This is a genomic window from Paraburkholderia sp. GAS32 (genome assembly GCF_050434225.1).
Taxonomy (GTDB): domain Bacteria; phylum Pseudomonadota; class Gammaproteobacteria; order Burkholderiales; family Burkholderiaceae; genus Paraburkholderia; species Paraburkholderia madseniana.
This window is the reverse complement of the sequence record NZ_JBNPVS010000048.1, coordinates 1-57,037: the sequence shown is the minus strand read 5'-3', so window position 1 is coordinate 57,037 and position 57,037 is coordinate 1. Positions and strand designations below refer to the sequence as shown.

Genomic DNA, 57,037 nt, shown 5'->3' with positions numbered 1-57,037 from the left:
AGAAAGTCACCCACTGATTACGCATTTGCGGGTCGGGACTCGCTCCGAGGCTCGTGTAATGCTGTGCAAGCGACGCCTGAAACGCGCAGTAATCGTCCTTCGACAACTTGCCGCGCCGGTTCGCCACATACGCATCGAACAGCGTCGCGTAGACGCCTTGCGCGTCGTTGCCGTAGTCGACCGTCTGGGCACTGCACATCTGCTGCAACGATGCGAACGAGGGTGCGCCCATCGTCCCGTTCAAGCTCGGCGAGCTGACGCATCCCGTCAGGAGCGCAGCGGCGCCGATTATCCAAAGTCCACGCATGAATTCACCTCGAAATGGCTGCTGCTGAGAGTATCGTCCGTGGCCGCGCGTTACGCCACCAGCTTAGCCAACCGCTAGAGGGGTCCGTAAGAAAACCGAACTTTACTTTTTCGAATATGTTCATTAAAGTTCGCAAACGAACACTATCGGTTCGATAGTTTTTCCAAACCAGTTTCTGAATACGACGCAGAGGACACAGCAGGTGACGCAAGGCTCGAGATACGATTTGCTCGTCGTGGGCGGCGGGATCAACGGCGCAGGCATCGCACGCGATGCCGCGGGCCGCGGCCTGTCGGTGCTGCTCTGCGAACAGGACGATCTGGCGTCCCATACGTCGTCGGCCAGCACCAAGCTGATTCATGGCGGCTTGCGCTACCTCGAGTACCGCGAGTTCGGGCTGGTGCGCAAAGCCCTGCAGGAGCGCGAAACGCTGCTGCGCGCCGCGCCGCACATCATGTGGCCGCTGCGCTTCGTGATGCCGCACATGCCCGATCTGCGCCCGGCCTGGCTGATCCGCGCCGGCCTGTTCCTTTACGATCACCTCGCCAAACGCGAACTGCTGCCCGGCTCGCGCGGCATCGTGATGCGCAACCATCCTGCCGGCGCGCCGCTGGTCGATTCGATCAAGCGCGGTTTCGTGTATTCGGACGGCTGGGTGAATGACGCGCGTCTGGTCGTGCTGAACGCGCTGGATGCGAAGGAACGCGGCGCGAAGATTCTCACGCGCACCAAGCTGCTGAGCGCGGTACGCGCCGGCGGCGAATGGCGCGCGCAACTCAAGCGCGAGGACGGCACGATCCTCGACGTGCGCGCCGCTTCGATCGCGAATGCGGCCGGACCGTGGGTCGGCGAATTGCTGCACGGCGCGCTCGGCCGCGAGGCGACGCACAGCGTGCGCCTCGTGAAAGGCAGCCATATCGTCACGCGCCGTCTGTTCGAACACGATCACGCGTACATCTTCCAGAATCCGGACAAGCGGATCATCTTCGCGATTCCGTACGAACACGATTACACGCTGATCGGCACGACCGACCTCGAATATCGCGGCGACCCGTCGCAAGTGGCGATCAACGCCGACGAAACGCAGTACCTGTGCGATTCGATCAACCGCTACTTCAAAGAAAAGATCTCGCCGCAAGACGTGCGCTGGACCTACTCGGGCGTGCGTCCGCTGCTCGAGGAAGAAGGCGCGGACAATCCATCGGCGGTTACGCGCGACTACTCGCTCGAACTCGATGCACCTGCGGGCGAAGCGCCGCTGCTGTCGGTGTTCGGCGGCAAGATCACGACCTTCCGCAAGCTCGCGGAAGAAGCCGTCGACAAACTCGCGTACGCGCTGCATAACGGCACACCCTCGTGGACGGCCGGTGCGCCGTTGCCCGGTGGCGATATTCCGCAAGCCAACTTCGAGCGCTTCCTCGCCGGTTTCAAGCAACAAAATGCATGGCTGCCCGCCGATCTGGCTCACCGCCTCGCGCGTGCATACGGCACGCGTGTGAAAAATATCATTGGCAACGCGCGCTCGGTGGCCGACCTCGGCCGCGCTTTCGCGCCGGGTCTCTACGAAGCCGAACTCACTTATTTGCGCGACACCGAATGGGCGCGCAGCGCGCAGGACGTCCTGTGGCGCCGCTCGAAACTCGGCCTGCACGTCGAACCGGGCACGCTCGATTCGATCACACACGACATTGACGCATGGTTCGCCCGCGAGCCGTTCCGACAGAGTGCCTAGCTAACAGTTAGTTAGATCGCTTAGTTAGTTCGTGTGGTTAGGCCATTTAACTGAGCCGCATAGCCAGACCACCCAGGTCAGGCTATCGCAACACGGCCTGGCTACGTGGATGAACCCGCATGACCCGCACCAATTTTCACCCCTCGGCTACTGACAAAGCCGGGACGCACACGCTCAAACTGTTGCAGCCCGCCTAAAACAACAAGCCGTTCCCGTCGCCGGTCAGCAATCCGGCGATTCATAAAACACATGGAGAAGAGACAATGCAGGATCAGTACATCCTCGCGCTTGACCAAGGCACCACCAGCTCCCGCGCGATGCTGTTTGACCGGCTCGGCAATATCGTGTCGACCGCTCAGAAAGAATTCCAGCAAATCTATCCACGTCCGGGTTGGGTCGAACACGACCCGCAGGAAATCTGGTCGACCCAGGCCGGCGTCGCCGCCGAAGCGGTCACGCGTGCCGGCATGAACGGCACCTCGATCGCGGCGATTGGCATTACTAATCAGCGTGAGACCACCATCGTGTGGGATCGCGAAACCGGTCATCCGATCTACAACGCGATCGTCTGGCAAGACCGCCGCACCGCCGACTTCTGCGACCAGCTCAAAGAGCAAGGTCTTGAAGAGAAAGTCCGCGCGAAAACCGGTCTGCCAATCGACTCGTACTTCTCAGCCACCAAGATCCGCTGGATTCTCGACAACGTCGAAGGCGCACGCGAAAAAGCGAAGCAAGGCCGCCTCGCCTTCGGCACGGTGGATAGCTGGCTGGTTTGGAATTTCACCAAAGGTGGTCTGCACGTCACCGACGTGACCAACGCGTCGCGCACGATGCTGTTCAATATCCACACGCTGAAGTGGGACGACGAACTGCTCGAAGCGCTCGACATTCCGCGCAACATGCTGCCGGAAGTGCGTGCATCGTCGGAAGTGTACGGGCCGACCAAGACCACCGTGTTCGCCTCCAAGATTCCGCTCGCGGGCATCGCCGGCGATCAGCACGCGGCCCTGTTCGGCCAGATGTGCACGGAGTCGGGCATGGTGAAGAACACCTACGGTACCGGCTGCTTCCTCGTGATGAACACCGGCGACAAGCCGATCGAATCGAAGAACAATCTCGTCACCACCATTGCGTGGCAGATCAGCGACCAGATCAACTACGCGCTCGAAGGCAGCATCTTCATCGGCGGCGCGGTAGTGCAATGGTTGCGCGACGGCCTCGGCATCATCAAGAACGCCGCTGAGATCGAAACGCTGGCGCGCAGCGTGCCGCATAGTGATGGCGTGTATCTGGTGCCCGCGTTTGCAGGCCTCGGTGCGCCGCACTGGAATGCACGGGCTCGCGGCACGCTGTTCGGCGTGACGCGCGGCACGAGTTCGGCGCACATCGCTCGCGCCGCGCTCGACTCGATCGCGTATCAGTCGCTCGACGTGCTGAAAGCGATGGAGGCCGACTCCGGCATTCGCATCGGCGAATTGCGTGTGGACGGCGGCGCTTGCGCGAACAATCTGCTGATGCAATTCCAGGCGGACATTCTCGGCGTGGACGCAGTGCGTCCGAAGGTATCGGAGACGACCGCATTGGGCGCGGCGTATCTGGCCGGTCTCGCAGTCGGCTACTGGAAAGACGTGAACGAACTGAAAAGCCAGTGGGCGCTCGATCGTCGTTTCACGCCTGCCCTGCCGCACGCTGACGTCAAGGAGTGCCTCGACGGCTGGCAGCGCGCGATCCGCGCCGCGAAGGCCTGGGCCGACACGCCCTGATTGCTTTCCACCGGTTCCATAAGACACCTTTCGACATAACGAAGCCGCCTATCCAGCGGCTTCCCTAACAACTATAATTCGGATACCAAATCATGTCTCCTTACATTGCGGAATTCATCGGCACCGCGCTCCTCGTGCTGCTCGGCAACGGCGCGGTTGCCAACGTGCTGCTCGCGCGCACCAAGGGCAAAGGCGCGGACCTGATCGTGATCGTGATGGGCTGGGCGATGGCCGTGTTCATCGCCGTGTACGTCACGGCATCGTACAGCGGCGCGCACCTGAATCCTGTGGTCACGATCAGCCTCGCGCTGGCAGGCAAATTCGCGTGGCTCAAAGTGCCGGGCTACATCGCGGCGCAGATGCTCGGCGGGATGGCGGGCGCCCTGCTCGTGTGGCTCGCGTATCGTCAGCACTTCAATAAGGAAGGCGATGCCGACGTGAAGCTCGGCGTGTTCTGCACGTCGCCCGCGATTCGCAGCGTGCCGCATAACCTGCTCACTGAAATGATCGCGACGTTCGTGCTGATTCTCGGCGTGCTGTATCTGGCTTCGCCGCAAGTTGGCCTCGGTGCGCTCGACGCGCTGCCGGTCGGCCTGCTGGTACTCGGCATCGGCATTTCGCTCGGTGGCCCGACCGGTTACGCGATGAGCCCCGCGCGCGACCTGTCGCCGCGTCTGATGCACGCGCTGCTGCCGATTCCGGGCAAACGTGACAGCGACTGGCGTTATTCGTGGATTCCGGTGTGCGGTCCGTTGTTGGGCGGCGCGGCGGCAACAGGGCTGTATTTGTATCTGCACGCGCACTGATTCTGCACCGCACGTGGGAGCGTATATGGGGCCCGCACAAGGCGCACTGATCACGCTCCCACGGCGCAAATAAGCGCCGACGGCAAGCGAAGGCGCCGCGCACGCGGCGTCAAAGCACGTATCATGATGCTTTCAATCTCCGCGCATGAGCTTGCAACTGTCTTGCTCGCGTGCCTCTCGCTTCCCGTTTTAAAGCATGATCGACCACCTCATCTGTGACTGCGACGGCGTGCTCGTCGACAGCGAAATCATCGCTGACCGCGTAATGCTCGAAACGCTGTCCGCCACCTTCCCCGGCCTCGACTTCGAACCCGTCGTCAAGACGGCGTTCGGCCAGCAGACCTCGCGCTTTCTCGAAGGCATCGAGAAGTCGTTCGATATCACGCTGCCTGCCGATTTCTTCAATACGATTGAACACAATGTCGAGCTTGAACTCGCGGCGTCGCTCAGCCCGATCAACGGCGTGCGCGACGCCTTGCAACGCGTGACGCTGCCGGCCGCGGTCGTGTCGAACAGCCGGATGGCGCGAGTGAATGCGTCGGTGCGGCGCGCGGGTTTGCAGCAGATTTTCGGCGAGCGGATTTTCAGCGCCGAACAGGTCGCGCGGCCCAAGCCTTATCCGGACGTGTATCTGTTCGCTGCGAAGACGCTGGGCGTGGAGCCCTCGCGCTGCGTCGTCGTGGAAGACAGCGTGGCCGGTTTGAATGCGGCACGAGCGGCGGGCATGAAGACGATAGCTTTCGTCGGTGCGAGCCATATCCCCGACGGTTATGCGGACGCGCTGCGCAAGATGGGCATGACACGCATCATGAAGCATATGGATGAACTGCCCGCGCTGGTCGAGGCCGGTGTGCGCGGCGAGTTTGGCGACGTGCAGTCTTAACGGATGCAGCAATAAAAAAGCCGGCTGCAATTGCCGGCTTCAGAATCCTGAGAAACCCCGCGCTTTTCCGAGCGCGGGGTTTTTTCTAACGCATCAAACCTCATCCGCGACGCATTCGCGCGCCGTCGCCAGCGCCTGGCGGAATTCCACCAGCTCGGCGATCGTCAGCATCGGCAGATTGTGTTGTTGAGCGAAGCGCTCCACATCAGCGCCGCGCGTCATCGTGCCGTCCGCGTTCATCAGCTCGCACAGCACGCCGGCCGGCTTCAGACCCGCGAGAATCGCCAGATCGACCGTGCCTTCGGTGTGGCCGCGACGCGCGAGCACGCCGCCTGGTTGTGCACGCAGCGGAAACACGTGTCCCGGACGCACGATGTCGGCAGGTTTCGCCGTATCGCTGATAGCCGCGCGGATTGTCGTCACGCGATCGAGTGCGGACACGCCGGTGGTCACCCCATCGCGCGCTTCGATCGAGACCGTGAACGCGGTGCCGTGACGGCTTTCGTTGTTGACGGACATCGGCGGCAATTCGAGCGCACGGATCTTCTCGTCGGGCAGGCACAGGCAGACGATGCCGCTGCATTCGCGAATCAGCAAGGCCATGGTTTCGACGGAAAGACGCTCGGCGGAAACGATCAGATCGGCTTCGTTCTCGCGGTCGTGATCGTCTTGCAGGACGACAGCGCGGCCATCGCGCATGGCTTGTAAGGCGGCGGCGATACGCGGCGGGACGGGCTCGGTGGCGAGCAGCGGGAGGTCAAGTGATGCGCTATCCGCAATCACCGACGGAGCAGGAAAAGTAGCAAAGGACATAGTTGAAACGCTCATCGCAAAAGTTGGGCGAAAAACGTTTCAGGGCATTGCAAACAGACAAAGACGCGCCGTTGAACGCCGCGCAAAGCGGCGCTCGCCCACCGCCCGAACCTCTGGCGGCATCACGGAAACGAACATGACTATCTGCACATCTTCTTCCATCCGGACTCTAACCGTCGGCTCTGGCTTCTCACCAGATCTGCTGACCCCACTGCGCTTTCGATACGCTGAAAGCTGAACGAAGCGGGCGCTCGCGGGCTCACCGGCTCACGCTTTCGCGCTGCCGGCATACCGCCGGTGGGGAATTTCGCCCCGCCCTGAAGACGCACTGATTGCCGGATTGACCGGCCGGCAAAGAATACAACAGTCGCGCGAAACCTGCAGCGCAACCCCTACTGACTAGACGGACATCTCGGCTTCACCGCCGATTTTGACAGCACATCCGCCTGAAAACCCTCATTCGTCAAACCGGCGCGGTCTGGCGTGTCAAATCGTGCGGCGCGGGCACGTCCCAGCGCGGCGGCGTTTCCGCCTTCAACGTGACGCGAAACGCGCGCGCTTCGGTGTCCCCCGGATTGCGCAGGCTGTGCGGCTGGTCGGCATCGAACACGATTGCGTCGCCCGTAGCCAGCAATTGGCGCTGGTCGTGCACGCTGACTTCCAGCGTGCCTTCGCTGACCACCAGATTCACCGTGGTGCCCGGCGCGCGGCGCGTGCCGGCCTCGGTATGCAACGGCGCGATACGCAGCTCGTGAAACTCGGCGGCGGTCGGTTCGGCGTCGGGATAAAGCGGCCGGGCCGAGTAGCGCCCATTCGAACTGACGAGCCGCGACGAACGCTCCGCCGGCAAATGCTCAAAGCCGTTGGTCGCATGACGCCGCAAGAACGCCGCCACCGAAACCTTCAGCGCCGACGCCACTTTGCACAGCACCTTGATCGACGGCACGCTGCGCGCCGACTCGATCTGCGCGAGCATCGCTCGCGAGACGCCGGAGGCGCGGGCCAGAGCGTCGAGCGAAAGTTGGCGCTCGGCGCGCAAACGGGCGAGATTCACACCGACCAGATTTTCAAGAGCATCGAAAGGTTCAGCGGCACGCGGCGACGCATCGGTGTCAGCCGTGGGATCGCGAACCAGCGCAAGCGGGGAATGCATGATTGCCTCCAGGAGCGCCGCCGGACGGCGGGCAAGCGGTTAGTGGAAGCAAGATAGCACCGCGCCCCGCCGCGCCCAACGAAGTTATCTTCACACTGTTATCAGCATTGCGGAGGACGATTCTCGCAAAGCTTGTGCGAATTTTTCATATGGGCGTGTTTGGGGCAGATGCGGTTGAGCGCGCTCACACGCACTCAACCACATCACGGAACGGGGACATCAGGTGCGCCCACGCAGACTCAGGCGCCTTGCGCCACGGTCCTTGCCGGCGCATCCATCCGCGCCGCGAACCACGTGAGCAACAACGCCACCACGCTAACGCCCGCTGCGACCCACGGCAGCGTATCGAGCGAATGGCCGTGATTGATCACCAGACCGCCGAGCCACGCGCCGCCCGCATTGCCCACGTTGAACGCACCGATGTTCAGCGTCGAAGCCAGATTCGGCGCGGCAGCGGCCTTCTCGACCACACGCATCTGCAACGGCGGCACCGTCGCGAACGCCGCAATGCCCCACACGAAAATGGTAATCGCCGCCGCCACCTGCGAGTGGCTGGTACGCGCGAAGATCGCCATCACCACCGCGAGCGCCACCAGAATGCCCATCAGCGAAGGCATCAACGCGCGATCCGCTAGCTTGCCGCCCACGGTGTTGCCGATCGTGAGACCGACGCCGAACAGCACCAGAATCAGCGTGACACCACGCGGCGAGAAACCGCTGACCTGTTCGAGAATCGGCGCGATATAGGTGAACACGACAAACACACCACCGAAGCCCAGCACGGTCATCGCGAGCGCAGTCCAAACTTGCGGGTCCTTCAGCACGCGCACTTCGTGACCCAGACCAACCGGGCCGGAATCATGGCGATTCGGCACCAGGAGCGACACGCCCGCCAGCGACAGCACGCCAAATGCGCTGACGATCCAGAACGCCGCACGCCAGCCAAACTCCTGCCCGACGAACGTCCCGAACGGCACGCCGAGCACATTCGCGAGCGTCAAACCGGTGAACATCAGCGCGATGGCGCTTGCCCGCTTTTCAGCCGGCACGAGCGAAGCCGCCACCACCGCGCCGATGCCAAAGAACGAGCCATGCGCAAACGACGTCACCACGCGCGCGATCATCAGCACCGAATAGCTGGACGCAATCGCGCACAGCGTATTGCCGACAATGAACACGCCCATCAGCAACTGCAACGCGAGTTTGCGCGGCATCTTGCTGGTGACCACCGCGAGCAGCGGCGCACCGACGGCGACGCCGAGCGCATAGCCGCTCACCAGCAAGCCGGCCGAGGGAATCGACACAGCCAGATCGCGCGCGACCTCGGGCAGCAAGCCCATGATCACGAACTCGGTCGTGCCGATCGCGAAAGCGCTGATCGCGAGCGCCAGTAATGGAATGGGCATTTTTCTACTCCAGGTTCTAAAGTTGAGCGTGTTAGCCACGGTGGGCGTTGCGCAGCGCCGTCACGAATTCGATGACCACTCCCGGCGCGAGCGCGACGAACAACTGCTGTTCGGCTTGCTGCGGCCCCATCTGCGGCACTTCGGCAAGCTGATAAAGCAGGTCCGCCGCATGCACGCGCCGCAAGAGCGCCGCCCATTCGTCGGCACTTTCCAGCCGGAAGGCGACATGGTCGATGCGCGGCATGGCCCTGCCCGCTACGGCGGGCACCGTCGCATCGATCAGATGAATCACCGGCCGGCCGTTCGCATACAGCCAGTAGCCATCGATCGAAAACGGCGGACGCGCGCCCTCCGTCAGCCCGGCGACGTCGACGAAGAAACGTCGGGCGGTCTCGAGGTCGGCGGTAACGATCGTTGCGTGATCGAGTTGCATGGCGTGGGCTGCACGGAGCACAAAGGGTTTACGAGGAGTGCATTGTGAGCGGAACACGTCAGTTTGATAATTGGCGTAGCATTTGAAGCATTTTCAAATCTATTTGAAAGATCGCGATGGACAACCTCGGTGACATCCGCCTGTTCGTGGAAGCGGCGCAGCAGGGCAGCCTGTCGGCGGCGGGCCGCAAGATGGGCCTGACGCCGGCCGCCGCCAGCGCGCGGCTGGCCAAACTCGAAACCGGCCTGAAAACGCGCCTGTTCGAGCGCACCACCCGTCAGTTGAGGCTCACGGACGAAGGTCGCCTCTACCTGAACTGCTGCCGCCAGGCGCTGCAATCGCTCGACGACGCCGAAGCCGCGCTGCAAGCCGGCCAGGGCGTGGTGCGCGGCAAGGTGCGGATCTCCGCGACCTCGGACTTCGGCCGCAACCTGCTGATGCACTGGCTTGACGAGTTCAACGCGCTCTACCCGGAAGTCACGTTCGCGCTGACGCTGTCGGACTCGCTGTCGAATCTGGTGCAGGAAGACATCGATCTGGCGATCCGCTTCGGCGTGCCGCAGGACAGCTCGCTCATCGCCCGCAAGCTGGCGCCGAACCGCCGTGTGCTGTGCGCGTCGCCGGACTACATCGCGCGCAAGGGCGAGCCGAAAGACCCGAACGATCTGGCGAATTTCGACTGCATCGTGCTCGGCACCGCATCCGGACCGGCCAACGAATGGCGTTTCACGCGCGGCGACGAAGTGCAGCACTACACGGTGCCGTTCGAGACGTCCCGGGAAACCAACGACGGCGCCGTCGCCCGCGAATGGGCGCGGCGCGGCTACGGGATCGTCATCAAGTCGATGTGGGACGTGGAAGCGGACTTGCGGAGCGACTGCCTGAAAATCCTGCTGCCCGAATGGCGCTACCCGGACGCGCCGTTGCACGCGCTTTACCACCGCAACCGCTTCATGGCGCCGCGCGTGCGCGTGCTGCTCGATTTTCTGAGCGAGCGCTTCGCGCAGGTGTCGGACGAACTGGAAGGCCTGCTGGGCTTGCCGCCGGAGCGGCCGCGAGCCAAGGCGGCCGCGGAAACCGCATCCGGTGAAGGGCTATAATATTGAGCTACGCTGCAAACGTGCATTGAAAGTGGACCGAAATAGGCTCAAGCGGGCTCAAGCAAGCCCAGGCGCCACCCCGCGGGCCGTCCGCACGTTTTCACCTCTCTCCACCTTTTAAACGACGCCCCCAGGTTAACCACTGCGACCGGCGAAAATCGATGACCAAGAAAGTTTATGTAAAGACCTACGGCTGCCAGATGAATGAGTACGACTCCGACAAGATGGTCGACGTACTCGGCGCGGCCGAAGGCCTCGTCAAGACCGACACCCCGGAAGACGCGGACGTCATTCTCTTCAACACCTGCTCGGTGCGCGAAAAAGCGCAGGAGAAAGTCTTCTCCGAACTCGGCCGTGTGCGCGAGCTGAAAGAAGCGAACCCGAATCTGATCATCGGCGTGGGCGGTTGCGTGGCGAGCCAGGAAGGCGCGTCGATCGTTGCGCGCGCACCGTATGTCGATCTGGTGTTCGGGCCGCAAACGCTGCACCGCCTGCCGCAAATGATCGACAAGCGCCGCGAAAGCGGCCGCGCTCAGGTCGACATCTCGTTCCCGGAAATCGAAAAGTTCGATCACCTGCCGCCGGCGCGCGTGGATGGCGCGAGCGCGTTCGTGTCGATCATGGAAGGCTGCAGCAAGTACTGCAGCTACTGCGTCGTGCCGTACACGCGCGGTGAAGAAGTGTCGCGTCCGCTGGACGACGTGCTGACCGAAATCGCCGGACTCGCCGACCAGGGCGCGCGTGAAGTCACGCTCCTCGGCCAGAACGTAAATGCTTACCGCGCCGGCATCACGCTCGGTTCGTCGGAAATCGCCGACTTCGCCCAGTTGATCGAATACGTCGCGGACATTCCTGGCATCGAACGGATTCGCTACACCACGTCGCATCCGAAGGAATTCACGCAGCGTCTGATCGACACCTACGCCAAGGTGCCGAAGCTCGTCAGCCACCTGCATCTGCCGGTGCAGCACGGCTCCGACCGCATCCTGATGGCGATGAAGCGTGGCTACACCGTGCTCGAATACAAGTCGGTGATCCGCAAGCTGCGCGCGATCCGCCCTGACCTGTCGTTGTCGACGGACATGATCGTCGGCTTCCCCGGAGAGACGGAAGAAGACTTCGACAAGATGATGGCGCTGGTGCACGAGATGAAGTACGACACCAGCTTCTCGTTCATCTACAGCCCGCGTCCCGGCACGCCGGCCGCGAATCTGCACGACGACACCCCGCGTGAAGTGAAGCTCAAACGTCTGCAACATTTGCAGGCTACGATCGAAGAGAACGTGCAGCGCATCAGCGATTCGATGGTCGGCAAGATCGAGCGGATTCTGGTCGAGCGCCCGGCGCGCAAGGACCCGAACGAACTCGCGGGCCGCACCGAGAACAACCGCGTGGTGAATTTCCCGGCGCCGGTCGCGTCGCACGCACGGCTGATCGGCCAGATGGTGGACGTGAAAATCGTCCATGCGTACCCACATTCGTTACGTGGCGAGCTCGTGCTGGTGCACGACGACGCGCCCGCAACCACCCACTGAGCGACGCCAGCCAGCGTCACGAACCCCACAGGATCGATCCTCCGCCTTGAAGACCACTCAGCAGCATCTGGAATTCACCGCTTCGCGCGACGACAACGCGCGGCTCGCCAACCTCTGCGGACCGCTCGACGAAAATCTGCGGCAGATCGAGCAGGCGCTCGACGTGACGCTGCAACGCCGTGGCCACCGCATCACGATTCGCGGGCGCGGCGCGAAACTTGCGCTTACCGCGCTCGAAAAGTTCTACGACAACTCGCAGAAGCCCCTGTCGGTCGACGACATCCAGCTCGCGCTCGTTGAAGTGCGTCAGCCGGCACGCCATCGCGCGAACGGCAACGGCCATGGCACGGAAGCGCTGGACCCGCGCTTTCCGGGCAATCCGGATCACCCGTTCGACCAGCCCGCCGACAGCGGTGACGACGATCTCGAAGAACTCGGCCCGAAGCTGTACACACGCCGCGCCGATCTGCGCGGCCGCACGCCGATGCAACGCGAGTATCTGAAGCAGATCATTTCGCACGACGTGACTTTCGGCATCGGTCCCGCCGGAACGGGCAAGACCTATCTCGCGGTGGCTTGCGCGGTGGACGCGCTGGAGCGCGACCAGGTCAAACGCATCGTGTTGACGCGTCCGGCCGTCGAAGCGGGCGAACGCCTTGGCTTCCTGCCGGGCGATCTGGCGCAGAAGGTCGATCCGTATCTGCGTCCTTTGTATGACGCGCTATACGACCTGCTCGGCTTCGACAAGACCGCCAAGATGTTCGAGCGGCAGATGATCGAAATCGCGCCGCTCGCCTACATGCGCGGCCGCACGCTGAATCACGCGTTCATCATCCTCGACGAGGCGCAGAACACCACGCCCGAACAGATGAAAATGTTCCTCACGCGGATCGGCTTCGGCTCGAAGGCGGTGGTCACCGGCGACACGACCCAGGTCGACTTGCCGCGTGGCGCGAAGAGCGGGCTGATCGAAGCGCAGCAGGTGCTGGCGGACGTGCGCGGCATTGCGCTCACCCGCTTCACGAGCGCGGACGTGGTGCGGCATCCGCTGGTCGCGCGAATTGTGGAGGCGTACGATGCGCATTCGCAGAAAACCGCCAGTCCGGCGGATTCACGCTAGATTGCGACGTTGATTTACGTCGTTAATTTTGCGCCGAACTCCACTGGACAGGCCGCAGCAAACCAGGCAACAAACCGAACAAGCATGAGCCGCGCACCGAAACTGACGTTGAATCTGCAATTCCCTGCCGCCAAGACCTGGCCGGAACATAAGGCGCTGCTGCCGCGCGCCACCGTGGCCGGCTGGATCAAGGCGGCGCTCTTCGCGGACGGCGAGCTGACTGTGCGTTTCGTCGATGCCGACGAAGGCCGCACGCTGAACCGCACCTATCGCGGCAAGGATTACTCGACCAATGTGCTGACGTTTGCGTACGCCGAATCGGAAGACGATCCGGTGACGGGCGATCTGATCCTGTGCTGTCCGGTGGTCGAAAAAGAAGCCGCCGAACAGGGTAAGCCGCTGATCGCGCACTACGCGCATCTGCTGGTGCACGGCACCCTCCATGCGCAAGGCTACGACCACGAGGTCGAGGAAGAAGCCGAGGAGATGGAAGCGATCGAAACCGAAATTCTCGGCAAGCTCGGGTTCCCGGATCCTTACCAATAGTCTTTCCCAACCTCTTTACCCTCTCCGTCAGACACTACCGTGAGCACGTCCTCCCCTGAAACCGATACGCGAAGCACGCCCTGCCCGGACTACCCGCCCGCGCTCGGCGAACCGCGGCTGCTGACTGAGGAGGAGTTGCGCGCGTCGCTCGAATGCACGTTGCGCGACTGGGACCGCAAAAGCGATCTGTGGCTGTTCGGTTATGGTTCGCTGATCTGGAATCCCGGTCTGCCTAGCGTCGAAGCGGCCCGGTCGAAAGTGCACGGTTATCACCGCGGACTGTATCTGTGGTCGCGCGTGAACCGCGGCACGCCCGAACAGCCGGGCCTCGTACTCGCGCTCGATCGCGGCGGCTCGTGCTCCGGCATCGCCTTCCGCCTCGCCGCCGAGGGTGCGATGCCGCATCTGGAAGCGCTGTGGCGCCGTGAAATGCCGATGGGTTCGTATCGCCCGACGTGGCTGCCCTGCGTGCTCGCCGACGGCAGGCGCGTCGACGCGCTCGCGTTCGTGATGCGGCGCGACGTGCCGACCTACACCGGCAAGCTGCGCGACGAGGTCGTCAAGACCGTGTTCGGCTGCGCGAGCGGTCGCTACGGCACCACGCTCGACTACGTCAGCCGCACCGTCCATGCGCTGCGCGAAAGCGGCATGCCCGACCGCGCGCTCGAAGCGCTGCTCGAGCGTTGCCGGGAGGAAAACCGCGAGGCCGGTCATGACGCTGGCCGGCAAACGGGCCAGGGATCGGCACAATAAGCCGCGCGCACTTCAGCGCACCGCACACTCCCTACTTTTTTGCTCGAAAACGCTTTTCTTCGCGTAATCAGTTAGGATTGACCCATGCCCACCGCACGCGGCCGGGCGGGTTCATCACTGCTTCGCTCATCGCCCAGCCCGGCAGGACACGGTCCTGCCATGTGCCTGGTGTATCCTTAATGCTCTGCAACAGCGCGCCCAGTCTCGCCGGGCGCACTACCATGAACGACACGTATCCCAGTCGACACCGAACTAGCGACAAACCACAGGAAAAACGCTCACTCCTCGAGCGTCTGACCGACTTCATCTCGCCCGAACCCGACTCGCGGGCCGAACTCCTTGAAATCCTCCAGGACGCGCACGAGCGCAACCTGATCGACGCCGACTCGCTGTCGATGATCGAGGGCGTATTCCAGGTGTCCGAACTCAGCGCCCGCGACATCATGGTGCCGCGTGCTCAAATGGACGCGATCAACATCGCGGACAACCCCGCTGAATTCATTCCCTACGTGCTGGAAAAAGCGCACTCGCGCTATCCGGTATTCGAAGGCAATCGCGACAACATCATTGGTGTGCTGCTTGCGAAAGACCTGCTGCGCTACTACGCCGAAGACGAATTCGACGTGCGCGGCATGCTGCGCCCCGCCGTGTTCATTCCGGAGTCCAAGCGCCTGAACGTGCTGCTGCACGATTTCCGCGTGAATCGCAATCACCTCGCGGTGGTGGTCGACGAATACGGCGGCGTGGCCGGCCTGATCACGATCGAAGACGTGCTGGAACAGATCGTCGGCGATATCGAAGACGAATACGATTTCGACGAGGAAAGCGGCAACATCATCGCGTCGCCGGACGGCCGCTTCCGCGTGCGCGCGCTCACGGAGATCGAGCAGTTCAACGAGTCCTTCGGCACGCATTTCCCTGACGATGAAGTCGATACGATCGGCGGTCTCGTCACGCATCATTTCGGACGGGTGCCGCATCGCGGCGAAAAAGTCCGCCTCGACGATCTGATCTTCGAGATTCTGCGCGGCGACGCCCGCCAGATTCACATGCTGCTGGTGCGCCGCGACCCGCTCGCCGGCCAGCGCGAGCGCGAAGCACAGCACGTGCAGACCTGATCCGCTCCTTTTCCTCGCTTCTTCACCTCCTCACGCCGACCGCGCAACAATGGCCGACCCGATTACATCCCGTTCGCGCCGCGGCGTGAGTGCCTCTGCCGCCCCTGCCACCCGGGAAGCGCGCGGCCGTGCACTGCCCCGCTGGCATTACCTCGTCGCGCTGGTCGCTGGTGCGGCCAATACGCTGTCTTTCGCGCCAACGCCTCATGGCGGCTGGCTCGAACTCGTGATCTTCGCGTTCTTTTTCGCATGGCTCACGCGCACGACCGGCTGGAAAAGCGCCGCGCTGACGGGCGGCGCATTCGGCTTCGGCAACTACGTCACCGGCGTATGGTGGCTGTACGTCAGCATGCACGACTACGGTGGCATGGCCGCACCGCTGGCGGGCGCCGCGGTCGTGCTGTTCACGCTGTATCTGGCGGTGTATCCGGCGCTGGCTGCCGGCGTCTGGTCGTTCTGCGCGGGGCACGCGCGCAACGGCGCGGCCGATACCGACAAGCCGTTCTCGCCGACCTGGCACGGCGCGCTGGCGTTTGCGAGCGCGTGGGCGATCGGTGAATGGCTGCGCGGCACCGTGTTCACCGGTTTTCCGTGGCTCGCGAGCGGTTATGCGCAGGTTGACGGGCCGTTCGCCGGGTTTGCGCCCGTGGCGGGCGTGTACGGCGTCGGCTGGATGCTGGCGCTGGTCGCGGCTTTGATCGTGCAGGCGCTGATGCCGCTGTTGCCTTCGCGCGGGCAGCTCGACACCGCCGACGGCGGCAATGAGGGCAAACGCGGCGTCGCACGCGTTGCTATGCCGGCGGGAATCGCGGTTGCGCTGATCGCGGCCGGCCTGCTGCTGCCGCTCGCGCAATGGACCCTGCCCGCCAACGCACCGCTGACGGTGCGCCTCCTGCAAGGCAACGTCAAACAGGAAATGAAGTTCGAAGAATCCGGCATGCGCGCCGCGATCGACCAGTATCAGCAGATGATCACGTCGAAGCCCGCCGACCTGATTGTCACGCCGGAAACCGCCATTCCGGTGCTCGCGCAGCAATTGCCGCCGCAGTTCGCGTCGGCAGTGCGCAATTTCTCGGATACGACCGGCACCGCGATCGTGTTCGGCGCGATCGGCGGCACGATTACGCCGGAAGGCCAGGTGGTCGACTATACGAACAGCCTGTTCGGCGTCACGCCGGGCACGCGCGACGTGTATCGCTACGACAAACACCATCTGGTGCCGTTTGGCGAATTCGTGCCGTGGGGCTTTCGCTGGTTCGTGAATCTGATGAGCATTCCGCTCGGCGATTTCGCGCGCGGCGCGCCGGTGCAGAAGCCGTTTATCGTGCATAACCAGCCGGTGGCGGTCGATATCTGCTACGAGGATATTTTCGGCGAAGAGATCGCGCGGAGCATCCGTGAAAGCGACACGCCCGCGGGTGTTCTGGTCAACTCGACCAATCTCGCCTGGTTCGGCGACACGATCGCACTGGATCAGCATCTGCAGATCGCGCGCATGCGTTCGCTGGAAACCGGCCGGCCGATGCTGCGCGCGACCAACACCGGCATGACCGCCGCGATCGACGCCAACGGCAAGGTGATCGGGCGCCTGACGCCGTACACGATCGGCTCGCTCGATGTGACTGTGCAAGGCACCTCGGGCAGCACGCCCTACGTGACAAGCGGCAATAACACAGTGCTGGCGGTTTCGTTATTGCTGCTGGCGTTCGGGTTTGCATTCGGCCCGGGGATTACGCGGCGGCAAAGCGGTAAGAAATAACTCGCGATAAACGGCGTGACTGTGCGCATGCCGTTTAAACGTGAAAGCACAGTGGTGAATCTCGCCCCAATAGAAAAACGCGCGCTCCGGAACCCCGTGAGCGCGCGTTTACAAAAAATCAGGCTTTACTGATTCGATGCGATCCGCTGCTGAATATGTTGTGCGCGCGCCGGTGAAGCCGGATGCGAACTCAACATGCTCGACTTGCCGCCGTCCAATTGCGCGAGCTTGTTGAACGCCGTCACCAATCCCGACGGATCGAGATTCTTCTTTTTCTGCAAGTCGAACGAATAATCGTCGGCTGCGCTTTCCTGGGTTTGCGAGAACTGCGCATTAATCAGCTTCTCGGAAAAATCGCCAAGCTGCGAGCCGGACAGCGCCCCCGCCACACCACCCGCCGACGATGCCACCGAACGCGCCGCCGAAGTCGCGTACGCGACCTGCATCGCCTTCTTCGTATGGCCGAGTGCAACGTGGCCCATCTCGTGCCCAACCACACCGCGCACTTCGTTGTCGTTCATCATGTCCATCAGGCCGCTATAGACGCGCACGCAGCCGTTGGCCATCGCCCATGCATTGACGTCCTTGGTTACGTACACCTTGTAGTTCACCGGCACGCCGTTGATGTTGTTGCCCAGTTGCGCGGCGATCTTGTTCAGGCGTTTCTGATACTTGCTGTTCGCGGCGGCAATCTGATTTTCACTATCCAGTTGCGCGCACGACTTGTCGGTCAGCGCACGCACGTCAGCATCGCTGAGTGTGGCGGCCTGGGCGGCCTGCTGGCCGGACTGGATCAGCGCAGTCGGATTAACGTTGCTGACGTTCGAGCACGCAGCAAACAGCGCACAGGCAGAAGCGGCAATAACAAAGCGGTACGATTTCATGGTGGAAGTCTCTTTTGCGGACGTTATTAATATCGACGGCGCGTTTTAATGCACCGCCCATTCGCAATGGCCGCAAATCACGGGAGAAAAACTCCGCGTATGTCGATTGCATAAACCATTACGCCACGCGGCAGACAAAAAAATGCGCCTGACGGGTAGGCGCATTTTTACCACAAACGTAAGCTTAAATTTATGCTTATGAAAGCGTGAATGACATCATTTTGCAATTTAGCGAAAATTGCGGGCAGCGCGATTCCAGACAACCGCACCATTGAGCGGCAACGAGTACTTCGCTCAATTCGCCGGCACCGTATCAATGAACGACTGACGCAACGACAGTTTCTGGAAATGTTTATCCAGATTCGGATACCCTTCGCGCCAGTTCAACTCAGGCATGCGGAAATCGAGGTAGCCCAGCGCGCAGCCCACCGCGATGTCCGCGAGCGTGTAGTGATTGCCCGTGCACCACGGCTTGGTGCCCAAGCCTTGTGACATGGCGATCAGGCCTTCGTCGATCTTGCGCTGCTGCCGCGCGACCCACGCGTCCACGCGCTGTTCGGGCGCGCGCTGGGTGCTTTCGAGGCGAATCAGCACCGCGGCGTCCAGCATGCCGTCGGCGAGCGCCTCCCAGCAGCGCACTTCGACGCGCTCGCGCCCCGACGGCGGAATCAGCTTGCCGACTGGCGACAGCGTATCCACGTATTCGCAGATCACCCGCGAGTCGAACACCGCTTCGCCGTCTTCCATCACGAGGCACGGCACCTTGCCGATCGGATTGAAGGTGTGAATCGTGGTATCCGGCGCCCAGACGTTCTCGGGCACGAGTTCGTAGTCGATCTTCTTGTCGGCCAGAACGATCCGCGCTTTGCGCACGAACGGGCTGGCGAGCGAACCGATGAGTTTCATCATTACCATCTGCCTTTTCTTGAATTCGGCGAAAGTATAAGTGGTCGGCGGCATTCCCGAGCACAGCGCTGTCGCTTCGCAAGCCGCATGGATGCTCGCTGTGGATGGATTGCAACATTGCCGCGACACTAGCATGCCGTCTACCCGGCCAAATGGCTAACGTGGCTGGGGCGACCACCTCTCCCCGCCAGTATCCGCGCAAAATAAGTCTCCGCATTGGGCGCTACAATCTCACGATGAACCAGCCGACCGAACCCACCATCGCCATCGACGTCTACCGCACGCGCCGCGAGCGCGTCCTCGCCGCGCTGCGCGCGACGGGTGGGGGCGTCGCCATCGTCCCCACCGCGCCGGAAAAGCTGCGCAACCGGGACGCCGACTACCCCTACCGGCACGATAGCTATTTCTACTATCTGACGGGCTTCACGGAGCCCGAGGCCTTGCTGGTGCTCGACGCAAGCGCCGCATCGGGCGAACCGGCCTCGATCCTGTTCTGCCGCGAGAAGAATGTCGAGCGCGAGACATGGGAAGGTTTCCGTTTCGGGCCGGAGGGCGCACGCGAGGCGTTCGGCTTCGACGCCGCCTTCCCCGAGAGCGAAGTCGACGCGCAACTACCACGCATTCTCGCCGACAAGCCATCGCTGCATTACGCGCTCGGCACGTCGGCGGCACTGGACGAACAGGTGCGCGGCTGGCTCGACGCGGTGCGCTCGCTGGGCCGCAGCGGCGTCGCCACACCCACGGTCGCGCATGATCTGATCCCGTTGCTCGACGACATGCGGCTCATCAAGGATCATCACGAACTCGCCATCATGCGCCGCGCCGGACAGATTTCCGCGCAAGCGCATCGCCGCGCGATGGCCGCCTGCCACCCCGGCGTGCGCGAGTACGAACTCGAAGCCGAGCTGCTCTACACCTTCCGCAAATTCGGCGCGCAGGCGCCGGCTTACACGTCGATCGTCGCCGCGGGCGCCAATGCCTGCGTGCTGCACTACCCGGCCGGCAACGCGATCGCCCAGGACGGCGACCTGATCCTGATCGACGCCGCCTGCGAACTCGACGGCTACGCATCCGACATCACCCGCACCTTCCCGGCGAGCGGCCGCTTCACGCCGGCGCAGCGCGAGTTGTACGACATCGTGCTGGCCGCGCAGCAGGCTGCCGTCGACGCCACCCGCGTCGGTGCCACCTTCGACGATCCGCACCAGGCCGCCGTGCGCGTGCTATCGCAAGGGCTGCTCGACACCGGCATCGTCGACCGCGCGAAGTTCGCCTCGGTCGACGCAGTGATCGCGGAGCGCGCCTATGCGCCGTTCTATATGCACCGTACTGGCCACTGGATCGGCATGGACGTGCACGATGTCGGCGACTACCGCGAACGCGGCGCACCACGCGACGAAGCGGGCGCGCTGCCGTGGCGCACGCTGCAGGTGGGGATGACGCTGACCATCGAGCCCGGCTTGTACATCCGTCCGACCGAAGGCGTGCCGGAGCGCTACTGGAACATCGGCATCCGCATTGAAGACGACGCGATCGTGACGGCGGCGGGTTGCGAGCTGATCACACGCGACGTCCCGGTGGCGGCCGGCGAGATCGAGGCGCTGATGCAGGAAGCCCGCGCGGCCCAGCCGCTAAAGCAGCAACCGAGGCAGTAACCCAAGGAAGCAACCCGCAATGAACGACGTTTCCCAGTCGACGGTGATTCTGAAACCCGCCGCGTCCGACCATGGCTTCGATTTCGACGTGACGATCGTCGGCGCCGGGCCGGTCGGGCTGGCGCTTGCCGGCTGGCTGGCGCGCCGCAGCGCGACGCAGGCGCTGAAGATCGCGTTGATCGACGCGCGCGAACCGGAAGATTCGATTGCCGATCCGCGCGCGATCGCCGTCTCGCACGGCAGCCGGATGATTCTCGAACCGCTGCGCTGGCCCGCCGACGCCACCGCGATCCAGCGCATCCACGTGTCGCAGCGCGGCCATTTCGGCCGCACGCTGATCGACCACAGCGAGCACGGTTTGCCGGCGCTCGGTTACGTGCTGCGTTATGGCTCGATCGTGCATGGTCTCGCCGAGGCGGTTCACGCGACCTCGGTGCACTGGTTCCGCTCCACCTCCGCCGCGGCGCCGACTCAGGACCTCGACGGGGTCACGCTGCCGATCGAAACCGCGGGTGTCACGCGCAATCTGCGCACGCGGATTCTGGTGAATGCCGAAGGCGGCCTGTTCGGCGACCAGAAACAGAAAGCCACCGGGAGCACGGGCGGCAGCGCAGTCGGCGGCACGCGCGATTACGGGCAGACCGCGCTGGTCGGCACGGTCGCCGTGTCGGCGCCGCAACCGCATGTGGCGTGGGAGCGCTTCACGTCGCAAGGACCGATCGCATTGCTGCCGATGGGCGGCGTGCGCGGCGCGAATTACGCGCTGGTCTGGTGCTGCGCACCCGACGAAGCCGCGCGACGCGCACAACTCTCCGACGACGAATTCCTGCTCGAACTCGGCGCCGCATTCGGCAACCGCATGGGCCGCTTTACGCAAATCAAGGGACGCGCGTCGTTCCCGCTGGGACTGAACGCGGTCGATACGCTGGTGAACGGCCATGTCGTTGCAATCGGCAATGCGGCGCAGACGCTGCATCCGGTGGCAGGTCAAGGTCTGAATCTGGGCTTGCGCGACGCGCACGCGCTCGCCGATGCCTTGTCGGCGGAAGGTCCGACCCCGCTGGCTCTCGCGACGTTCGCGCAACGCCGCGCGCCCGACCGGCGCCTGACGATCGGCGCGACCGACACGCTCGCGCGCCTTTTCACCGTCGACTTCCCGCCGCTCGCCGCCTTGCGCGGCCTCGCCCTCACCGCGCTCGAATTCGTGCCGCCGGTGAAAACCGCGCTGGCGCGGCAAATGATGTTCGGCCAGCGCCGCTGAGCGCGCCGCCCGTTCGCGCCCAACGCCCTCGGCCGCTGCAGCCTTTTTAGGCACCGTGCCAGGCACATAAGCAGGCCCATCAGCGTCGCCGCGCGAACGGTGCCGGTTCTATGAACCGGACCACTTTCATAGAAGATTTAATGAGTTACGACAGACTCAAGTCGGGTGTCGACTATCCGTTAACGCTAAAATGGCGGTTTTCCTTCGCATTTCGCGCAAGCTCCGATTGACAGAAACTTAACAATCGGTCACAAGCGCGTCCAAGTCATGCCCACTCTCGGCTCCCACAATCTGCGTAACAACCTGTTCGTCGCCCCCATGGCCGGCGTAACCGACCGGCCGTTCCGGCAACTGTGCAAACGGCTGGGCGCGGGCTATGCGGTGTCGGAAATGGTCGCCTCGAACGCGCAGTTGTGGAAAAGCGAAAAAACCATGCGCCGCGCCAACCACACGGGCGAGGTCGAGCCGATCGCCGTGCAGATCGCCGGCGCCGATCCGGCCATGATGGCCGAAGCCGCTCGCTACAACGTGGCGAACGGCGCGCAGATCATCGACATCAACATGGGCTGCCCGGCCAAGAAGGTGTGCAACGTGGCCGCGGGTTCCGCCTTGCTGCAGAACGAGCCGCTGGTGCAGCGCATCGTCGAGGCCGTGGTGGGCGCAGTGGGCGTCGGGCCGGATGCGGTGCCCGTCACGCTGAAGATCCGCACCGGCTGGGATCGCGACAACAAAAACGCTTTGACGGTAGCGCGTCTGGCCGAAGCCGCCGGCATTTCCATGCTGACCGTGCACGGCCGCACCCGCGCCGACCTGTATCACGGCGACGCCGAATACGAGACCATCGCTGCCGTCAAAGCAGCGGTGCGCATTCCGGTGGTCGCCAATGGCGACATCACGTCGCCGCAAAAAGCCCGCGAGGTGCTCGCCGCTACCGGCGCCGACGCCATCATGATCGGCCGCGCCGCCCAGGGGCGTCCGTGGCTGTTTCGCGAGATCGAGCATTTCCTGCAAACGGGTGAGTTGCTGCCGCCGCCGCGCATCGACGAAATCCAGCAGGTGATGAACGAGCATCTCGAAGATCACTACGCGTTCTACGGCGAATTTACGGGCGTGCGCACTGCGCGTAAGCATATCGGCTGGTACACTCGCGGCCTTTCTGGCGCCAACGTGTTCCGGCACCGTATGAATACGCTGGACACCACGCGCGAACAACTCCTCGCCGTCAACGAATTCTTCGACGCCCAAAAGGCGATTTCCGACCGCCTCGTCTACGTCGACGAGACGCTCAGCAAGAACGACGGCGAGCCGGACCATACCGACCGACTAGCAGCATGAGCAAGAACAATATCGAACAATCTGTCCGCGACAGCCTGGGGATGTATTTCCAGGATCTCGACGGCTCCAATCCGCATGACGTCTACGACATGGTTATTTCATGCGTGGAAAAACCCTTGCTCGAAGTGGTGCTCGAGCAGGCCGGCGGCAATCAGTCGCTGGCCGCCGAGTATCTCGGCATCAACCGCAATACGCTGCGCAAGAAGCTGCAACAGCACGGTTTGCTGTAGTTCGTTGTAGTTTCAAGCGCCCTGCCACGTTTCCCTTCGGCTTTTCGTCTTCATCATGATCAAGCAAGCGCTCATCTCCGTTTCCGACAAGTCCGGCATCGTCGACTTCGCCAAGTCGCTGTCGGACCTCGGCGTCAAGATCCTGTCGACCGGCGGCACCGCGAAACTGCTCGCGGACGCGGGCCTCTCCGTCACCGAAGTCGCCGACTACACGGGCTTCCCGGAAATGCTGGACGGGCGTGTGAAAACGCTGCATCCGAAGGTGCACGGCGGCATTCTGGCGCGCCGCGACCTGCCGGAACACATGGCAGCGCTTGAAAAGCACGACATCCCGACGATCGACCTGCTGGTCGTGAATCTGTACCCGTTCGTGCAGACCGTGTCGAAAGAAACGTGCTCGCTGGAAGACGCGATCGAGAACATCGACATCGGCGGCCCGACCATGCTGCGTTCGGCCGCGAAGAACCATCGCGACGTGACCGTCGTGGTTGATCCGACGGATTACGCGGTCGTGCTCGACGAAATGCGTGCAAATAGCAACGCGGTTTCGTACAAGACGAATTTCCGTCTGGCCACCAAGGTGTTCGCGCACACCGCGCAGTACGACGGCGCGATCACGAACTACCTGACGAGCCTCACCGACGAATTGCAACACTCGTCGCGCAACACGTACCCGGCTACCTTCAACCTGGCTTTCGACAAGGTGCAGGATCTGCGCTACGGCGAGAACCCGCACCAGAGCGCCGCGTTCTATCGCGATCTGTCCGTGCCGACTGGCGCACTGGCGAATTACAACCAGTTGCAAGGCAAGGAACTGTCGTACAACAACATCGCCGATTCCGATGCAGCGTGGGAATGCGTGAAGACGTTCGACGTGCCGGCCTGCGTGATCGTCAAGCACGCGAATCCGTGCGGCGTGGCAGTGGGCGCGGACGCGGACGAAGCGTATGCGAAGGCGTTCCAGACCGATCCGACCTCGGCGTTCGGCGGCATCATTGCGTTCAACCGTGAAGTCGACGAAACGGCGGCGCAAGCGGTGGCCAAGCAGTTCGTCGAAGTGCTGATCGCCCCGTCGTTCAGCACGGCGGCTCGTCAGGTGTTCGCGGCCAAGCAGAACGTGCGTCTGTTGGAAATCGCCTTGGGTGACGGTCATAACGCGTTCGATCTGAAGCGCGTCGGCGGCGGCCTGCTGGTGCAATCGCTCGATTCGAAGAACGTGCAGCCGCACGAATTGCGCGTGGTCACGAAGCGTCACCCGACGCCGAAGGAAATGGACGACCTGCTGTTCGCATGGCGCGTCGCGAAGTACGTGAAGTCGAACGCGATCGTGTTCTGCGGCAACGGCATGACGCTCGGCGTCGGCGCGGGCCAGATGAGCCGCGTGGACTCGGCGCGTATTGCGAGCATCAAGGCGCAGAACGCCGGTTTGACGCTGGCGGGTTCGGCGGTGGCGTCGGACGCGTTCTTCCCGTTCCGTGACGGTCTGGATGTGGTGGTTGCAGCAGGCGCAACCTGCGTGATTCAACCGGGCGGCTCGATGCGCGACGACGAAGTGATCGGTGCAGCAGACGAGCACAACATCGCGATGGTGGTGACCGGCGTGCGTCATTTCCGGCATTGAATTCGACTTCGCGGGCGGCGTCTTTGTGATGCGATGCTCGCCTGCGTAGCTTGCGCGAAACGGCCCGGTGGAGTTTTCCGCCGGGCCGTTTTGTTTTGGAACACCGACCGCCACACGGCGCGTTCGTTGTAGTATCGCAAGCACCTGGTTTTAACCGCATACGCGGCACCTCATGAGAATTCTCGGCATCGACCCCGGCTTGCGCGTAACCGGCTTTGGCGTAATCGATCAAACCGGACACACGCTCAGCTACGTCGCAAGCGGCGTGATCAAAACCGCCGACGCCGATCTGCCCTCGCGTCTCGGCACCATCTTCGAAGGCATTTCGACGCTGATCCGCCAGCACTCGCCGGATCAGTCGGCGATTGAAAAGGTGTTCGTCAACGTCAATCCGCAATCCACCCTGTTGCTTGGTCAGGCGCGCGGCGCGGCGATCTGTGGACTGGTGGCGGGCGGCGTGCCGGTCGCCGAATATACGGCGTTGCAGTTGAAGCAGGCTGTGGTCGGTTATGGCCGCGCGACCAAGGAGCAGATGCAGCAGATGGTGGTGCGGCTGCTCAACCTCTCCGGCGTGCCTGGCACTGATGCCGCTGACGCCCTCGGCATGGCGATTTGCCACGCGCATGGGGGCTCGACGCTGAGTACGCTGGGTGGGATTGCGCCTTCGTTGGCGAAGAAGGGTTTGCGGGTACGGCGCGGACGGTTAGTGGGGTAGGCTCTCAGTTCCGGCTCGCCAGCGCCAACCGGCAAGCTAGTCCGGCAAACACCGTCCCCAACAAATACTGCGGCACGCGCGACGGTCTGCGCCCCGCACCGAGCTTGCGGCTCAGCTTGCTCGCCATCAGAATAACGGCGCCGTTCACACAGAAGCCGATCAGATTCAGCACGGTCGCGAGCACCATGATCTGCAACGCCACCGAGCCCGCTTCGGGCCGCACGAACTGCGGAAATAGCGCGAGCACGAACAGCGCGACTTTGGGGTTCAGCAAATTGGTGAAGAGACCCTGCCGGAAGATGCGGCCGACCGGATAACGGCTCATCGACGCATTCGGCGACAGCACGGTGCCTTGCGTGCGGAACGTCTTCCAGGCGAGATACAGCAGGTAGGCGGCGCCTGCGAAACGCACGACATCGTAAGCCATCGGCACGGCCAGAAACAGCTGCGACAGGCCGAAAGCGGCGGCTAGTGCATGACAGTATGTGCCGACCAGAATACCCGCCAACGAGGCGAAACCAGCAGGACGTCCCTGGCTCACGCTGCGCGAAGCGATCAGCAACATGTCGGGGCCGGGTGTGGCGGTCAACGCGAGACACGCGCCGGCAAACAGCGCGAGAGTGGTGAGGCTCAGCATGGAAGCTCCTTCAGGTTGTGCCGGGCGAGAACCCGCCAAAAGGGATCTCAGTCTAGGGAGCTGCAACACGCTGGTCAACCGCGATTGCGCATAATGCAGCGCGCTACTGCGCAGCTTGCCGACGCGCCACCGCGCACCCACTGCGCTACACTCGCCCTTTCTCTCAAGATTGAATCCGCCATGATCGGTCGCATTGCCGGCGTTCTGCTGGAAAAAAACCCGCCGCATCTACTCGTCGACTGCAACGGCGTCGGTTACGAAGTCGATGTGCCGATGAGCACGTTCTACAACCTGCCGTCGACCGGTGAACGCGTCGTGCTGCTCACGCAAATGATCGTGCGTGAAGACGCGCATCTCCTCTATGGCTTCGGCACCGCCGAAGAACGCTCGACGTTCCGCGAACTGCTGAAGATCACAGGCATCGGCGCGCGTATGGCGCTCGCCGTGCTCTCCGGCATGAGCGTGCATGAGCTGGCGCAGACCGTCACGATGCAGGACGCCGCGCGCCTGACTCGCGTGCCTGGCATCGGCAAGAAAACAGCGGAGCGGCTGCTCCTCGAACTGAAGGGCAAGATCGGCGCCGACCTGGGCGCACTGGCAGGCGCGGCGTCGGCATCCGACCACGCCTCAGATATCCTGAACGCACTGATCGCATTGGGTTACTCCGAAAAAGAAGCGTTGGCGGCCCTCAAGAACGTGCCGGCCGGCACCGGCGTTTCCGAAGGGATCAAGCTCGCGCTGAAGGCGTTGTCCAAGGGTTAAGAGCTTATGCCGTGACGGTGGCGCCGCGTGCGATCAGTAAAGCTTCGCACACGACGGCGCGGCGCACACCCTGGCCGTTCGGCCGAGTTTCGCAACGGGCGGGGCGCGGTACAATGACCGCATGATCGAAACCGACAAACTCGCCGCCGAGCGCATCATCGCGGCCACGCCCGTCTCGCCGAACGAAGAAGCGTTCGAGCGCGCGCTGCGCCCGCGCCAGCTCGAAGAATATGTCGGGCAGGAAAAAATACGCGGTCAACTGGAAATCTTCATCGAGGCTGCCAGGCGCCGGTCGGAATCGCTCGACCACGTGCTGCTGTTCGGGCCGCCGGGTCTCGGCAAGACCACGCTCGCGCACATCATCGCGCGGGAAATGGGTGTCAATCTGCGGCAAACGTCCGGCCCGGTGCTTGAACGCGCCGGCGACCTCGCTGCATTGCTCACCAACCTCGAAGCCAACGACGTCCTGTTCATCGACGAAATCCACCGGCTCTCGCCGGTCGTCGAAGAAATTCTGTATCCGGCGTTGGAGGATTATCAGATCGACATCATGATCGGCGAAGGGCCGGCCGCGCGCAGCGTGAAGCTGGATCTGCAGCCGTTCACGCTGGTCGGCGCAACCACCCGCGCGGGTATGCTGACCAATCCGCTGCGCGACCGCTTCGGTATCGTCGCACGGCTCGAGTTTTATAACGCCGAAGAGTTGGCGCGCATCGTCACGCGTTCGGCATCGTTGCTACATGCGCAGATCCACCCGGATGGCGCATTCGAAATCGCCAAGCGCGCACGCGGCACGCCGCGGATCGCGAACCGGCTGTTGCGCCGCGTGCGCGATTTCGCAGAGGTGAAAGCGGACGGCAACATCACCGCTCAAGTGGCGGACGCGGCACTCAAGATGCTCGACGTGGATGCGGTCGGCTTCGACCTGATGGACCGCAAACTGCTCGAGGCGATCCTGCACAAATTCGACGGTGGCCCGGTCGGCGTCGACAATCTGGCAGCGGCAATCGGCGAAGAGCGCGACACGATCGAAGACGTGCTCGAACCGTACCTGATCCAGCAAGGCTTCCTGCAGCGCACGCCGCGCGGCCGCGTCGCCACACTGCTCACGTACCGGCATTTCGGTCTCGCCGCGCCGGATGCTTCGAGCCCCATATCCGGCCTGTGGGATGCGGCCGCGACCTGAGCCGGATGCGCGAGTTGAAATAACTCGCGCCGTTTAACGCCCCGGTTCCGGCACCCTCTTCTTGAAGCTATCGTCATCGCTCGGCGCGTCGAGATGCGACACGTCCGCCCACGACACGATCGTCGCCTTGCTGGCGTCGTCGGCATAATCCACCACGTTGACGCTCGTATTCAGCAACGCGTAATCACGCGGCGCATCGAGTGACAAACCGCACGCAAAACGACGTACGCAATCGAGCACACCGCCATGCGCGACCACAGCGATCCGGCCGCCCGGATGCGCGGCCACCAGAGGCTCGATCGCGTGCAGCACGCGGTGATAGAGCGTGCGCTGCGATTCACCTTCAGGCGGCGCGAAGCCAGGATCGCGGGTTTGCCAGTGCGCGTACTCATCAGGGAAACGGACGGCGATTTCGTCGCTGTCATGCCCCTGGAACGCACCATACGAACGCTCACGCAAACCTTCACGCAGTTGCAGCGGCAGGCCGAGCGCGTCGGCGATCGGCTGCGCGGTTTGTTGGGCACGTTGCAGATCGCTCGAATAGATCGCGTCGAGCCGTGCGCCCTCTTTCACCTCACCCGCGATGCGGCGTGCAAGGCGTTGCGCCTGCGCGAGGCCGGTCGTCGCGAGCGGAATGTCGATGTGACCTTGAATGCGCTTGATGCGGTTCCAGTCGGTCTCGCCGTGGCGGATGAACAGAATCTGCGTAGTCATGGGATGAGCGTGGGCGCCAGTAGCCGGTTATGCCGAGCCGCTATTGTCGCAAGAAGCGGCTGGAGGAGTGGAAGCGTGCCGCCGCGTACACCATGCGGCAGCAGTGGAAGCTCAAGCGTTCGTCTGCAGCCAGAACGTGACCGGTCCGTCATTGACTAGCGACACCTGCATATCGGCGCCGAACTCGCCTGTCTCGACGATCGGGTGCTTGGCGCGCGCTGCCGAGACGAAGTAATCGAATAGCCGCTTTCCCTCGTCGGGCGGCGCGGCGGGCGTGAAGCTGGGACGCAGGCCGCTGTTGGTGTCGGCAGCCAGCGTGAACTGCGAAACGAGCAGCAAGCCGCCTGCGCGCCCGGCGCCGTCGAGATTCTGCACGGAGAGATTCATCTTGCCGGCCGCATCGCTGAAGACGCGATAGCCGAGCACCTTGGCGAGCAGCCGGTCGGCTGCAGCCTCCGTGTCGCCACGTTCGGCGCATACGAGCGCGAGCAGGCCCGCCTCGATTGCGCCGATCACGCGGTCGTCCACGCGCACTTCCGCGCGGCGAACGCGCTGGATCAGCGCGATCATCGGCTCGACTCCGAATGCAACAACGCTCGGGTCACCATCGTGTTATTTCTGAGCCATCAAGCCGTCAGCGTGACACGCGCAAAACGGCGCTTGCCGACCTGCACGACGTACTCGCCGGCTTCGACCTTCAGGCCCTTGTCGGACACGGTCGTGCCGTCGATCTTCACGCCACCCTGCTCGATGTTGCGCAGCGCCTCGCTGGTCGACGGCACGAGGTTGGCCTGCTTGAGCAACTGGCCGATTGCGAGCGGTGCGCCCGCGAGCGTCACGGCCGGAATATCGTCCGGCACGCCGCCCTTCGCGCGATGATTGAAGTCCTCGAGCGCGCGTTCGGCATCGGCTTGCGAGTGGAAGCGCGCGACAATTTCCTGACCGAGCATCACCTTGAAATCGCGCGGATTGCGGCCCGCTTCGATTTCCTTCTTGAAGCCGGCGATCTCGTCCATCGGACGGAACGACAGCAGTTCGAAGTAACGCCACATCAGCACGTCGGAAATGCTCATTAGCTTGCCGAACATGTCGGTCGGCCTTTCGCTGATACCGATGTAATTGTTCTTCGACTTCGACATCTTCTCGACGCCGTCCAAGCCTTCGAGCAAGGGCATCGTCAAGATGCACTGCTGTTCCTGACCGTACTGCTTCTGCAGTTCACGGCCCACCAGCAGATTGAACTTCTGGTCCGTGCCGCCGAGCTCGAGGTCGGCATTCAGCGCGACCGAGTCGTAGCCTTGCATCAACGGGTACAGGAATTCGTGGATCGAGATCGGCACGCCGCCCTGGAAACGCTTGGTGAAATCTTCGCGCTCGAGAATCCGCGCCACCGTGTAGCGCGAGGCGAGCTTGATCATGCCGTCGGCACCGAGCGGCATCGACCATTCGCTGTTGTAGCGGATTTCAGTCTTGTCGCGGTCGAGCACGAGTGCTGCCTGCTCGAAATACGTCTTCGCGTTCGATTCGATCTGCTCGCGCGTGAGCGGCGGGCGCGTGGCGTTGCGGCCCGACGGATCGCCGATCAGCGAGGTGAAGTCGCCGATCAGGAAAATCACCGTGTGACCGAGATCCTGCAACTGGCGCATCTTGTTCAGCACGACCGTGTGGCCGATGTGGATGTCCGGCGCGGTCGGATCGAGGCCGAGCTTGATACGCAGGGGCACACCGGTGGCCGCGCTCTTCGCGAGCTTCTGTGCGAATTCTTCTTCGATCAGCAGTTCGTCGACGCCGCGTTTGGTGACGGCGAGTGCGTGACGGACTTCGTCGGTGATCGGGAAGGCGGGGCTAGGCTTGGTGGACTCGGTGCTCATGCTGGAAACGTGAAGTCGCGAAAAAAGGAGATTGTCCCATAGATGCGCGCCGCCGCGCCCACTGACTCGGCTACAGGCGCGCCGTCGAAGCATGATTTCGGCTTGCCGGGACGCGCCATTGGCACTGTGACGCTTTATATTCGACCGCGCTTGCGCCGATAATCTGCTAAAACAGATCGCAACGAATCATCGAGAGGAGCAACAACGTGGCGCAAGACCCCGCAGACGGCGTCTACTTGGGATTGATGTCCGGCACGAGCATGGACGGCGTGGACGGTGTTGCCGTCAGATTCGCGAAAGGAAAGCCGCCGGTGGTGCTGGCCGAGGCGTTTGTCGGCTTCGCGGCAGGCTTGCGCGACGCGCTGTTCGCGCTTCAACAGCCGGGGGACAACGAGATCGAACGCGAAGCGCTGGCCGCCAATGCGCTCGCCACGCGCTACACGGTGTGCTGCCACGAACTGCTGGGAGCCAGCCGTGTTCCGGCCTCGGAAGTCCGTGCAATCGGCGTGCACGGTCAGACGGTGCGGCATCGGCCGGAAAAGGGTTACACGCGGCAGATCAACAACCCCGCGCTGCTCGCGGAAATGATGCACATCGACGTGGTCGCCGATTTTCGCAGCCGCGACGTCGCGGCCGGCGGCCAGGGCGCGCCGCTCGTGCCGGCGTTTCACGCCACGGTGTTCGGCGCGAAAGACGAAACGCGGGTGGTCTGCAATCTCGGCGGCATCAGCAATATTACGATCCTGAACGCGACCGGCGGCGTGCGCGGTTTCGACTGCGGACCGGCGAACGCGCTGCTCGACGAATGGGCGCAGCGCCATCTCGGCAAGCCTTTCGACGAAAACGGCCATTTCGCTGCGGGCGGACAGGTCGATCGCACGTTGCTTTGTGCATTGCTCGACGAACCCTTTTTCACGCAACAACCACCGAAAAGCACCGGCCGAGACCTGTTCAACCCGCAATGGCTGGATGCCAAGCTCCAACCGTTCGCCGCCCTCGCTCCCGCCGACGTGCAAGCGACACTGGTCGCGCTAACCGCAGTAACGGTTGCCCGCGAAATCGAACGGCATGCGTCGGACGCCAAGGCGGTCTATGTGTGTGGCGGCGGCGCGCGCAATCCGGAGATTCTGAAGGCCCTGCGACAGGCGCTGGAAGACAGCGGTGTAAGCGGCGTGCCCGTGATGACAACCGACGCGCTCGGCGTCCCGCCGAGCCAGGTCGAGCCGCTGGCGTTCGCATGGCTGGCGATGCGTTGCGTGGCGCGCTTGCCGGGCAATTTGCCGGCGGTCACTGGCGCCGCTGCCGAGCGCGTGCTCGGGGCGATCTACCCGCGTTAAGCCAAGAGCCTGGCTTTCAGCGCAGGCAACAAAAAACGGGGCCGAAGCCCCGTTGCTTTTACATCCTGTCGCCTAACCGGCCAACCATCAAACCGAGAACGACGAGCCGCAACCACAGGTGGTCGTAGCATTCGGGTTCTTGATGACGAACTGCGCGCCGTTGATGTCGTCCTTGTAGTCGATCTCAGCGCCGACCAGGTACTGGTAGCTCATCGAATCGATCAGCAACTGGACGCCGCTCTTGTTCATGACGGTGTCGTCTTCGTTGACGGCTTCGTCGAACGTAAAACCGTACTGAAAGCCCGAGCAGCCGCCGCCCTGCACGAAAACGCGCAGTTTGAGGTCCGCATTGCCTTCTTCTTCGATCAGTTGCTTGACCTTGTCAGCCGCTGCGTCGGTAAAAACGAAGGGGGCGGGCATCTCGGTCACGGGTGTATCGGTGACTGCGTTCATTCGAACTCTCCAAAAAGCTTCTAACCGCTATTGTAGGGCTGATCTCGATATCGTGCCGAAGCCCACAAAATCAATGGGTTCTTCCAGCAAATTCAATAGTCGGCCCTGATGCCGCCACCAGCCTGCCTGAGCAGACCGCGTCGGCACCTCCGGCAACAAAACCCTTACCGCGAAGCCTCGCCGCGAGCAAATAAAAAAAGCCGCCTTCGCGAAAGCGTTGGCGGCTTTTGCAGCATTCCAGCCCGAAAGCCGGATTGCACACGAAGCGATTAACGCTTCGAGAATTGCTTCCGGCGACGTGCCTTGTGGAAGCCGACCTTCTTACGTTCGACTTCACGAGCGTCACGCGTCACGAAGCCAGCCTTCGACAGTTCCGGCTTCAGCGTTGCGTCATAGTCCATCAGCGCGCGGGTGATGCCGTGGCGAACCGCACCAGCTTGACCCGTTTCACCGCCACCGTTCACGTTGACTTTGATGTCGAACGTGACGCCGTGGTTCGTGAGTTCCAGCGGCTGACGCACGATCATCAGCGACGTTTCGCGCGAGAAGTAATCGGCGATAGGCTTGCCGTTTACAATGATCTCGCCCTTGCCAGCCTTGATGAAGACGCGTGCGACGGCGCTCTTGCGGCGGCCCGTGCCGTAATTCCAGTTACCGATCATGTGGGCTCCCCTTAGATCTCGAGCGCTTTCGGCTGTTGTGCCGAATGCGGATGCGTTGCTTCAGCGTAGACCTTCAGCTTCTTGATCATCGCGTAGCCGAGCGGGCCCTTCGGCAGCATGCCCTTGACCGCTTTCTCGAGCGCACGGCCCGGGAAGCGTTCTTGCATCTTGCCGAACGTCGTTTCATAAATACCGCCCGGGTAACCCGAGTGACGGTAGTACTTCTTGTCAGTAGCCTTGTTGCCCGTGACACGCAGCTTGCCGGCGTTGATAACGATGATGAAATCACCGGTGTCGACGTGCGGAGTGAATTCAGGCTTGTGCTTGCCGCGAAGACGGTGTGCCACTTCGCTGGCGACACGCCCGAGAACCTTATCCGTCGCGTCAATCACGTACCATTCACGCGTAACCTCATGGGCTTTTGCGGAAAACGTCTTCATGATCGATCCAAAAAAATTGCTGCGCCCAATGTATTTTTTCCTGCTTGTAGTGTGCGCATCGAGGCGCGTGCAGGCTCTCCCTGGTTCTTCCTCCGCGGGCGCGGATGCGGAAAAGCTCTGAATTATAAAGGAATTTGTCACGCGGAGTCAAAGCTTGCGGGGGTTTGGGCGAGAAATCGGGCGATCCGGCGCCCGGAAATGGCCATTTGCCCTTCCCGTTCGCCCCGAATCCGGCGTTCGCGAGATCGAAGCCGTGGGCGAAAAAAAACCCGAACGAGCGGTTCGGGTTTAATCCACCAAAGGAGGAGGTGGAGGAGACAGCGGAGGTTGCAGAACTGCTGCAACCGATGGAATCGATTATATGAGGCGCCCTTGTGCGACGCAAGAACATTTGCATTGTGAAATTCGATTTTACAATGTGGCAGACGGGCTCACCGGCCAAAAAATTCTGAATTCCTTTTAAAATCAATGGCAAAAACCCTTTTAAGAGCTTGCATACACAGACATCATCTAGAGTAAAACCCCTAAACGCGTCAGGGCATTCCCGAATCGCCGAAACATGCCGCACCGCAACACGCAAGCGGTCATCGGGCATAAGTTCCAGCGAAAGTCCCTTCGGGCGGACGCGCAAACACCGGGCTACAATGCGTTTTCGATATAAGCGAAGCGCGGTGGAGCACAGCATGGAATGCAAAGTTAGCTGGATGGGGCAAGACGGAATGGCATTTGCGGCCGAGACGGGCAGCGGTCATCTGGTCACGATGGATGGCGCGCCGGAAGGCGGCGGCCGCAATCTCGCGCCGCGTCCGATGGAAATGGTTCTGCTCGGCACGGGCGGCTGCACGGCTTACGACGTCGTCATGATCCTGAAGAAAAGCCGCCAGGAAATCGCCGGTTGCTCGGTGACGCTGAAGGCCGAACGCGCCAGCGAAGATCCGAAGGTGTTCACCAAGATTCACTTCCACTTCACCGTGACGGGCAAGAATCTGAACCCGGCTACCGTGGAGCGCGCGATCAATCTGTCGCACGACAAATACTGCTCGGCGTCGATCATGATCGCGAAGACTGCTGAACTCACGCACTCGTTCGATATCGTCGCGGGTTGAGCGCGGCGCGTCGGCTTCTGCGCGGATAGCCGCGCATTTAGCCTAGCCGGTGCGCACAAATAAAAATGCCGGCGTCCACACGGACGCCGGCATTTTTTGTTGGGTGGCAAAGCAAGCCGATAAGCCGGATTCTGTGCACGCGCCACGTCCGAAAACACGACGCGCGTAGCAGTCATTCCTCTAGGCGCGCCATTACTGACGCGCTCAAGCTTCCTACCCGCAGACGTGACGGGGGCCCCGTCCTGCATCTCGAAGATGCTAGCCTGCCTACTTGGAATTGCTCCGGGTGGAGGTTACCGTGCCGGTCTGCCTTGCAGCAGCCGCGGTGCGCTCTTACCGCACCGTTTCACCCTTACCTGATCCCGGCTTGCGCCGGGCCATCGGCGGTTTGCTTTCTGTTGCCCTGTTCCGCGTGTCACCACGGATGGCCGTTAGCCATCACCCTGCCCTATGGAGTCCGGACTTTCCTCGCCCTCTTTGGCCGAAACCGCAGAGGCCGCGACTGCCTGGCCTGCTTTGCTGGGGCGCATTTTAACACTGCGGCGAATAGGGTGCGGCTTTAGCGCGAACGTCGTCCTGTACGAAAGACGGACGTGTCTTCGTAAAACTCGGGCGATTCGTTCTCGGCGCACCAGCCTGGAATCCCCAGTACGGGCAGCGGCGCAAACATGCGGCTCGTCAATGCCTCGGTGTTCCGGAGTGCCGTGCTGACAGACTCGTCGAGCCAAGCGTCGCGCGCTGCGGCGTCCCATCCGAAGTACTCGGACGGCACGTCGACGATCCACGCGTGGCCCGTGCAGGCCTTGAACGGCGCGATCAGCTTTTCCAGCAACGCATGACCGAAACAGCGCACTTCGCAGCGTGCGCCCCAGACATCACGGTGCGCAACCATGAGCGTCTGCCAGTCGAACCCGCGCAATGCCTCGCTCAACGCGGGGTCGGCGCAGGCGAACAGCAGTGCGTTTTCGTCGAATAAGGTCAGCGTGTCGCGCACGCCGCCGCGGGTCGGACCGACGCCTAACACGTCGATCGCCGCCGACTGCCGCGCGTTCAGCGCCGCCTTGATCCGCGGAAACGCAAACCACATCGACCCGTTGAAGAAGTCATGCAGGTTGTGACGCGTCGGCACGCAGCCCGTCGACGCGATGTGCGCCTCGTAAGCCGCGCCCGGCGGCAGATCGTCCTGCGCAATGAACGCGAGACGCTGACCGCGCCCTGTCACCTGCCGCATCTCGCCGGCATCGGCATTCATTTCCTCGAGCAAGGCCGCGTAGCTCGTCAGCGCGCCCTGCTGCCAGCGCTCGCCGCGCGCCGCGAACTGCGCGAACCACGGTTTCGACCAGTCGATATCGGCGAAACCGAAGCCTACGCGCGCCGCTTCTTGCACCTGCATCTAATGCAACCTCAGACGAGGCGCCAGCCAATCGACTCACCGCCACGCAGCGGCACAACAGGCGTATCGCCGACCGGCAACTCGGCCGGCAGCGTCCATTCTTCGCGACGCAACGTGACTTTCTCTTCGCTGCGCGGCAGACCGTAGAAATCCGCGCCGAAGAAGCTGGCGAAGCCTTCGAGCTTGTCCAGTGCGCCGGCTTTGTCGAACGCTTCCGTGTAGAGCTCGAGCGCATGCAGCGCCGTGTAGCAACCCGCGCAGCCGCACGCGTGCTCCTTCAAACCCTTCGGATGTGGCGCGCTATCCGTGCCGAGGAAGAAGCGCGGATTGCCCGAGGTCGCCGCCTCGACCAGCGCCACGCGATGCGTCTCACGCTTCAACACCGGCAGGCAGTAGTAATGCGGGCGAATGCCGCCCTGGAAGATCGCGTTGCGGTTGTACAGCAGATGGTGCGCGGTGATCGTCGCGCCAAGCAGCCGCGGCGCCACGCCGGCTTCGCGGATGTAGTCGACTGCATCTTTCGTGGTGATGTGCTCGAACACCACCTTCAGCGCCGGAAAGGCGCGGCGCAGCGGTGTCATCACGCGGTCGATGAACACTTTCTCGCGGTCGAACAGGTCGATCGACGAATCCGTCACTTCGCCGTGCACCAGCAGCGGCATGCCGCTTTCCTGCATCACTTCGAGCGTTTTCGCGCACTTCATGATGTCGGTAACGCCTGCGTCCGAATTGGTCGTGGCACCCGCCGGGTAAAGCTTCACGCCGTGCACGAAGCCGCTTTCACGCGCGCGGCGGATTTCGTCGGGCGGCGTGTTGTCGGTCAGGTACAGAGTCATCAGCGGTTCGAACTTCGCCCCAGCCGGGATCGCGGCGACAATGCGCTCGCGGTAGGCCTGCGCCATTGCGGTCGTGGTGACTGGCGGCTTCAGGTTGGGCATGATGATCGCGCGGCCGAACTGGCGCGCGGTATCCGGCAACACGGCAGCGAGCATCTCACCGTCGCGAACGTGCAGGTGCCAGTCGTCCGGGCGGGCGAGCGTAACTGAGTCGATGGAGTCGATGGTGTCGATCGAATCGGGGGAGGCGTTGGAAGCGGTCATGGCGAGAGGGGAACGAGATTCGGCGGCAAAAAAAGCAAATCGGCATGCTCGAAGCGGTACAAATCACAGCAATTCGCAGCGCTAGAGCCTAAACACACGTCAATTTTGCTATTTGGCGCTTCTGGCTCGGTGATATGCTTGGAAAATCATCATTGTAACGGCTTGCCCCGTTCACAGGCTTACCCGCAACATGTGCCAACTTCTCGGAATGAACTGCGCCGCGCCGACGGACGTCACGTTCTCGTTCACCGGCTTTGCGGCGCGCGGCGGCGTCACCGATCACCACGCGGACGGCTGGGGCATCGCCTTCTTCGAAGACAAAGCCTGCCGCCTGTTCATCGACCATCAATCGTCGGCTACCTCGCCGATCGCAGAGATGGTCAAGCGCTACCCGATCAAATCGAAGAACACGATCGCGCATATTCGCAAAGCGACGCAAGGGCACATCCTGCTAGAAAACTGCCATCCGTTCATGCGCGAACTGTGGGGGCGCCACTGGATCTTCGCGCATAACGGCGACCTGAAAGATTATTCGCCGGCGCTCAACGGCGTCTATCAACCCGTCGGCACAACCGATAGCGAGCTCGCCTTCTGCGCGTTGCTGCAAGGTTTGCGCAAGGCTTTTCCGGGCTGCCAACCGCCGCTGGAAGAACTGTTCGCGGCGCTCGAAACGCTCACGCGCGAGATCACGCAATTTGGCGTGTTCAATTTCCTGATGTCGAACGGCCAGGCGCTGTTCGCGCATTGCTCGACGCATCTGCACTACATCGTGCGGCGCTGGCCGTTCTCGACTGCGCATCTGGTCGATGCCGACGTGTCGATCGATTTCGCCAAATACACGACTCCGGAAGACCGCGTCGCCGTGATCGCGACCAAGCCGCTCACCGATAACGAAGTGTGGACCGCCTTCAAACCGGGCGATCTACTGATGTTCCAGCACGGTGAAGTGATCGGCCGGGTCAATGTGCCGGTGCCCGCTTCGGTGCTGGAGAAGCTGCACAATCCGGCGTTGGACGCATCGGCTTCGGCGACTACGATTGCGGCTTCGGTTGAGGCGGTTGCCACGGCTGAGGTCGACCTTGAAGCCGCGGACGACACGGCTGCTTTCGAATCCTGATACGAAAAAGCCGCCCGGTTCGCGCCGGGCGGCTTTTTTTCTGCCCGGGCCACGCCAACCAACCAGCGCGGCCCAAGAACACGTTCAGTGCAGGATCTTCGCCAGAAAATCCTTCGCACGATCCGACTTCGGATTCGCGAAGAAGTCTTCCTTCTTGTCGTCTTCCACGATCAAGCCCTTGTCCATGAAGATCACGCGGTGCGCGACCTTCTTCGCAAAGCCCATTTCGTGCGTGACGCACATCATCGTCATGCCTTCTTGCGCGAGCTCGACCATCACGTCGAGCACTTCGTTGATCATTTCCGGGTCGAGCGCGGAAGTCGGTTCGTCGAACAGCATGGCGATCGGGTCCATCGACAACGCGCGCGCAATCGCCACACGCTGCTGCTGACCGCCCGACAGTTGCCCCGGAAACTTGTCCGCATGCGCACGCAGGCCGACGCGATCGAGCAGCTTGTAGCCCTTGGTAGTGGCTTCGTCCTTCGAGCGGCCGAGCACCTTGACCTGTGCGAGCGTCAGGTTCTGCACGATCGACAGATGCGGGAACAGCTCGAAGTGCTGGAACACCATGCCGACCTTTGCACGCAGCTTCGACAGATTGGTTTTCTTGTCGGTCAGCGATTGGCCGTTGATGACGATCTCGCCCTTCTGGAACGGCTCGAGGCCGTTGACGGTTTTGATCAGCGTGGACTTGCCCGAGCCCGACGGCCCGCACACCACCACCACTTCACCTTTTTTGACTTCCGTCGTGCAGTCGGTCAGCACTTGAAACTGGCCGTACCACTTCGAAACATTCTTGATAGAGATCATCTTGCGACCTTTTTCTGAAGACCTTTGACGAGGCTCGACGCGATCACGCAGATCACGAAATAACACGCGCCCGCGAACAGTACCATTTCGACATTCGTGCCGTCACGGTCGCCAATATTCGTGGCGGTGCGGAAGAAGTCGGCGAGGCTGATCACGTAGACGAGCGACGTATCCTGAAACAGCACGATACCTTGGGTGAGCAGCAGCGGCACCATCGCGCGGAACGCCTGCGGCAGCACGATGAGGCGCATCGCCTGCGGGTAGCTCATGCCGAGCGCAAACGCGGCATTGACCTGCCCGCGCGGCACCGCCTGAATGCCGGCGCGGATGATCTCCGAATAGTACGCCGCCTCGAAGAGCGAGAAAGCGACCATCGCCGAAGCCAGACGAATGTCGATATCCGGCGACAAACCCAGCACGTTCTGCAGCACCTGCGGCACGATCAGGAAGAACCACAGCAGCACCATCACCAGCGGGATCGAACGGAACACCGTCACGTAGGCCTTGGCGAACCATTCGAACGGCTTGATCGGCGACAGCCGCATGATCGCGAGAAGAGTGCCCCAGACAATGCCGATCACAATCGCAATCAGCGTGATCTTGATGGTGACGATAGCGCCGATCCACAGAGTAGGCAGTGCGCCCGGAATACCGCTCCAGTCGAAATGATGCATCACTTACCTCCGATATAGCCGGGCAACCGGGTCTTGGCTTCGACCCAGCGCATCAGTTGCATCACGACCAGATTGATCAGCACATAGGCTAGCGTGACCGCGATGAACGACTCATACGTCTGCGACGTGTAGTCGACCAGTTGGCGCGCCTGGGCTGACAGATCCAGCAGACCGATGGTCGACGCAACCGCCGAGTTCTTGAAGATGTTCAGAAACTCGGACGTGAGCGGCGGCACGATGATCCGGTACGCAACCGGCAACAGCACGTAGCGATACGTCTGCCATTGCGTAAAACCCATTGCCAGACCCGCGGCGCGCTGACCGCGCGGCAATGCGTTGATACCCGAGCGCACCTGCTCGCACACGCGCGCGGCGGTAAAGAGCCCGAGGCACAAAATAGACGATGAGAAGAACTGCGCGCTCGGCGGCAGTTGCTTGTACCAGTTCCCCATCGACACGGGCAGCAACTCCGGTATCACCAGATACCAGATAAAGAACTGCACGATCAGCGGGATGTTGCGGAAGATCGCGACATAGAGCGTGCCGATACCCGACGCCCATTTGTTCGGCACCGTGCGCAGCACACCGAACAACGAACCGACGATCAGCGCGATCACCCATGCCGACAGCGACACGGTAATCGTCACCCAGAAGCCGGACAGCAGCCAGCCCAGATAGGTGGTCGGCTCGCCGGTGGAGACCGGACTCAGCAGAATGCCCCAGTTCCAGTGATATGACATGACCAAGACTCCAGCAAAAAGAAACGGAAGAAGCGCGTGGCCCCTTCCGTTTCGTTCAGCGTTTCAAAAAAACAGCTAAGGTTTAATCGATTGCCTTGTCATTCGGGCTCTTGTAGAGCGCCTTGATGTCATCGCTTTCCGGGAAAGCCAGGTTCAGGCCCTTCGGCGGAATCGGCGATTCGAACCACTTCTTGTAGATCTGATCGGCTTCGCCCGAGGTTTCGACCTTCGCGATCGCGTCGTCGACGACCTTCTTGAATTCCGGATCGTTCTTGCGAATCATGCAGCCGTACGCTTCATGCGATTGCGGCGTGCCGACAATCACGAAATCGCCCGGGTTGTTCGACTTGGCGCGTTCGCCTGCCAGCAGCGCGTCGTCCATCATGAACGCGGCAGCACGGCCGGTGGAAAGCGTCAGGAACGACTCGCCGTGGTCTTTCGCGCTGATGATGTTCATGCCCATGCTCTTGTCCTGATTCATCTTGCGAAGCAGGCGCTCAGAGGTGGTGCCGGCGGTCGTGACGACCGTCTTGCCCTTCAGGTCAGCGAAGTCCTTGATGCCGGAGTCTTTCTTGGTCATCAGGCGCGTGCCGATCACGAAGATCGTGTTCGAGAACGCAGCCTGTTGCTGGCGCTCGGTGTTATTCGTGGTGGAGCCGCATTCCATGTCGACGGTGCCGTTTTGCACCAACGGAATACGGTTCTGCGACGTGACCGGGGTGAGCTTGACCTTCAGGTTAGGCATATTCAGCTTTGCCTTGACCGCATCCACCACCTTCAGCGCGAATTCCTGCGAGTAGCCGATGACATTCTGCTTGTCGTCGTAATACGAAAACGGGATCGACGATTCGCGGTGACCCAGCGAAATGACGCCCGTGTCCTTGATCTTTTTCAGCGTACCAGCGTCTTGCGCATGCGCGCCAACCGTAAACAGTCCGAGAGTCGCGAGCAGCAGCGCAGCTTTTTTAACCTTCATTTGTGATCTCCTTGGCAAGAACCGGCGCCAGTTTAGCAAAGTAATTATTCTGAAAGTATGGCTATAAACCATGTTTGTTGCGCACGCGCGCCGCGGCGGGATTACAGCAGCTTAACCCGTCAATTCAAACGCGGCGGACACGCAAAGGCGGGCGGCATCGATAGGATGCCGCCCGCCGGGTGAAACACGCGGTCTTGTGGACCACGTCAAAGCAAGGATTCGCAGCGGCCCGCGAGGTGGCGGGCCGCCGTGTCATGCCAACCGATCAGGGATACAGGCCGCGCAATTCGCGCGCTTCCAGTATCCGCTTACACGCGACGATAAACGCCGCGGTCCGCACGGAGACCTTCTGTTCGCTCGACACTTGCCACACTGCGGCAAATGCTTCACGCATTACGCGCTCGAGACGCTGGTTGATCTCGTCTTCCGTCCAGAAGAAGCTCGAGAAGTCCTGCACCCACTCGAAGTACGACACCGTCACGCCGCCGGCGTTGGCCACGACGTCCGGAATCACGAGAATGCCACGGTCGTGCAAAATGTCGTCCGCTGCCGTGGTGGTCGGGCCGTTGGCGCCTTCCACGACGATCTTCGTCTTGATCTTGCCGGCGTTCTTTTCGGTGATCTGGTTTTCCAGCGCGGCCGGAATCAGGATGTCCGATTCGACCGTCCAGAATTCTTCGTTCGTGACTGCATCGGCTTCCGGGAAACCGCCCACGCCGCCGTTCTTCGCCACGTAATCCGCCAGCGCAACAGCATCGATACCAGTCGACTTGTACAGCGAGCCGGTGTGATCCTGCACTGCGACCAGCTTCGAGCCCGCTTCCTGGAACAGACGTGCGGCGATACCGCCCACGTTGCCGAAACCTTGAACGGCAATCCGTGCGCCTTCGATATCCACACCGATACGGCGTGCAGCTTCGGAAGCCACCACGAACACGCCACGGCCCGTCGCTTCACGGCGGCCCAGCGAACCACCCAGCGCGATCGGCTTGCCCGTCACGACGCCCGTAGCCGTTTGGCCCTGGTTCATCGAGTACGTGTCCATCATCCACGCCATAATCTGCTCGTTCGTGTTCACGTCCGGCGCGGGGATGTCGGTATTCGGTCCGATGATGATGCCGATTTCACTTGTGTAGCGGCGCGTCACGCGCTCCAACTCGCCACGCGACAGCGTACGCGGATCGACACGGATACCACCCTTCGCACCGCCGTACGGCACGTTCACAGCAGCATTCTTCACCGACATCCACGCCGACAGCGCCATCACTTCCGAAAGCGTCACGTCCTGGTGATAACGCACGCCGCCCTTACCCGGACCGCGCGACACGTTGTGCTGCACGCGATAGCCTTCGAAGTGCGCGACCGTGCCGTTATCGAGTTCGATAGGCACATCGACGATCAGAATGCGCTTCGGGCGCTTCAGGGTTTCGAGCCAGCGGGACAGCGAGCCGAGGTACGGCGCGACGCGGTCGACCTGACGCAGGTAGTTGCCCCACGGGCCGAGGTCGTCTTTATTCAGGTAGGAAGGAACAGACTGCAACGTTGACGCGGATTGTGCTGCTTGTTGCTGGGATGACATGAACGCTCCGGCGTTGATCGAGTGACAGCATTGTCGAAAAACGCCGTTTTGAAATCCAATGCCGTTTCATTATCCGATTATGTTTTTTTTGCATAACCGTTAAGAAGCTGCAAATTCGCGTCGTGGGGACGCAGGTTTTCAGGCAGCGCCTGCGCCTTGCGCCAACTCCTCCGATACCACGTCCCACAACTGCCGCACGAGTATCTGCCGCGCGTCGTCGCCTTTCGCGGCCAGCTTGTCGCGATAGAGGCGAATCTCCATGGTCAGCGTGAGCTGCCCCTCGGGTGTGCCACGCGTTGCGCGATCGAGGCGGATCAGCTTGCCGTCCGCAATCGCGTCTTCCACCGCGCTGTGCGGCAGGAAGGCGATGCCGTGGCCGGCCAGCGCCATCGCCTTGAGCCCCTCGGCCATGTCGGTTTCGTACAACCGGTCGAGATACAGACGCTCCGGCGCGTTGGCGAGGATCACCTCGGTCATGCGGCCCAGGTACGCGTTCGGTGTGTAGGACAGATAGGGCGTAGGCGCCTCCGGGGTGCCCGGCAACGTGTGCCGGGGGCGTCCGGCGCGGCCCGGCGCCGAGAACGGGCTGATCGGCTCGTTGCCGAGCACGAGCATGTCGTAGCGCGCCGGATCGAGCGCGATTGGATGGCTCGGATGGTGATAGGCCATCATCAGATCGCAGCCGCCTTCCACCAGCGCCAGAGCCGCATCGTGCACGTTCAACGCCCGCAGCCGGGTATGGATCGGACCCATTTGCGCTTCGATGCGCTGCAGCCAGCGCGGGAAGTACGTGAGCGACAGCGTGTGCGGTACCGCGAACTCGATGGTGGCCTGCGGCGTCGCCGTGTGCCCGCGCAGCAGGGCACGCGCCTCGTGGAACTGCGACAGCATCGCGAGCGCCTGCTCGTAGAACACCTGGCCTGCTGCCGTCAGCCGCGTCGGGTAAACCGAACGATCGATCAGTTCCGTGCCCAGCCACGCTTCCAGCGCCTGAATCCGCCGCGAAAACGCTGGCTGCGTGACGTGACGAGATTCGGCCGAGCGGCTGAAACTACGCGTTTCCGCCAGCGAAACGAAGTCTTCGAGCCATTTCAGTTCCATGCGAGGCCTGCTTCCAGCGGGAGGGAGGAAGTCAGCATTCTAGCGGCGCGGCTCGCGCGCAGGTTCCGCCGGGACCACATCCGGGTAACGGCAGACGGACGCCGCCATGGCGTGCCGGCCCGGTTCACAAGGCGATCGCCCCAACTTCGGCCAGCACGCCGCACAGTGGTAAAATTCGCGGTTCCCTCCGTTCCCGATCCGCCTTCTGAGCGCTCACGCCCCCAACATGTCCGACACCCGCCCCGACACCCTGTTCGCGCTGAACGCGCTCTCCCCGCTCGACGGCCGTTACGCCTCGAAGACCGAAGCCCTGCGCGACTGGCTTTCGGAAGCCGCTTTCATGCGCAATCGCGTGACGGTTGAAATTCACTGGCTGATCGCGCTCTCGCACGCCGGTTTCGCCGAAGTGCCGCGCTTTTCCGAAGCCGCCGAACAATTCCTGCTGCAACTGGCCGAGCGCTTCACCGCGCACGACGCCGCGCGCATCAAGGATATCGAACGTGTGACGAATCACGACGTGAAAGCGGTCGAGTACTGGCTGAAGGAATCGGTCAAGGGTCAGGAAGAACTGGAACGCGCGAGCGAGTTCATTCACTTCGCGTGCACCTCAGAAGACATCAACAACACCTCGCACGGCCTGATGCTCGCCGGCGCACGTGAACACGTGATTCTGCCGGCACTGCGCTCGGTGCATCAGCGCCTCGTTGCGCTGGCTCACGCGCAAGCCGAACAGCCGATGCTGTCGCGCACGCACGGCCAGCCGGCCAGCCCGACCACGCTCGGCAAGGAAATCGCCAACGTCGCCGCACGTCTGGAACGCGCGATCGATCGTATCGCCAAGGTCGAACTGCTGGGCAAGATGAACGGCGCGGTCGGCAACTTCAATGCGCACCTGTCCGCATATCCGGAATTCGACTGGGAAGCGTTCTCGCGCGAAGTCGTCGAACAGCGCCTGAAGCTCACGTTCAATCCGTACACGATCCAGATCGAACCGCACGACTACATGGCCGAACTGTTCGACGCCGTATCGCGCGCCAACACGATCCTGCTGGATCTGGACCGCGACGTGTGGGGCTACATCTCGGTCGGTTACTTCAAGCAACGCACGAAGGCCGGCGAAATCGGCTCGTCGACGATGCCGCACAAGGTCAATCCGATCGACTTCGAGAACTCGGAAGGCAATCTGGGTCTCGCCAACGCCACCCTGCGCCACCTCGCCGACAAGCTGCCGATTTCGCGCTGGCAGCGCGACCTGACCGACTCGACGGTGCTGCGCAATATGGGCGTTGCGTTCGGCTACTCGCTGCTCGCGTACGACTCGCTGATCCGCGGTCTGGACAAGCTCGAAGTGAATGCACAGCGTCTGAACGAAGACCTCGACAACTGCTGGGAAGTGCTGGCCGAGCCGGTGCAAACGGTGATGCGCCGTTACGGCATCGAGAACCCGTACGAGCAGTTGAAGGAACTGACGCGCGGCAAGGGCATCACGCGTGAAGCGCTGCAAACGTTCGTGACCGGTCTCGCGATTCCGCAAGATGCGAAGGATCGTTTGCTCGCGATGACGCCGGGTTCGTATATCGGCAAGGCAGTCGAACTGGCGAAGCGGATCGCTTAAGGCCGAGTCATTACCTCGCAGCTTCGACCATAAAAAAGGCGCTCACAAACGTGAGCGCCTTTTTTTCATCCTGCAACGTCAGTGAGCCTAAAGCCTCAGCGCGAGGTCATCTGCTTCAACACCTCTTCGACGATCTCTTCCGGCGACAACTCGATGCTCACTGTGATCGCCTCATCCGGGCCCGGTTCTTCGAGCGTATCGAGCTGGCTTTGCAACAGCGACGGATCGAAGAAGTGACCGGTGCGCGTGGTCAACCGCCCGCGCAGCACCTCGAACGAACCCTTCAGATAGACGAAGCACACGTCCTTATCACCGCTGCTACCGCCGCGCAGAACATCGCGGTACGAGCGCTTCAGCGACGAACACGTGAACACCGCCTTCTCGCCCGCCCTCTGCTTTTCCTCGATCGCCGCACGGATGGTTTGCAACCACGGCCAACGGTCTTCGTCCGTAAGCGGAATGCCGTGGTGCATCTTCTCCTTGTTGGCGGCGCTGTGAAACGCGTCGCCGTCGGTGAACGCGCAATGCAGGCGTTCCGCCAGCATTTCGCCAATCTTCGTCTTGCCGGCGCCCGACACGCCCATTGCGATCAAAATCATCAAAAACTCCTTACACGACCGTCGCGAGCGCGAAAGTCAAACCCAAGCCCATCAGCGAAATGATGGTTTCGAGGAGCGACCATGTCTTGAAGGTCTGCCCCACCGTCATACCGAAGTATTCCTTGATCAGCCAGAAACCGCCGTCGTTGACGTGCGAGAAAATCAGCGAACCCGAACCGGTGGCGAGCACCAGCAATTCCGGCGTGACCTGCACGCCGCTGGCCGCTGTGATCGGTGCGACGATGCCGCAAGCGGTCGTCATGGCGACCGTCGCCGAACCCGTGGCCAGACGAATCAGCGCGGCCACCAACCAGCCGAACAGCAGCGGCGACAGATGCATGGCCGTCGCGACGGTGACGATTTCCTTCGAAATACCGCTATCCATCAACACGCGCCCAAAACCACCGCCCGCGCCGACGATCAGCGTGATGCCCGCGATCGGCGCGAGACATTCGCCACAGAACTTCTGGATCTGTTCACGACTGAAGCCGCGGCTCGCGCCGAAGGTCCAGAAACTGACCAGCACGGCGATCAACAATGCTACGTCCGAATTGCCCACGAAGTGCAGCAGATCGTTCGGCAAGGTCTTCGGCGTGGAGACGAGGTCGGCCCAGCTACCGATCAGCATCAGAATCACCGGCAAGAGGATCGTGAACAACGTGACACCGAAGCTCGGCAATTCGCGCTTCGGCGCCGCGCTCTTCGCGTTATTTTGCGCGTCGTCACCATGGCCGAGGAATTGCGCGGCGAGCGGATTGTTCTCCGGCAGCTTGATGTAACGGCTGATCAGCAGCGCGAACAGCGGGCCGGCGACGATCGCCGTCGGCACGCCCACGATCAGACCGTACGCAATCGTCTTGCCGATGTCGGCGTGATACGCCTGCACCGCGAGCATCGCGGCCGGGTGCGGCGGAATCAGACCGTGCACGACGGACAGACCCGCGACCATCGGCAAGCCGACCAGCAGCAACGACTTGTTGGTACGTTTGGCGACGTTGAACGCGATCGGAATCAGCAGCACGAAACCGACTTCGAAAAACACCGGCAAGCCGACGATGATCGCTACGACCATCATCGCCCAGTGAATGTTCTTCTCACCGAACCATTCGATCAGCGTGGTGGCAACGCGCTCCGCGCCGCCCGATTCGGCCATCATCTTGCCGAGCATGGTGCCGAGGCCGACCACGACCGCGATGTGGCCGAGCGTATTGCCGTTGCCGGTTTCGAACGATTTGACGATCGTGCCGATCGGCATGCCGGATACAAGACCCAGCAGCAGCGAAACGATGATCAGGACGAGGAACGGGTAAACCTTGTAGCGGGTGATCAGCAGGATCAGAAGTGCGATGGCGATCACCGCGAAGACCAGCAGCGTGCTGCCGTGGACAGCTTCCATGAAGCTCCTCCTTTGCGTTATTGATTGTCGGTGCGGAACACGGCTGGCACCTGTCTCACGGCGACCTGAAGCGGTGCCTGAAAACCCGGCAAGCCGCGCGGACGCTGAATTTTACTGTTTGTTGTCTCTAAAAGCGCGCGAATCCGGCGCGCATATCGCAAAGGAGCCTCGGCGCGACAGCCTGACAGGCTGTTTCGACGAGGCTCCTTTGTGTAGGGCCTGGTTACCGGACTAAAGTACGCGCCGTTTCAACTCAATGTGCAGGCGCGGCCAGCTCGCTGGCGGCACGTGCGAGACGCGTGACTTCGTCCCAGTTTTGCGCGGCAAGTGCAGCCTTCGGCGTCAACCACGATCCGCCCACACACACCACATTCGGTTGTGCGAGGAAATTGATGGCGCTTTCGGCCGTGATGCCACCGGTCGGGCAGAATTTCAGCGTCGGGAACGGGCCGTAAAACGCCTGCAGCATCGGGATACCGCCGGCTTGCTGTGCAGGGAAGAACTTGACGATTTCATAGCCGAGTTCGAGCGCCGCGATAATGTCGCTCGGCGTCATGACACCCGGCAGCAGCGGCAAACCCGCGTCCTGGGCCGCCTTGTGCATGTCTTTCGTCAGACCTGGCGACACGCCGAATTGCGCGCCCGCTTTCTTCGCCCGAAAACAATGCTCGGGCTTCGTGATCGTGCCGACCCCGACCACGATGTCTTCGGCCAGTTGGCTCGCGCGTTCGATCGCTCCGAGTCCCGCAGCCGTGCGCAGCGTGATTTCGAGCACCTTCACGCCGCCCGCATGCAGCGCACGCGACACGTTCTCGCCCTGTTCGACCGAGTCGAACGCTAGCACCGGAATCACCGGGCCGAGGCGCACGATATCGCTTACTGTTTTCGCCGTCATAGTCAGACTCCTTGTTTCTGCAGCTCGTGGCTGGCTTGAGTGGTGCTTGTGTGTGCTTTCTTGTGTTCACCGTGCTGCGCGCCGCGTTCGCCCACCATCGGACCGAACACGGAGGCGCCCTGCTCCGCCGGTGCTGCCGCCGCACGGAACACGCCGAACAGTTCACGGCCGAAGCCGACTTCGTTTTCCGCCTGATGCTGCGGCAACGCTTCCGGCCGCGCGGCCCATTCGGCTGCATCGATTTCAATGTCGAGCACGCCTGCGTCTGCATCGATCACCAGCATGTCGCCCGTGCGGACTTTGCCGATCGGGCCTTGCAGCAAGGCCTCCGGCGACAGGTGAATCACCGCCGGCACTTTGCCCGACGCGCCGGACATGCGACCGTCGGTGACCAGTGCAACGTGGAAACCTTGATCCTGCAACACACCGAGCAACGGCGTCAAACGGTGCAGTTCGGGCATGCCGTTTGCACGCGCGCCCTGGAAGCGCACCACGGCGATGAAATCACGCTTGAGTTCGCCGTTGTCGAACGCGGCCTGCACGGCTTCCTGTGAATCGAACACGATGGCCGGCGCCTTCACCTTGCGATGTTGCGCTGCGACTGCCGAAATCTTGATCACGCCGCGGCCGAGTTTGCCGTGCATCAGGCGCAAGCCGCCGTCCGGCTGGAACGGTTCATTGATGCCGCGCAGCACCGCCGTGTCTTCGCTCTTTTCCGTGCCCGGCACCCATTGCAGCTTGCCGTCGAGCAGCTTCGGTTCTTCAGTGTAGTGATGGAGACCCTTGCCCGCGACGGTGTTCACGTCTTCGTGCAGCAAGCCGCCTTCCAGCAGATTGCGGACGAGGAACGCGACGCCGCCCGCAGCGTGGAAGTGGTTCACATCGGCCTTTCCGTTCGGGTAAATCTTGGCGAGCAGCGGCACGGCTTGCGACAGCGTGTCGAAGTCGTCCCAATCGATCACGATGCCCGACGCGCGCGCGATCGCGACGAGGTGCAGCGTGTGATTGGTTGAACCGCCCGTCGCCAGCAGCGCGACGATGCCGTTGACGATCGCTTTTTCGTCGACCACGTGGCCGATCGGCATGTAGTTGCCGCGATCCACCGTCAAGTCGAGCACGCGGCGCGCGGCTTGCGCGGTCAATGCGTCGCGCAGCGGCGTATGCGGGTGCACAAACGCCGAACTCGGCAGATGCAGGCCCATCACTTCCATCAGCATCTGGTTGCTGTTTGCCGTGCCGTAGAACGTGCAGGTGCCGTGGCTGTGATACGCGGCGGCTTCTGCTTCGAGCAGCGCGTCGCGGCCGCACTGGCCAGTGGCGAAAAGCTGACGCGTCTTGGCTTTGTCGTCGTTTGACAGGCCGCTGCCCATCGGGCCGGCCGGCACGAAAATCGTCGGCAGATGGCCGAATTGCAGCGCGCCGATCAGCAGGCCCGGCACGATCTTGTCGCAGATGCCGAGGCACAGCGCCGCGTCGAACATGTTGTGCGTGAGGGCGACTGCGGTGCTCATCGCAATGACTTCGCGCGAGAACAGCGACAGTTCCATACCCGCATTGCCTTGCGTGACGCCGTCGCACATGGCCGGCACGCCGCCCGCGAATTGCGCGACGCCGCCGTTTTCACGCGCGGCTTCCTTGATGATGTCCGGGTAGTTTTTGTACGGCGCGTGCGCGGACAGCATCTCGTTGTACGAGGACACGATGCCGATGTTCGGCTGGCGAATCTGCTTGATGACGAGCTTGTCGTGGCCTTCAAGACCAGCAAAGCCGTGAGCCAGATTGGCGCACGAGAGCGCGCCGCGTGCAGGGAATTTGCCCTGGGCGTGCTCGATACGGGCCAGATACGCCTCGCGAGTGGGCTTGCTGCGCTCGACCACGCGTTGCGTGACCTTCAACAATTGCGAATGCGGGGAAACCATCGGAGCTCCTTCGTCGCTGGCGTGAGGCGTAGGCGCACTATGCCAGGCAGGTATCGCGGGGATGTCGAAACAGTCGACGTCGCAATGTTAGTAGAAAAACTACACGATCGCAATCACGACTCCTGTTGCACCGCGACATTATTGAATAGCCTGAACGCCTTATTGGCTTTACCTTGGCCACGTATAGGGCAAAACCTAGGGAATATACCTACTGCCCGATATGTAGTTTTTGTACCTTTTCCTGCAATCAGATATAGTCCACGCATTCTTCAGCATAGTGCGAGTTTTCCGATGATGCTGTCCCAGGTGGAAGAGATGCGCGACCAGTTGCGTCCGTCCGAACGCAAGCTGGCCGACTACGTGATCGAAGCGCCGCGCGAGGTGCTCGATCTCTCAATGACCGAGGTGGCCGCGCGCGCCGGTGTCAGCCAGCCGACCATCGCGCGGTTTTGTCACGCGCTAGGGTTTTCGGGCTTTCGCGAGTTCAAGATCCGGCTGGCGCAAGGCATCGCCGCGGAAGTGCCCGTCGTCTATCGCGACGTGCGGCCGGACGAGCCGACGCCGGGTGTCGCCGCGAAGGTACTCGACCGGACCATTGGTGCGCTGATCCAGGTGCGCAACAATCTGTCATCGGACAGCGTGGCCGCGGCGATCGCGCTGCTGGCGCAGGCGCGGCGCATCGAGTTTTACGGCGCGGGAGGCTCGGGCATTGCTGCGCTGGATGTGCAACACAAGTTTTTTCGCTTGGGTATGCCGAGCGTCGCGTATTCGGATCCGCATACGTTTCTGATGTCGGCAACGCTGCTGGGTGAGGGCGATGTGGTCGTGGCGATTTCGAATACCGGACGTACGCGCGATATCGTTGACGCGGCGAAATCGGCGTTGGCAAGCGGCGCGAAGGTAATCGCGATCACACACGGTAATTCGCCGCTCGCGCGGCTCGCGACGGTAGGGCTGTTTGCCAACGTCGATGAAGACACGGATATTTTTTCGCCGATGACCTCGCGCGTGTCGCATCTGGCGATCGGCGACATTCTGGCGGTGGGGGTGGCGTTGAGCCGCGGACCGGAACTGGTTGAGAAGCTGGCGCAGGCGAAGGAAGTGATCAACCGCCGAAGGATCGATCCACGCTCATAACGATAAAAGCAACGAGATCATGGCGATAAGAGTGCGTCCATGCTGGGCGAACAGCAAAAATCCCCGCCAGCCTTCCGGCTACCGGGGATTTCCGTTCAACTACCGTACGCTATCGAAAACCGTCGATCAGAACTCGTAGCCAACCTGAGCGCGCGCGCCCGCATCGCCCGTCGACGTCACGGAGACCGCACCGTTCGCGAGCCAGTGGCCCGTTTGCGAACGATAGGTGACGCCCACCGCTCCTGCCGATGCGCCCTTGTACGTGCCACCACCCGCCGCAACGACCGTCTTGCCGGGACCTGAGGGCGTCATGTTGGGCATGGCCATCGCCGCAGCTACGCCGGCATACGCGTTCTTCGCGATTTTGTCGGTGTAGTTCTTCGCCTGCGTCTTCGCCTCGTTCAACTGGTTCACGTTCACCGCGTCGGTCCCTTGCGTACCATTCGCCACGTTCATGATACGGCGCTCGTTGCCTTGCGAACCCACAGAGAACGTGTTCGCCTGATCGGCCACCGACCCCGCACCGATGGCCACCGAATTATCGCCGCTTGCTTGCGCTCCACCGCCGAACGCGACTGCATTGGTGCCCGACGATGTGGGCGCAGGCAGGCCCGCCGTGTTTACCGACATGGCCGACTTTACCGATTGAGTCAGATCGGCCAGGTTCTGATTGGTACTCGACAACTGGGCGCCGGTCACCGCGTCAGTGCTGGTCGCCGACAATTCGCCGTCCTGCAGATTGCTCAGTTTCACCGCCTGCGCGTTAGCCGAACCGCCCAGCGTCACCCGATCATGTTCCAAGGAGTCGTACTTGACAACCGTGTTGTTCAAGTCCGCGATGTCCGCTGTGTTCTTTTCGATTTCCGTCGTGTTCTTTTCGATGTCCGTCGTATTCTTTGCCACGCGACCGTCGAGGTTCGAGATCGCGTCGCCGACGTTGTTCACGGTCTTGCCATCGACACTATATGTTGGCGCCGAAATCGTGCCGTCTTCAGCGACCTTCGCGCCACCGCCGAGTGCCGCTGCTGTGCTGGCAGCGTTCGCATACAGCTCCGAGCCGTTCACCGCATCCTTACTCGTGCTATTCACGGCACCTGCCCCGACGTTCTGGATAACACCGTCCGAATTGATCGAAACGATCTGCCCATTAGAGCCTGCGCGGAAGTTAACCGTATTCGCCGTGCCGTCGGCGTAAACCACCGACCCGCCCGCCTCGAGCTCCGCAATATCGTGACCTGCGGGAAGATAGGCGTTGTTGGCACAACCGCTGACAACCGCCACCGTTGCTCCTCCTCCGAACGACACCGGGTCTTTTCCACCGCCGCCCGTCGCGCATACCTCGGCCGCAAACGCGCCTCCAGAAAGGAAAGCCGCTGCGGCGCCTGCGCCGACTAGCCTGGAGACGGTTGAAGCTGCACGCGTAGATCCGCCAACTTTGCGCGACTTTTCCCCAGATGGCCGGGTCGACTCGGATACCGCCACTTGGGCGCCCGTTGCCTTATTCGATACGTTTTTACGCGACTTACTCATGAATTTATCCCTCCGGACAGCATATCCGGTTCTGCATTAGAAAATGGCGTGTTGCAGGATTTCCGAACACACCAACCAGTAACGGGGGATCGAAACGTGGTCACCGCTATGGAAATTCATGGACCATTTCGTCATTCCACCCGATCTGACAGCAGAGTAAGATTTGTATGTCAGACTTCAAATCGGAGCATTCTTAAATTGGATTGACTGGAGTAAGAGCGCATAAGAAAAACGTCACTCAATAGTCGGCCCTTCAGAAGAGGCGGATCACAGGACTGTTAAAGGTCTGCCTGGAACGAGGGGGCGAACTCGCGGAAATAAAATGGACCTGATTTTCTTTCTGGGAGTTTGAGTTCGCTGTCACGAGCACCGACGATTTTTCCGTAGCCGGCTGGACGCGATGATTGATCTTCGTCATCCGCTGGCTGTGCTGGCGAGACGGATGCCGTGGGCATCGAAGCGACGCTAGCCCCTTGCCCGCGCGGCGCGCTCCCGAAGGCCGGGTCAGTGAAGGCGTTGATCCGTTCGGCACGACACCGGCGCTAGCGGGCGCGGGCCAGAGCGAGGCAGGACGTCCGCGGCTGATCACCCTGCGAGCGGCGCGCGATGCAAACGCCCTTGGCAGGCACCGATGTGCAGAGGCGCAAAAAAAAACGGGCTCCCCGACAACGAGAGCCCGCCTTCTTACTACCTACCTAGACCGGTTCACGAAAAGCACCCAAACCGCAGCGCTTTTCGCGACCATCACCCAACGCTTACCACTGGTACGACGCACCTGCACCGTAGGTCGTATCCGCCGCGCTGATCCCCGCACCGACCTTGACTTTCAGGTTCGCTGTAATACGCGCCGACGCGCCCAGTGCCACGGCCTGATAGCCCTTGTAGCTGCCGCCGGCAATGCCGACTGCCAGCGTCTTGCCCGGATCAACTTCCGGAATCATCGTCAACGCGGTAGCGGCTGCAACACCGCTATAAGCGTTACGCGCGACCGAGCCCATACCCTGCTGGAACTGACGCATGTTCACGGCGTCCGTCGGGCCCTGGCCGTCAGCGACGTTCGTGATACGGCGCTCATTGCCAGGCGAACCCACCGATACGGTGTTCGCCTGATCAGCCACCGAGCCTGCGCCGAGTGCCACCGAGTTGTCTCCATTTGCCTGAGCGCCACCACCCATCGCGATCGCTCCGCTGCCGGTTGCCGTAGCGGCCGGAGCGCCGGATGTGTCGATCGCCAGCGCGCTGCTGCCGGTCGACTGCTGGTTCTGCACCGTCTGGTTCAGGTTAGCGACTTGCTGGTTGGTGTTCCACAACTGCGCGCCAGTCACCGCGTCTGAACTCGTCGCCGACAGTTCACCGTCCTGCAAATTGGTCAGCTTCACCTTCGGCGCGCTGGCCGAACCGCCCAACGTCACCTGGTTGTGTGCCGCGCTGTCATACGACACCGCGTTCGCCACCGAGCCGGTCATCGTGCCAACACTCTTCTGCAGGCTATCGATGTCAGACGTGTTCTGCGTCACACGGTCGTCGATGTTGGTGATTGCCGCACCCACGTTGTTCACGGTCGTTCCGCCCACGTTGTAGGTCGGCGCGGAAACCGTGCCGTCCGCATTGACGGTCGAACCGCCGCCCAGTGCCGATGCCGTGCTTGCTGCAGTTGCATGCAACTGCGAGCCGTTCACCGCATCGCTGCTCTGCGCACCGATCGCACCGGCCGCCACGCCCGTCACAACACGGTTGCCCGCTGTGCCGGCCATATTGACCCGCAGGCCGTCAGTCGCCGCACCGACAAGGATGTCGCGCGAGGTCTGATTTTGCGTGACCATCCCGATACTGCCGTTGTTAATCTGCGTCTGCAGCGTCGACAGACCGTTATCGAGCGAATCGAGTGCGCCGCCCACCGTGGTCTGCGTAGCGCCCTGCACGTGGTACGTCGGGCCGGTGACCGAACCATCGGCATTGACCTGCGCACCGCCACCGAGCGACGCAACAACCGGGCTCAACTGACCAACGTTGACTGCGGAGTTGCTCGTCGTGCCGGCTGCAACACCGATCAGTTCACGTGCGCCTGCGGTGCCCGCAAAGTTGACGTGCGCGCCGTCCTTGTCGCTCGCAACCATCAGGTCACGCGAGGTCTGGTCCTGTTGCACCAGACCCAGTTCGCCGTTGTTGATCTGGTTGGTGATATTGCTCACCGAGTCTTCAACTTTCGTCACTCGCGAGTCGACATTCGTGATCGCATCGCCGTTCTTCGTGATCGCGTCGCTGTTCGCCGCCACGTCCTGGTTCGTCTTGTACAGCTGCGAGCCATTCACCGCGTCGCTGCTCGAGTCCGACAGCGCGCCCGCTGCCACACCCGTCACCACCCGGTTGCCCGCCGTGCCGGCCATGCTGATCTGCAGACCGTCCGTCGCCGCACCAACCGTCAGGTTGCGCGTAATCTGGTCCTGCTGCACCAGGCCCACTTCACCGCTGTCGAGCTGCTTCGTGATGCCACTCACCGAGCTTGCAACGTTGTCAATCGCGTCAGCGTTCTTCGTGATCGCATCGGCGTTCTGGGTGATTGCATCAGCGTTCTTCGTGATCGCATCAGTGTTCTGGGTAATCGCGTCGCTGTTTTTCTTGATGGCGTCGCTGTTCGCTGCCACGTCCTGGTTCGTCTTGTACAGCTGCGAGCCGTTCACCGCGTCGCTGCTCGCGTCCGACAGCGCGCCTGCTGCCACACCCGTCACCACCCGGTTGCCCGCCTTGCCGGCCATGCTGATCTGCAGACCGTCCGTCGCCGCACCAACCGCCAGGTTGCGCGTGGTCTGGTCCTGCTGCACCAGGCCCACTTCACCGCTGTCGAGCTGCTTCGTGATGTCACTCACCGAGCTTGCAACGTTGTCGATCGCATCGGCGTTCTTCGTGATCGCATCGGTGTTCAGAGCAATCGCATCAGCGTTCTTCGTGATCGCGTCAGTGTTCTGGGTGATCGCGTCGCTGTTCGCCGCCACGTCCTGGTTCGTCTTGTACAGCTGTGAGCCGTTCACCGCGTCGCTGCTCGAGTCCGACAGCGCGCCTGCTGCCACACCCGTCACCACCCGGTTGCCCGCCGTGCCGGCCATGCTGATCTGCAGACCGTCCGTCGCCGCGCCAACCGTCAGGTTGCGCGTGATCTGATCCTGCTGCACCAGGCCCACTTCGCCGCTGTCGAGCTGTTTCGTGATGTCGCTCACCGAGCTTGCAACGTTATCGATCGCATCGGCGTTCTTCGTGATCGCATCGGTGTTCTGGGTGATTGCGTCAGCGTTCTTCGCGATTGCGTCAGTGTTCAGGGCAATCGCATCGGTGTTCTTCGTGATCGCGTCACTGTTCGCCGTCACGTCCTGGTTCGTCTTGTACAGCTGCGAGCCATTCACCGCGTCGCTGCTCGAGTCCGACAGCGCGCCTGCTGCCACGCCCGTCACCACACGGT

At 62.2% G+C, this 57,037-nt stretch carries 53 protein-coding genes, 1 other RNA gene, 1 pseudogene and 1 riboswitch (1 of these 56 cut by a window edge); of the genes and pseudogenes, 25 read left to right on the top strand and 30 right to left on the bottom strand.

What is annotated here, in order from left to right; genetic code table 11:
* Positions 1–307, bottom strand: the 5' portion of a protein-coding gene (locus P3T25_RS38675; RefSeq protein ID WP_429362408.1) for a hypothetical protein. The gene continues 68 nt to the left of window position 1, outside the view; only the first 307 of its 375 coding nucleotides appear in the window; the start codon lies at positions 305–307; its stop codon lies beyond the left edge, outside the window.
* Between the two features lie 202 nt (positions 308–509).
* Here P3T25_RS38675 and glpD point away from each other — a divergent pair, with 202 nt between their 5' ends.
* From glpD to P3T25_RS38655, 4 genes are all read left to right on the top strand, one after another.
* On the top strand, positions 510–2,039 hold the full coding sequence (gene glpD, locus P3T25_RS38670) for a glycerol-3-phosphate dehydrogenase (RefSeq protein WP_266258639.1): 1,530 nt from the start codon (positions 510–512) through the stop codon (positions 2,037–2,039).
* 263 nt (positions 2,040–2,302) lie between these two features.
* On the top strand, positions 2,303–3,802 hold the full coding sequence (gene glpK / locus P3T25_RS38665; RefSeq protein WP_429362406.1) for a glycerol kinase GlpK: 1,500 nt from the start codon (positions 2,303–2,305) through the stop codon (positions 3,800–3,802).
* A 92-nt stretch (positions 3,803–3,894) separates the two neighbouring features.
* A complete protein-coding gene (locus tag P3T25_RS38660) occupies positions 3,895–4,608 on the top strand; it encodes an MIP/aquaporin family protein (RefSeq protein ID WP_154558059.1) in 714 nt (237 codons plus the stop codon).
* Positions 4,609–4,804: 196 nt separating this feature from the next.
* Positions 4,805–5,491 carry an HAD family hydrolase gene (locus P3T25_RS38655; RefSeq protein WP_154558060.1) on the top strand — a complete coding sequence of 229 codons (687 nt, stop codon included), beginning with the start codon at positions 4,805–4,807 and terminating at the stop codon, positions 5,489–5,491.
* A 93-nt stretch (positions 5,492–5,584) separates the two neighbouring features.
* On the opposite strand, the gene ribB is transcribed toward P3T25_RS38655, so the two are convergent.
* From ribB to P3T25_RS38635, 4 genes are all read right to left on the bottom strand, one after another.
* Positions 5,585–6,304, bottom strand: a complete 720-nt coding sequence (ribB, locus tag P3T25_RS38650; protein WP_171927487.1) for a 3,4-dihydroxy-2-butanone-4-phosphate synthase — start codon at positions 6,302–6,304, stop codon at positions 5,585–5,587.
* A 146-nt stretch (positions 6,305–6,450) separates the two neighbouring features.
* A riboswitch (FMN riboswitch) is annotated at positions 6,451–6,633 on the bottom strand.
* A 134-nt stretch (positions 6,634–6,767) separates the two neighbouring features.
* Entirely contained in the window at positions 6,768–7,457 is a 690-nt protein-coding gene (locus P3T25_RS38645) for a helix-turn-helix domain-containing protein (RefSeq protein ID WP_429362403.1), read from the bottom strand.
* 239 nt (positions 7,458–7,696) lie between these two features.
* Complete coding sequence (locus tag P3T25_RS38640; protein ID WP_429362401.1) at positions 7,697–8,863, bottom strand: MFS transporter; 1,167 nt, start codon at positions 8,861–8,863, stop codon at positions 7,697–7,699.
* A 31-nt stretch (positions 8,864–8,894) separates the two neighbouring features.
* On the bottom strand, positions 8,895–9,296 hold the full coding sequence (locus P3T25_RS38635) for a VOC family protein (RefSeq protein ID WP_429362399.1): 402 nt from the start codon (positions 9,294–9,296) through the stop codon (positions 8,895–8,897).
* Positions 9,297–9,412: 116 nt separating this feature from the next.
* Between P3T25_RS38635 and P3T25_RS38630 the strand changes: the two genes are divergently transcribed.
* The 7 genes from P3T25_RS38630 to lnt all read left to right on the top strand — a co-directional run bounded on the left by P3T25_RS38630 (position 9,413) and on the right by lnt (position 17,227).
* On the top strand, positions 9,413–10,396 hold the full coding sequence (locus P3T25_RS38630) for a LysR family transcriptional regulator (protein WP_154558064.1): 984 nt from the start codon (positions 9,413–9,415) through the stop codon (positions 10,394–10,396).
* A 161-nt stretch (positions 10,397–10,557) separates the two neighbouring features.
* Positions 10,558–11,931 carry a tRNA (N6-isopentenyl adenosine(37)-C2)-methylthiotransferase MiaB gene (gene miaB, locus P3T25_RS38625; RefSeq protein WP_429362396.1) on the top strand — a complete coding sequence of 458 codons (1,374 nt, stop codon included), beginning with the start codon at positions 10,558–10,560 and terminating at the stop codon, positions 11,929–11,931.
* Positions 11,932–11,977: 46 nt separating this feature from the next.
* Positions 11,978–13,051 carry a PhoH family protein gene (locus P3T25_RS38620; protein WP_154558066.1) on the top strand — a complete coding sequence of 358 codons (1,074 nt, stop codon included), beginning with the start codon at positions 11,978–11,980 and terminating at the stop codon, positions 13,049–13,051.
* Positions 13,052–13,135: 84 nt separating this feature from the next.
* Positions 13,136–13,597 (top strand): rRNA maturation RNase YbeY, encoded by a 462-nt coding sequence (gene ybeY / locus P3T25_RS38615; RefSeq protein ID WP_154558067.1) that lies wholly within the window; start codon positions 13,136–13,138, stop codon positions 13,595–13,597.
* Between the two features lie 39 nt (positions 13,598–13,636).
* Positions 13,637–14,350 (top strand): gamma-glutamylcyclotransferase, encoded by a 714-nt coding sequence (locus P3T25_RS38610; protein ID WP_429362393.1) that lies wholly within the window; start codon positions 13,637–13,639, stop codon positions 14,348–14,350.
* Between the two features lie 221 nt (positions 14,351–14,571).
* Entirely contained in the window at positions 14,572–15,468 is an 897-nt protein-coding gene (locus tag P3T25_RS38605; protein ID WP_054034680.1) for an HlyC/CorC family transporter, read from the top strand.
* A 49-nt stretch (positions 15,469–15,517) separates the two neighbouring features.
* On the top strand, positions 15,518–17,227 hold the full coding sequence (gene lnt / locus P3T25_RS38600; RefSeq protein WP_429362391.1) for an apolipoprotein N-acyltransferase: 1,710 nt from the start codon (positions 15,518–15,520) through the stop codon (positions 17,225–17,227).
* 125 nt (positions 17,228–17,352) lie between these two features.
* Here lnt and P3T25_RS38595 read toward each other — a convergent pair whose 3' ends face one another.
* Together P3T25_RS38595 and P3T25_RS38590 are read right to left on the bottom strand one after the other, a co-directional pair.
* Positions 17,353–18,111, bottom strand: coding sequence for a M48 family metallopeptidase (locus P3T25_RS38595; RefSeq protein WP_154558069.1), 759 nt, complete (start codon positions 18,109–18,111; stop codon positions 17,353–17,355).
* A gap of 294 nt (positions 18,112–18,405) precedes the next feature.
* Positions 18,406–19,020, bottom strand: coding sequence for a glutathione S-transferase C-terminal domain-containing protein (locus tag P3T25_RS38590; RefSeq protein WP_171927491.1), 615 nt, complete (start codon positions 19,018–19,020; stop codon positions 18,406–18,408).
* Between the two features lie 233 nt (positions 19,021–19,253).
* Between P3T25_RS38590 and P3T25_RS38585 the strand changes: the two genes are divergently transcribed.
* The 6 genes from P3T25_RS38585 (at position 19,254) to ruvC (ending at position 25,834) form a co-directional block, all read left to right on the top strand.
* Positions 19,254–20,672 (top strand): aminopeptidase P N-terminal domain-containing protein, encoded by a 1,419-nt coding sequence (locus P3T25_RS38585; protein ID WP_429362388.1) that lies wholly within the window; start codon positions 19,254–19,256, stop codon positions 20,670–20,672.
* Positions 20,673–20,691: 19 nt separating this feature from the next.
* On the top strand, positions 20,692–21,933 hold the full coding sequence (locus P3T25_RS38580; RefSeq protein ID WP_429362386.1) for a UbiH/UbiF/VisC/COQ6 family ubiquinone biosynthesis hydroxylase: 1,242 nt from the start codon (positions 20,692–20,694) through the stop codon (positions 21,931–21,933).
* A gap of 267 nt (positions 21,934–22,200) precedes the next feature.
* Positions 22,201–23,268 (top strand): tRNA dihydrouridine synthase DusB, encoded by a 1,068-nt coding sequence (dusB, locus tag P3T25_RS38575; RefSeq protein WP_266258654.1) that lies wholly within the window; start codon positions 22,201–22,203, stop codon positions 23,266–23,268.
* Positions 23,265–23,498, top strand: coding sequence for a Fis family transcriptional regulator (locus P3T25_RS38570; protein ID WP_007180440.1), 234 nt, complete (start codon positions 23,265–23,267; stop codon positions 23,496–23,498). Before dusB ends, P3T25_RS38570 begins: the two co-directional genes overlap by 4 nt.
* Positions 23,499–23,553: 55 nt before the next feature.
* Complete coding sequence (gene purH, locus P3T25_RS38565; RefSeq protein WP_429362384.1) at positions 23,554–25,119, top strand: bifunctional phosphoribosylaminoimidazolecarboxamide formyltransferase/IMP cyclohydrolase; 1,566 nt, start codon at positions 23,554–23,556, stop codon at positions 25,117–25,119.
* A 172-nt stretch (positions 25,120–25,291) separates the two neighbouring features.
* Complete coding sequence (ruvC, locus tag P3T25_RS38560; protein WP_097390381.1) at positions 25,292–25,834, top strand: crossover junction endodeoxyribonuclease RuvC; 543 nt, start codon at positions 25,292–25,294, stop codon at positions 25,832–25,834.
* 4 nt (positions 25,835–25,838) lie between these two features.
* Here the strand turns inward: ruvC and P3T25_RS38555 are convergent, their stop codons facing one another.
* Positions 25,839–26,471 (bottom strand): LysE family translocator, encoded by a 633-nt coding sequence (locus P3T25_RS38555; RefSeq protein WP_408517133.1) that lies wholly within the window; start codon positions 26,469–26,471, stop codon positions 25,839–25,841.
* Between the two features lie 180 nt (positions 26,472–26,651).
* On the opposite strand from P3T25_RS38555, the gene ruvA reads away from it, so the two are divergent.
* Positions 26,652–27,233, top strand: a complete 582-nt coding sequence (gene ruvA / locus P3T25_RS38550; protein WP_429362381.1) for a Holliday junction branch migration protein RuvA — start codon at positions 26,652–26,654, stop codon at positions 27,231–27,233.
* Between the two features lie 121 nt (positions 27,234–27,354).
* A complete protein-coding gene (gene ruvB / locus P3T25_RS38545) occupies positions 27,355–28,419 on the top strand; it encodes a Holliday junction branch migration DNA helicase RuvB (RefSeq protein ID WP_154558075.1) in 1,065 nt (354 codons plus the stop codon).
* Between the two features lie 33 nt (positions 28,420–28,452).
* On the opposite strand, the gene P3T25_RS38540 is transcribed toward ruvB, so the two are convergent.
* From P3T25_RS38540 to tyrS, 3 genes are all read right to left on the bottom strand, one after another.
* Positions 28,453–29,133, bottom strand: a complete 681-nt coding sequence (locus tag P3T25_RS38540) for a histidine phosphatase family protein (RefSeq protein ID WP_200618176.1) — start codon at positions 29,131–29,133, stop codon at positions 28,453–28,455.
* Positions 29,134–29,244: 111 nt separating this feature from the next.
* Positions 29,245–29,703 carry a D-aminoacyl-tRNA deacylase gene (gene dtd / locus P3T25_RS38535; protein WP_429362378.1) on the bottom strand — a complete coding sequence of 153 codons (459 nt, stop codon included), beginning with the start codon at positions 29,701–29,703 and terminating at the stop codon, positions 29,245–29,247.
* A gap of 56 nt (positions 29,704–29,759) precedes the next feature.
* Positions 29,760–31,004 (bottom strand): tyrosine--tRNA ligase, encoded by a 1,245-nt coding sequence (gene tyrS, locus P3T25_RS38530; RefSeq protein ID WP_154558077.1) that lies wholly within the window; start codon positions 31,002–31,004, stop codon positions 29,760–29,762.
* Between the two features lie 206 nt (positions 31,005–31,210).
* Between tyrS and P3T25_RS38525 the strand changes: the two genes are divergently transcribed.
* Positions 31,211–32,341, top strand: coding sequence for an anhydro-N-acetylmuramic acid kinase (locus P3T25_RS38525; RefSeq protein WP_168435534.1), 1,131 nt, complete (start codon positions 31,211–31,213; stop codon positions 32,339–32,341).
* 87 nt (positions 32,342–32,428) lie between these two features.
* Here the strand turns inward: P3T25_RS38525 and erpA are convergent, their stop codons facing one another.
* The 4 genes from erpA to P3T25_RS38505 form a co-directional block, all read right to left on the bottom strand.
* Positions 32,429–32,794, bottom strand: a complete 366-nt coding sequence (gene erpA / locus P3T25_RS38520) for an iron-sulfur cluster insertion protein ErpA (RefSeq protein ID WP_007180424.1) — start codon at positions 32,792–32,794, stop codon at positions 32,429–32,431.
* 269 nt (positions 32,795–33,063) lie between these two features.
* Positions 33,064–33,456 (bottom strand): 30S ribosomal protein S9, encoded by a 393-nt coding sequence (gene rpsI, locus P3T25_RS38515; RefSeq protein ID WP_007180423.1) that lies wholly within the window; start codon positions 33,454–33,456, stop codon positions 33,064–33,066.
* 11 nt (positions 33,457–33,467) lie between these two features.
* Complete coding sequence (gene rplM / locus P3T25_RS38510; RefSeq protein WP_007180422.1) at positions 33,468–33,896, bottom strand: 50S ribosomal protein L13; 429 nt, start codon at positions 33,894–33,896, stop codon at positions 33,468–33,470.
* Complete coding sequence (locus tag P3T25_RS38505; RefSeq protein WP_429362375.1) at positions 33,868–34,491, bottom strand: hypothetical protein; 624 nt, start codon at positions 34,489–34,491, stop codon at positions 33,868–33,870. Before P3T25_RS38505 ends, rplM begins: the two co-directional genes overlap by 29 nt.
* A gap of 88 nt (positions 34,492–34,579) precedes the next feature.
* Between P3T25_RS38505 and P3T25_RS38500 the strand changes: the two genes are divergently transcribed.
* Positions 34,580–35,002, top strand: a complete 423-nt coding sequence (locus P3T25_RS38500) for an OsmC family protein (RefSeq protein ID WP_063497318.1) — start codon at positions 34,580–34,582, stop codon at positions 35,000–35,002.
* Between the two features lie 104 nt (positions 35,003–35,106).
* Here the strand turns inward: P3T25_RS38500 and rnpB are convergent.
* The 3 genes from rnpB to pyrC all read right to left on the bottom strand — a co-directional run bounded on the left by rnpB (position 35,107) and on the right by pyrC (position 37,495).
* Positions 35,107–35,520, bottom strand: an RNA gene (rnpB, locus tag P3T25_RS38495) — RNase P RNA component class A.
* A 41-nt stretch (positions 35,521–35,561) separates the two neighbouring features.
* Complete coding sequence (locus tag P3T25_RS38490; protein WP_429362373.1) at positions 35,562–36,395, bottom strand: DUF3025 domain-containing protein; 834 nt, start codon at positions 36,393–36,395, stop codon at positions 35,562–35,564.
* 11 nt (positions 36,396–36,406) lie between these two features.
* Positions 36,407–37,495, bottom strand: coding sequence for a dihydroorotase (gene pyrC / locus P3T25_RS38485; protein WP_429362372.1), 1,089 nt, complete (start codon positions 37,493–37,495; stop codon positions 36,407–36,409).
* A gap of 190 nt (positions 37,496–37,685) precedes the next feature.
* On the opposite strand from pyrC, the gene P3T25_RS38480 reads away from it, so the two are divergent.
* Positions 37,686–38,612, top strand: coding sequence for a class II glutamine amidotransferase (locus P3T25_RS38480; RefSeq protein ID WP_266258662.1), 927 nt, complete (start codon positions 37,686–37,688; stop codon positions 38,610–38,612).
* 84 nt (positions 38,613–38,696) lie between these two features.
* Here the strand turns inward: P3T25_RS38480 and P3T25_RS38475 are convergent, their stop codons facing one another.
* The 6 genes from P3T25_RS38475 to P3T25_RS38450 form a co-directional block, all read right to left on the bottom strand.
* Complete coding sequence (locus P3T25_RS38475; protein WP_054034498.1) at positions 38,697–39,422, bottom strand: amino acid ABC transporter ATP-binding protein; 726 nt, start codon at positions 39,420–39,422, stop codon at positions 38,697–38,699.
* Positions 39,419–40,096 (bottom strand): glutamate/aspartate ABC transporter permease GltK, encoded by a 678-nt coding sequence (gltK, locus tag P3T25_RS38470; RefSeq protein ID WP_154558082.1) that lies wholly within the window; start codon positions 40,094–40,096, stop codon positions 39,419–39,421. The genes P3T25_RS38475 and gltK overlap by 4 nt, the downstream gene beginning before the upstream one ends.
* Positions 40,096–40,836 (bottom strand): amino acid ABC transporter permease, encoded by a 741-nt coding sequence (locus tag P3T25_RS38465; protein WP_154558083.1) that lies wholly within the window; start codon positions 40,834–40,836, stop codon positions 40,096–40,098. Before P3T25_RS38465 ends, gltK begins: the two co-directional genes overlap by 1 nt.
* A gap of 82 nt (positions 40,837–40,918) precedes the next feature.
* Complete coding sequence (locus tag P3T25_RS38460; RefSeq protein WP_154558084.1) at positions 40,919–41,812, bottom strand: glutamate/aspartate ABC transporter substrate-binding protein; 894 nt, start codon at positions 41,810–41,812, stop codon at positions 40,919–40,921.
* Positions 41,813–42,077: 265 nt separating this feature from the next.
* The gene (locus P3T25_RS38455; protein ID WP_054034502.1) at positions 42,078–43,391 is read right to left on the bottom strand and encodes a Glu/Leu/Phe/Val family dehydrogenase; all 1,314 of its coding nucleotides are present in this window, start codon (positions 43,389–43,391) and stop codon (positions 42,078–42,080) included.
* Positions 43,392–43,529: 138 nt separating this feature from the next.
* A complete protein-coding gene (locus P3T25_RS38450) occupies positions 43,530–44,492 on the bottom strand; it encodes a LysR family transcriptional regulator (RefSeq protein WP_429362368.1) in 963 nt (320 codons plus the stop codon).
* 226 nt (positions 44,493–44,718) lie between these two features.
* Between P3T25_RS38450 and purB the strand changes: the two genes are divergently transcribed.
* Positions 44,719–46,107: an adenylosuccinate lyase gene (gene purB, locus P3T25_RS38445; RefSeq protein ID WP_054034504.1), complete on the top strand. Its 1,389-nt coding sequence runs from the start codon at positions 44,719–44,721 to the stop codon at positions 46,105–46,107.
* Positions 46,108–46,202: 95 nt separating this feature from the next.
* On the opposite strand, the gene P3T25_RS38440 is transcribed toward purB, so the two are convergent.
* The 4 genes from P3T25_RS38440 to edd all read right to left on the bottom strand — a co-directional run bounded on the left by P3T25_RS38440 (position 46,203) and on the right by edd (position 50,916).
* Positions 46,203–46,706 carry a gluconokinase gene (locus P3T25_RS38440; RefSeq protein ID WP_154558086.1) on the bottom strand — a complete coding sequence of 168 codons (504 nt, stop codon included), beginning with the start codon at positions 46,704–46,706 and terminating at the stop codon, positions 46,203–46,205.
* 10 nt (positions 46,707–46,716) lie between these two features.
* Entirely contained in the window at positions 46,717–48,102 is a 1,386-nt protein-coding gene (locus P3T25_RS38435) for a GntP family permease (RefSeq protein WP_154558087.1), read from the bottom strand.
* Positions 48,103–48,355: 253 nt separating this feature from the next.
* The gene (gene eda / locus P3T25_RS38430) at positions 48,356–48,997 is read right to left on the bottom strand and encodes a bifunctional 4-hydroxy-2-oxoglutarate aldolase/2-dehydro-3-deoxy-phosphogluconate aldolase (RefSeq protein ID WP_429362365.1); all 642 of its coding nucleotides are present in this window, start codon (positions 48,995–48,997) and stop codon (positions 48,356–48,358) included.
* Between the two features lie 2 nt (positions 48,998–48,999).
* A complete protein-coding gene (gene edd, locus P3T25_RS38425; RefSeq protein ID WP_429362363.1) occupies positions 49,000–50,916 on the bottom strand; it encodes a phosphogluconate dehydratase in 1,917 nt (638 codons plus the stop codon).
* 291 nt (positions 50,917–51,207) lie between these two features.
* On the opposite strand from edd, the gene P3T25_RS38420 reads away from it, so the two are divergent.
* Positions 51,208–52,053: a MurR/RpiR family transcriptional regulator gene (locus P3T25_RS38420; protein WP_154558089.1), complete on the top strand. Its 846-nt coding sequence runs from the start codon at positions 51,208–51,210 to the stop codon at positions 52,051–52,053.
* 126 nt (positions 52,054–52,179) lie between these two features.
* Here the strand turns inward: P3T25_RS38420 and P3T25_RS38415 are convergent, their stop codons facing one another.
* The gene (locus P3T25_RS38415) at positions 52,180–53,583 is read right to left on the bottom strand and encodes a YadA family autotransporter adhesin (RefSeq protein ID WP_429362360.1); all 1,404 of its coding nucleotides are present in this window, start codon (positions 53,581–53,583) and stop codon (positions 52,180–52,182) included.
* A 400-nt stretch (positions 53,584–53,983) separates the two neighbouring features.
* Between P3T25_RS38415 and P3T25_RS38410 the strand changes: the two are divergent.
* A pseudogene (locus P3T25_RS38410) lies at positions 53,984–54,167 on the top strand (IS5/IS1182 family transposase); the annotation flags it as partial.
* A 171-nt stretch (positions 54,168–54,338) separates the two neighbouring features.
* Here the strand turns inward: P3T25_RS38410 and P3T25_RS38405 are convergent.
* Positions 54,339–57,037, bottom strand: a 2,699-nt coding sequence (locus P3T25_RS38405) for a YadA-like family protein (RefSeq protein ID WP_429362358.1), incomplete at its 5' end; no start/stop codon positions are given.

Bases quoted from the DNA above. Each gene is read 5' to 3' on its own strand.
- glpK (WP_429362406.1), top strand. From the start codon at position 2,303: ATGCAGGATCAGTACATCCTCGCGCTTGACCAAGGCACCACCAGCTCC.
- ruvA (WP_429362381.1), top strand. From the start codon at position 26,652: ATGATCGGTCGCATTGCCGGCGTTCTGCTGGAAAAAAACCCGCCGCAT.
- P3T25_RS38455 (WP_054034502.1), bottom strand. From the start codon at position 43,391: ATGTCATCCCAGCAACAAGCAGCACAATCCGCGTCAACGTTGCAGTCT.
- rplM (WP_007180422.1), bottom strand. From the start codon at position 33,896: ATGAAGACGTTTTCCGCAAAAGCCCATGAGGTTACGCGTGAATGGTAC.
- P3T25_RS38570 (WP_007180440.1), top strand. From the start codon at position 23,265: ATGAGCAAGAACAATATCGAACAATCTGTCCGCGACAGCCTGGGGATG.
- P3T25_RS38605 (WP_054034680.1), top strand. From the start codon at position 14,572: ATGAACGACACGTATCCCAGTCGACACCGAACTAGCGACAAACCACAG.
- P3T25_RS38505 (WP_429362375.1), bottom strand. From the start codon at position 34,491: ATGCCCGATGACCGCTTGCGTGTTGCGGTGCGGCATGTTTCGGCGATT.
- P3T25_RS38655 (WP_154558060.1), top strand. From the start codon at position 4,805: ATGATCGACCACCTCATCTGTGACTGCGACGGCGTGCTCGTCGACAGC.
- P3T25_RS38590 (WP_171927491.1), bottom strand. From the start codon at position 19,020: ATGATGAAACTCATCGGTTCGCTCGCCAGCCCGTTCGTGCGCAAAGCG.
- P3T25_RS38555 (WP_408517133.1), bottom strand. From the start codon at position 26,471: ATGCTGAGCCTCACCACTCTCGCGCTGTTTGCCGGCGCGTGTCTCGCG.
- ruvB (WP_154558075.1), top strand. From the start codon at position 27,355: ATGATCGAAACCGACAAACTCGCCGCCGAGCGCATCATCGCGGCCACG.
- P3T25_RS38440 (WP_154558086.1), bottom strand. From the start codon at position 46,706: ATGATTTTGATCGCAATGGGCGTGTCGGGCGCCGGCAAGACGAAGATT.
- P3T25_RS38630 (WP_154558064.1), top strand. From the start codon at position 9,413: ATGGACAACCTCGGTGACATCCGCCTGTTCGTGGAAGCGGCGCAGCAG.
- ruvC (WP_097390381.1), top strand. From the start codon at position 25,292: ATGAGAATTCTCGGCATCGACCCCGGCTTGCGCGTAACCGGCTTTGGC.
- P3T25_RS38595 (WP_154558069.1), bottom strand. From the start codon at position 18,111: ATGAAATCGTACCGCTTTGTTATTGCCGCTTCTGCCTGTGCGCTGTTT.
- dusB (WP_266258654.1), top strand. From the start codon at position 22,201: ATGCCCACTCTCGGCTCCCACAATCTGCGTAACAACCTGTTCGTCGCC.
- ribB (WP_171927487.1), bottom strand. From the start codon at position 6,304: ATGTCCTTTGCTACTTTTCCTGCTCCGTCGGTGATTGCGGATAGCGCA.
- gltK (WP_154558082.1), bottom strand. From the start codon at position 40,096: ATGCATCATTTCGACTGGAGCGGTATTCCGGGCGCACTGCCTACTCTG.
- tyrS (WP_154558077.1), bottom strand. From the start codon at position 31,004: ATGAGCACCGAGTCCACCAAGCCTAGCCCCGCCTTCCCGATCACCGAC.
- P3T25_RS38465 (WP_154558083.1), bottom strand. From the start codon at position 40,836: ATGTCATATCACTGGAACTGGGGCATTCTGCTGAGTCCGGTCTCCACC.
- P3T25_RS38660 (WP_154558059.1), top strand. From the start codon at position 3,895: ATGTCTCCTTACATTGCGGAATTCATCGGCACCGCGCTCCTCGTGCTG.
- P3T25_RS38475 (WP_054034498.1), bottom strand. From the start codon at position 39,422: ATGATCTCTATCAAGAATGTTTCGAAGTGGTACGGCCAGTTTCAAGTG.
- P3T25_RS38635 (WP_429362399.1), bottom strand. From the start codon at position 9,296: ATGCAACTCGATCACGCAACGATCGTTACCGCCGACCTCGAGACCGCC.
- purB (WP_054034504.1), top strand. From the start codon at position 44,719: ATGTCCGACACCCGCCCCGACACCCTGTTCGCGCTGAACGCGCTCTCC.
- pyrC (WP_429362372.1), bottom strand. From the start codon at position 37,495: ATGACCGCTTCCAACGCCTCCCCCGATTCGATCGACACCATCGACTCC.
- P3T25_RS38420 (WP_154558089.1), top strand. From the start codon at position 51,208: ATGATGCTGTCCCAGGTGGAAGAGATGCGCGACCAGTTGCGTCCGTCC.
- dtd (WP_429362378.1), bottom strand. From the start codon at position 29,703: ATGATCGCGCTGATCCAGCGCGTTCGCCGCGCGGAAGTGCGCGTGGAC.
- P3T25_RS38580 (WP_429362386.1), top strand. From the start codon at position 20,692: ATGAACGACGTTTCCCAGTCGACGGTGATTCTGAAACCCGCCGCGTCC.
- edd (WP_429362363.1), bottom strand. From the start codon at position 50,916: ATGGTTTCCCCGCATTCGCAATTGTTGAAGGTCACGCAACGCGTGGTC.
- P3T25_RS38640 (WP_429362401.1), bottom strand. From the start codon at position 8,863: ATGCCCATTCCATTACTGGCGCTCGCGATCAGCGCTTTCGCGATCGGC.
- P3T25_RS38645 (WP_429362403.1), bottom strand. From the start codon at position 7,457: ATGCATTCCCCGCTTGCGCTGGTTCGCGATCCCACGGCTGACACCGAT.
- erpA (WP_007180424.1), bottom strand. From the start codon at position 32,794: ATGAACGCAGTCACCGATACACCCGTGACCGAGATGCCCGCCCCCTTC.
- P3T25_RS38490 (WP_429362373.1), bottom strand. From the start codon at position 36,395: ATGCAGGTGCAAGAAGCGGCGCGCGTAGGCTTCGGTTTCGCCGATATC.
- ybeY (WP_154558067.1), top strand. From the start codon at position 13,136: ATGAGCCGCGCACCGAAACTGACGTTGAATCTGCAATTCCCTGCCGCC.
- P3T25_RS38500 (WP_063497318.1), top strand. From the start codon at position 34,580: ATGGAATGCAAAGTTAGCTGGATGGGGCAAGACGGAATGGCATTTGCG.
- P3T25_RS38435 (WP_154558087.1), bottom strand. From the start codon at position 48,102: ATGGAAGCTGTCCACGGCAGCACGCTGCTGGTCTTCGCGGTGATCGCC.
- P3T25_RS38415 (WP_429362360.1), bottom strand. From the start codon at position 53,583: ATGAGTAAGTCGCGTAAAAACGTATCGAATAAGGCAACGGGCGCCCAA.
- P3T25_RS38480 (WP_266258662.1), top strand. From the start codon at position 37,686: ATGTGCCAACTTCTCGGAATGAACTGCGCCGCGCCGACGGACGTCACG.
- lnt (WP_429362391.1), top strand. From the start codon at position 15,518: ATGGCCGACCCGATTACATCCCGTTCGCGCCGCGGCGTGAGTGCCTCT.
- P3T25_RS38450 (WP_429362368.1), bottom strand. From the start codon at position 44,492: ATGGAACTGAAATGGCTCGAAGACTTCGTTTCGCTGGCGGAAACGCGT.
- P3T25_RS38540 (WP_200618176.1), bottom strand. From the start codon at position 29,133: ATGACTACGCAGATTCTGTTCATCCGCCACGGCGAGACCGACTGGAAC.
- P3T25_RS38585 (WP_429362388.1), top strand. From the start codon at position 19,254: ATGAACCAGCCGACCGAACCCACCATCGCCATCGACGTCTACCGCACG.
- purH (WP_429362384.1), top strand. From the start codon at position 23,554: ATGATCAAGCAAGCGCTCATCTCCGTTTCCGACAAGTCCGGCATCGTC.
- eda (WP_429362365.1), bottom strand. From the start codon at position 48,997: ATGACGGCGAAAACAGTAAGCGATATCGTGCGCCTCGGCCCGGTGATT.
- miaB (WP_429362396.1), top strand. From the start codon at position 10,558: ATGACCAAGAAAGTTTATGTAAAGACCTACGGCTGCCAGATGAATGAG.
- P3T25_RS38460 (WP_154558084.1), bottom strand. From the start codon at position 41,812: ATGAAGGTTAAAAAAGCTGCGCTGCTGCTCGCGACTCTCGGACTGTTT.
- rpsI (WP_007180423.1), bottom strand. From the start codon at position 33,456: ATGATCGGTAACTGGAATTACGGCACGGGCCGCCGCAAGAGCGCCGTC.